The following is a 57671-nucleotide window of genomic DNA, read 5'->3' on the forward strand; positions in this document are numbered from 1 at the left end:
TGCTTCTGCTTCTGCTTCTGCTTCTGCTTCTGCTTCTGCTTCTGCTTCTGCTTCTGCTTCTGCTTCTGCTTCTGCTTCTGCTTTGCAGGCATCACTAAAACCTGGCAACAGTGCCGGTTCTGCCAGGGGGATGGGCGGCACTTTACTGCAAACCAAAATAAAACTCAAACGCATATGAGAGTAATTAGCGTTTATATACCTTTGATGGGTAATTATATTGTGTTATTTATCAATGCATTAGGTTTATGAAGAAAAAAATTGGTTCATTTTTGCTAAAAACGCATGTGATAATAATTCTTATTTGCAGCATATTGAGAGTTAAAAAATGTCCAGACTAAACCAGGTTCCCTCGTTGTTTTTATTGTCACCTTTGTTATTAAGCGGCCTGGCCGCGGCGGAAAATGCTGTAGACAACGTTGTGATGAACAGCAGTGTGATGGACAACAGCGCTGTTGAGCGTATTGAAGTGACCGGAAGAGCGCTGAATCAGGGTTATCTGGTGGATGAAAACAGCAGTGCCACCAAACTGGATTTAACGGTAAAAGAAACACCACAGGCCATCAGCATTATCAGTACTGAGCAGCTGACCGACTTTGCCTTGTCCAATATCAATCTGGCGCTGGATCAGGCAACAGGTGTGCAGGTTGAGCGGATAGAAACCGATCGCACTTATTACAAAGCCCGTGGTTTTGACATTACGAACTTTCAGGTCGACGGCTTAGGTTTGCCTTTTACCGGTGGTGGTATTGAAGGTGATTTAGACACCGCCATTTATCAGCAGGTGGAAGTGGTGCGCGGCGCCAACGGCTTAATGTCGGGCGTCGGTAATCCGTCGGCAACGGTAAACATGGTGCGCAAAAGACCAGGCCGTGAATTTGCCGCAAAAACACAATTCAGTTATGGCTCCTGGCAAGACCAGCGGCTGGACGCTGATGTGCAGGGTGAATTAGGCGAAGGTTTAGCAGCCCGCGCTGTGGCGGTGAAGCAGGATAAAAACTCTTATCTGGACCGTTATGCTCACGACAAAACTTTAGGTTATCTGGTGGTAGACGCAGAGCTTAGCGACAACAGCACTGTGGTGTTTGGCCATAGCGGTCAGCACAGTGAAGGCAAAGGCGGCATGTGGGGTGCATTAAATCTGTTTTATGGCAATGGCGAAGCTATTGAATACAGCCGTTCTGCCAGCACTTCGGCTGACTGGTCTTACTGGCAGGTGAAAGATCACCGCTCTTTTGTCGAGCTGCAGCACAAACTGAACGACAACTGGGCGTTAACCGCCAGCTATCAGCTGATGCAAATCGACCAGCAGGGTGATTTGTTTTATGTGTATGTGAGTGGCGCCAATGGCATAGACCCTGTCACCGGCCTTGGCACCACAGGTTATGGCAGTTTTTACGGCAAAGAAGAGCAAACCCAGCTGGCTGATTTGTACCTGCAAGGCAAATTTGATCTGGCAGGCCGGCAGCATGAGCTGGTGGCTGGTTTGAATATCAGCGACCGGGATTACACTGATATTTCTTTATATGACTTCAGCACTGGCGCGGGTTTTCCGGCTATGCCAGCCCCGGCAGTCTGGAATGGCAACACAGCCAAACCTGTGTTTAAAGATGGCCAAAGTGGCAGTGACGTCAATGCCAAACAACAGTCGGCATACAGTGCTGTGCGCTGGGATTTGGCTGACAGCCTGAAACTTATTACAGGAGCCCGTTGGATCAAAGCCGAAGTGGCAGGTTTATCTTATGGCGTGGATCAAAGCACTGAAGATAAAAAAGCCGTGCCTTATGTCGGCGCTGTGTATGACTTAACCAGCGATATCAGCCTGTACAGCAGCCATACCGCTATTTTCCTGCCGCAAAACGAACGGGATGCCAACCGGCAGTTGCTAAAGCCGGTGCAGGGCAAAACGATGGAGTTTGGCGTGAAAGCAGATTTATTTGCCGATAAAGCGTTGTTATCGCTGGCGGTGTTTGACATTCAGCAACAAAACATGGCGGTGTTTGACAAAGATATCGTCGATCCTGTGGCCGGTTTATTTAAAGCTTATAAAACCGCTGAAGAAATTAGCAGCAGCGGTGTGGAGCTGGAACTGGCTGGTGCAGTGACCGAACAATTGCAGTTGTCAGCGTCGCTGGTGCAGCTGAATATTGACGGTGACAAACTGGTGGAAGCTTATACACCTAAGCGCACGATGAAACTTTCTGCTGTGTATCAGCTGCCACAACTGCCCGGTTTAACTGTTGGGGTGAACTACCGCTGGCAGGATGATATTTCGCGGGTGCAGGGCAAAGTTGCCGCCATTTATGCCAATGCCGGTCAGGATATTGTCACCCGGCAGGACGCTTATGGTTTGCTTGGCTTGATGGCCAGTTATGACGTCAACAGCCAGTGGCAAATTCAGCTGAATGCCGACAACCTGACTGATGAAAAGTACCTGAACAGCCTGTATTGGGCTCAGGCTTATTACGGTGCGCCCGCCAACTATAGATTAGGCGTAAGTTACCAGTTCTGATATTGCTGTTTTATCACAGCGACCCCGGCAGCGAGTGGCTGGGGTCGCATTCTCTGACTGCGTTATTTTTCGGCAGCTGTTATAAATTCACAGCAAATTGTGGCAGCTTTTGCCAAAGTTCGTTGTTTGTTTTGGTGCTTATCGGCAAAAAATGGGCTCTGACCCGCCAAAACTACAGGCCAGCTTTGCCGACGCCAATATCTATGCTAGATTGCGGGCAAACGAGAAAAATAGTTCTTGGGTTTCCCTGGCAATACGGCCGCGAATAAACTGCTGTTACCATCACTTCATTGTTGTTTTTGAGGTAGGTTCTTAAGTTTTCCTGTTGTACTTGCCGGAAATCTGCATCAACCAATCAGTTCCTGGGGATATTCTGATGTCAGAATCAACCGCTTTAATTACCAACGATGCCGTGGTGCTGGGGTTACTCGCCCTGATCCTCGGTTTTGTGTTTCATACCAGTCACAGCAGCCATCCGGGCTGGCAGAAGTTTTATCGTTATGTGCCTTCCATTCTGCTGTGTTATTTCATTCCGGCGTTATTTAACAGCTTTGGCATTATTGATGGCGAAAAGTCTGAGCTGTACAAAATGGCGTCGCGTTATTTATTGCCGGTTTGTTTGGTGTTATTAACTTTAAGCATTGATTTTAAAGCCATTCTTGGCCTTGGCCCTAAGGCATTGATCCTGTTTTTAACAGGTACAGCCGGTGTGGTGATTGGCGCTCCTATTGCACTCTTTACTGTGGGTCAGTTTTTCCCGGAACAACTGGGTGGTGAAGGTGCCAATGCTGCCTGGCGTGGTATGTCGACTGTTGCCGGCAGTTGGATTGGTGGTAGCGCCAACCAGGCCGCAATGAAAGAAGTGTTTGGCGTGGGTGGCGATATTTTTTCAGTGATGATCACAGTTGACGTGCTGGTGGCCAATATCTGGACAGCTGTGTTGTTATGGATGGCGGCCAATGCTGCGCGGCTGGATAAAGCCAATGGTGCAGATACCTCAGGTATTGAAGTTCTCAAAGCAAAAATTGAAAAGTATCAGGCGGAAAACTCCAAAAACCCAACCACCAGCGATTTAATGCGTTTGGTGGCCATAGGTTTTGGTGCTGCCGGTTTGTCCCATTTATTAGCCAACTGGATTGCGCCCTGGATTGAAACCCATGCACCAGAACTTGCCATGTACAGTTTAACCAGCAGCTTTTTCTGGTTGGTGGTGATCGCCACTACTATCGGCTTATTGTTATCGATGACCAAAGCTCGTGAAATGGAAGCGGTTGGTGCTTCTAAAGTGGGTTCGGTGTTTATTTATATTCTGGTGGCCACCATTGGTATGCATATGGATGTGACCGCAGTGATGGATTATCCGGTGATGTTCCTGGTGGGTATTGTCTGGATCAGCATCCACGCCGGTTTGTTATTGCTGGTAACCCGGTTAATTAAAGCGCCGGTATTTTTTATGGCAGTGGGCAGTCAGGCCAATATTGGCGGTGCCGCTTCGGCGCCTGTGGTGGCGTCGGCTTTTCACCCGTCTTTAGCACCTGTGGGTGTATTGCTGGCGGTATTAGGTTATGCGCTGGGTACTTATGGTGCTTATATTGCGGCCATGATGATGCAGGCAGTTTCGCCTTAACCCGGCTATTGCCGAGCTGAATAAAAAAGCCCTGAGCAGTGCTCAGGGCTTTTTTTATTGTCAATTTAAAACCACAACTTATGGCGGTGGTTTTTTAGCTGCAGCTTGTCGCGTCATACGGCAAAGCTCATTGCAGGCAGCGGCTCAGGCCGGGCAAGCGGCAGTGGATTCGCGCACCAGCAGCTCCGGAATAAACACCGGTTGTTCGGCAGAAATACCCTGTTGCTGGCCCGGACGGCTTCGGCGGAACAAGAGTTCTGCCGCCTGCATAGCGATGGTGCTGTTGGGCTGATGCGCTGTGGTCAGTGGTGGCCAGGTTTGGCGCGAGAAAGGGCTGTTTTCAAATCCCACAATAGAGAGTTGCTGCGGAATTTCTACCTGCGATAAACGCGCACTAAATAAAGCACCGGCGGCAATTTCGTCGTTACAGGCAAAAATGGCGGTGGGTTTATGCACCAGCTCCAGTAAATATTTGGCACCTTTTACCCCGGATTCAAAGGAATAACTGCCCGGCACTATATATTTCGGGTTGGGGGTGATGCCCCTTTTGGTTAAAGCGGCTTTAAAACCGGCCAGACGTTCACCGCTGGAGCTGTGCTCTTCATCACCACATAAAAATGCAATGTCGGTATGGCCCAGTTCCAGCAAATGATTGGTAATTTTAAAAGCGGCGGTAAAGTCGTCCACCAGCACACAGTTGGTCAGCTTGGGCGATGGGGTGGAGCCGGAAATAATCCTCACAAAATCAACGCCAATCCGCTCCAGCGCTTCGGCAATTTCCGGCATTTCAGAAAAGGGTGGGGTTAACACTAAACCCGCCAGCCGGGCGTGCTGCACTAAATCTATCACTTCCTGCACTATCTGCGCCGACTTGGCGTTGGTGGGGTGAATTAGCAACTCGTAACCGTGTTTACGGCAGGCTTCCAACAAACCTCTTTGCATATCAATGACATAATAAGCGTTTGGGTTGTCGTAGATATAACCGATGCTATAAGAGCGGGTGCCGGCCAGATTGCGGGCAGCCGCATTGGGCTGATAGTTCAGCTCGCTGATAGCCGCTGACACTTTCTCCTGGGTGGCCTTTTTGACCGAAGGCTCGTTATTCATCACCCTGGACACTGTTTTAATCGAAACGCCGGCCAGCCTGGCAACGTCATTAATAGTTACTTTCATCGCTTTACCCTAAGCAGAATTTCTGGTCTGGTCCCGTGTAATTGGCTGAATATAAAGTTGTTATCAGAGCCCGGGGCCAGGAATTTGGTTATAAATGACAGCGGTGGTCAATTTGTAACTGAATTTGAGTAAATGGATACATCGTTTTTGTCTAAACGGCAATTGTTTATTTATCAAAAAATAACCAACCCAAAGCAGTCATAAACAAGCTTTGCTATTAATTGCTAATTTTACAATAACTTATATTTAATTGTTGGCGTTATGTAGAAATTTACCACGATGAAAGGCCGGCAAATTTATTTTCCGGCCAGGCCGGCGTTTACAAAAATGCGGCTAAAATTTCAGCGAAAGGGGTTTGCAAATCAAAATTTTTTTGTGTATGTTGAATTTTAATGACAACGCTGTCATTGCAGGACAAAAAAATTCATCGCACAAGATCAAAAAAAACAGGAATGGGAGAAGCTCATGTCGCACACTAAAATGAATAAATGTGCATTGGCAGTTAAGCTCGGTTTAGTGGTGGGAGCTGCGGCATTATCAATGCCAGCCCTGGCTCAGCAAGCCAACGCAAAACCAGCCGGTGCCAAAGAACAACAAGTCGAAGTGATTGAAATTCGTGGTATCCGCGCTTCACAGCAAGCAAACTTAAATGCCAAACGTTTTAGTGACTCTATCGTTGATGTGGTAACGGCAGAAGATATTGGCAAATTCCCTGATAAAAACGTCGCTGAATCGCTGTCACGTATCACTGGTGTGGGTGTGAGCCGTGAATTTGGTGAAGGTGAAAAAATTACTGTCCGCGGTGCCAGCTCTGCAACTAACCGTACTTTATTAAATGGTCAGACCGTTGCCACTGCTGACTGGTTTATTCTGGACAATCCGGGCCGCAGCTTTAACTACACCATGCTGCCATCAGCGCTGGTACGCGATCTGGAAGTTTACAAATCACCGGAAGCCCGTATTGATGAAGGTTCTATCGGTGGTACCGTGATCCTGAAAACCCGCCGTCCGCTCGATATGGATGCCAACAGCCTGAACCTGTCAATTGAAGGTCAATACTCTGATTTATCAGACAAAACTGATCCGCAATTAGGTGCTATGTATTCCTGGAAAACCGACGACGAGCGTTATGGTGTGCTGGTTTCTGCGCTGAAACAGGACCGCAACCTGGTGCGTGAAGGTTTTGAAGTATTGTCATGGCCGGTGGGCGCCGATGGTGTGTCTTACCCTGGTTTGATGGGCGTGCCACGTTTTGTGCAAAAACGTGAACGTGAAACCGGTTTTGTCTCTTTCCAGGCGCGGCCAACAGATGCGCTGGAAATGACACTGAATGTGCTGAAATCCAAAGTGGATGCCGACAACCACAACGCCAACTATCTGGTGTGGACCGGCAACGACGTGGTTGCTAATAAAGTGACTAACAAAGCTGTTGTCGACAATGCGCTGCTGGCTGGCAAAGTGGCGGCAGGCCAGATTGGTTACAACTTTATCAACCGGGTGGCATCCACTGAAACCCAATCTGTTGATCTGGACATCAACTATGATGCCGGCAACTTTAAAGTGCATGGTCAGCTTGGCCGCACCGACGCTGAAGGCGGCACTTTACGTGAAACCTCATGGGAATATATCAACACAGCTTCAGGCTACGATTTTGATTTAAGAGGTGGTAAGCCAACAGTCAATACTGCGGTCAGCGGCGCTGATGGCAGCAAGTTCAGCCCTGGCTGGATCTGGGGTGGTGAAAAACCAACCACAGATGAAGAAACCTATGCTCAGCTTGATTTTGAAATTCCGGTGGATGCCGGTGTGTTTAACAGCGTGAAAACCGGCGTGAAGTTGCGTCAGGCCGAGCGCACCCAGGACCGTATCGCCTACAGCTGGCATGGTCCTAATACGTTAAAAGATCCGTCTAAAGCGCCGTCATGGCCTGTGTATCTGCAATACATTTTTGACCAGTGCTCTGATTTAACCAAATGTGGCCTGACTACAGGTACGGTGAATGTCGATGGTCTGGTGAATGGTTCCCTGGCCAATCAGGTACTGCATGATCGCAACAGAATGGAAGAAATTGCTTTTGTTGGCCTGAACGGTGTGCCAGCCGATTATGCCCGTTCACGGGTACTGGATGAAAACTGGGCAGTGGAAGAAGACATTACCGCACTGTATGTGCAGGGTGATTTTTCCGGTGAAGGATTCCGCGGCAACATCGGCGTTCGTTATGTCGACACAGCCCAGACTTCAGGTGGTTGGGAGCATAGCGGTACCGACTACTGGGGTTTCCACACTCTGGATCGCGCCTGGTTAAAACCAACGCTGCTGAACTGGAAAGAAGTGGACAACGACTACAGCGAAGTGCTGCCAAGCATTAACGTGGCTTTTGATTTATCTGAAGACACTATTATGCGGGTAGGTGCTGCTCGGGTGATGGCTCGTCAGAACTGGAACGATGTTTCTTCATCCTCAAGCTACGGTTCACTGAATGTGTCTAACCCAACAGGTGTGGCCAACAACCCAATGTTAAAACCGCAGCTAGTGGATCAATTTGACCTGAGCTACGAGTGGTACTTCAACCCTTCATCTATTCTGGCTGCCACTTACTTCTTTAAAGATGTAAAGAGCTACCGTGGTTTCAGCACCTTTGTGGATGAGCGTTTCTGGGAGCAGGGCAATACCATGGTGGATGTAACTTTCACCCGTCCTGACAATGGTCCTGGCGGCACCACCAGCGGTATGGAACTGAGTTATCAGCAAAGTTTTGGTCAGTTTGGTGTGATGGCCAACTACACCTACACCGAAGCGGATCGGGATGAAACCAGAGATATCTTAAAACCGGGTTCAGGTCTGGTGGAAGGCACGTCCAAGCATATGGTGAACCTCAGCGGTTATTATGAAGATGACACTTACAGTGCCCGTCTGATGTATAACTTCCGCACCGATTGGTACAAAGGCCTGCACTGGAGTGGTTCTGAGATTTGGAACGACGATTACGGCCAGCTGGATGCCAGCTTTGGTTATAACCTGACTGAGTCTGTGACCTTAACGGCAGAAGCAGTGAACCTGACCAACGAAGAAGTGGTTGAGTTTAACACCGACAAAAACCGTCTGTTCTCTTTGTATCAGAACGGCCGCCGTTATGTGTTAGGTGTGCGGATGGCATTCTGAGCCATTTAAGCTAACCGCTTTATTTAAAAGAGCTTATGCTTCGGTATAAGCTCTTTTTTTATCGGCTTTTTCCGCTCTGACATGCTTAAGTGGGTCATTGACTTTCATCAGGGCAGGACAAATAAAGGATAAACACAACAATGCAGCAAATCGCCAGAATCAACACAAAAGCCCCGGGTTTTGACTTTGATGCGCTGATAGCACAAGGCCAGCCTGCAGTATTAACCGGCTGGGTTGAGCACTGGCCGGCGCTTCAGGCATCCAGGCAAGGGCCGGCGGCGCTGACACAATATCTGCATCCTTTAGACAACAACAACGAAATGGACACCCTGTTGCTGGCGGCTGACACCCAGGGCAAAGTGGGTTATGCCGGCGCTGACTTACAGCAGTTTAATTTTGAACGGCGCCGTTATCCGGTGTGGGCGGTGCTTAAACAACTGCTGCGACAGATGCAGCAACCCGATGCAGTACGTATTGCGTTACAAAGCGCCAGGCTCGACAGTTGTTTGCCGGATTTTAGCCGGCACAATCCAATGCCGGGCCTGTCGCCCGATGTGGTAGGGCGGGTCTGGATCGGCAATCAAACCATAGTGCCGGCACATTTTGACCACAGTAACAACCTGGCTTGTGTGCTGTCAGGCCGCCGCACTTTTACGCTGTTTCCGCCTGAGCAGGCGGTAAATCTGTATATAGGGCCTTTGCAAAGTGCACCCACAGGGGCGCCGGTGAGCCTGGTGGATATACTATCGCCCGACTTTCAACGTTTTCCGCGTTATGCCAAAGCACTGGAAGCAGCGCAGCAAGCCACGCTGGAGCCTGGAGATGTGCTGTTTTTGCCGGCGCTGTGGTGGCATCAGGTGCAGGCCACTACTGCTTTTAATCTGCTGGTGAATTATTGGTGGGGTGGCTCTGTTGGCTCTGATGCCAACGCCGTCTCCCCTTATAACGCCTTGTTACATGCTCTGGTTGCGCTGAACGGCTGCAGCAATACCGAGCGCAGCCAGTGGCAGGCATTGTTTAATTATTTTGTGTTTCATGAAGATGCCGGCAATTTTGCCCATATTCCAGCCAATACACCAGCCATTCAGCGCGAAGTGAACAGCAAGGATCAGCAGGCCATCTGCACCTGGCTATTACAGGAACTGACTAAGCAGGTTCCCGGCCATTAAAACCGGGATCGGGATGTGCAGGCATGTTACCGGCCAGTTCCGGCACAGGTTTGCCGCAGGTTAAATTGCGTAAAAAAACTACAAAAAACATAATGACAACGTTGTCATTTATTGCTAGCATCAGTGCCGAGGTGGTTGTTGCAGGGTGCAATGTTTTTTCTGACAGCGCATTTTGTTTACCCGCAGGAACCGGCGTGCTGGGGCTGGTTGCTGATCTCCCTGTTGCAGATGATTATTATTGGTAGTTGGTAATAATTATCCACCAGCGCACATGGATGTGACCTGTTATTTGCCAAATCCTTATCCAAGGGTCTTTATCAGGATGCTGTTATCAGCGTCCTGTTTTTTTATTTGCGGTGCGCAGGAGTTTTATAAGCTTTGTGCAAGGAGCACAAGCTGCCGTCATCGTGATAAGTGCTGGTGCCAGGGTCTGCTGCTGCATATACTGATCACAAAGTCACCCTTTGTAGTGCAACCAGGTACGGGAACAGAGCCGCTTTAATTGCGCTTTTCAGGGCTGGAGTTGTATTGCTGAACAATGATCCGGGTAAGTTATGCAGTCTTTTTTTCTGATGATGTTGTTGTGTTGTTCCGTCACTGTGGCGGCAGCCACTGAACTGAGGCTGATCAGCAGTGAAAAAATGCCTTACAACTACACCACAGAGCAGCAGTTTGTTGGTCTGACGGTGGATGTAGTGAAAGACTTGCTGGCACCCAAACAACCGGATATCGAAGTGATGCCCTGGCCGCGCGCTTTTGAAATTGCCAGAACCACACCCAATGTGCTGCTGTTTACCATGGGTAAAACCAAACAGCGGCTGGCGCAGGGGTTTCAATATATTGGTCCTGTTTCAACCCGGCAGCTGGCGTTTTATACCCTACAGGACGAATTCACCACTTTAACCAGTCTTGCTGAGATACGACAAAAAAAGCTGGTGATTGTTGGTTTACGAGGTGGCTGGTTTAGCGAGCAGTTAAAGCAGCAAGGTATTGAGATCCTGGAAGTGGGTGATTATCACCAGGGCGTGTTGATGCTATTGCGTGACAGAGCACATCTTTGGGTTTCTACCGATTTGGAAGCGCAGATGCACCTGAATCAAACGGGTGAACATGCCAAATTAAAAATAGCGCTGCGCCTGCAATGTGCCGAAAATTACCTGGCCTTGTCGCCAGGCTCAGATGCAAAGCTGTACCAGCAGCTGCAACAGGATTATCAACGCTGGAGTCAAAGCAAAAAACCAGCGGCTATTGCGAAAAAATGGCAGCAGCAGCTGGGTGTCACACTTAAATTTAATCAAAAACGTGGTTTTAGCGACAGTGAATTGCAGACCAGCGATTGCCCGTTACAAACTGAACCTGGCGCATTCACACTAAGCGCAAAATGACCATGACAAATCAGATAATCAGCAGCAACACAGAACAGCACCTGAGACCCGGCACAGGTCAGCCACTGCGCTGGGGCATTATTGGTTGTGGTGCTGTGACCGAAGTCAAAAGTGGCCCGGCTTATCAGCAGGTGCCTGGTTTTGTATTGCAAGCCGTCATGCGCCGTGATGCCGCCAAAGCCGAAGATTATGCCCGCCGCCATCAGGTGCCGCTTTGGTTCAGCGATGCCGACTTATTAATCAACCATCCTGAAGTAGACGCCGTTTATATTGCCACGCCGCCTGACAGTCATTTGTTTTATGCGCTGAAAGTGGCCGCCGCCGGCAAAATTTGTTGTGTGGAAAAGCCGATGGCGCTCAATAGCGCAGAATGTAAACAGATGAATGCCGCTTTTGCCAAAGCCGGCAAACCTTTGTTTGTGGCTTATTATCGCCGCTCATTACCGCGGTTTTTACAAGTGAAAGATTGGTTGCAGCAGGGCGCTATTGGCACAGTGCGACATTTACACTGGAGTTTCAGCCGGCCGCCGAATGCGGCAGATGTGGCAGGGCAGGCCAATTGGCGCACCGATCCTGCCAAAGCCGGCGGGGGTTATTTTGTAGACTTAGCCAGTCATGGTCTGGATTTGTTTGCGTATTTGCTGGGTGATATTGTTGATGCCAAAGGTATTGCCCTGAATCAGCAGGGTTTGTATCAGGCCGAAGATGCGGTTAGCGCCTGCTGGCGTTTTGCCATCGGTGCTGCAGGCGCTGGGGTTGAAGGTGCAGATGATAACGCTGTGCCTGATGCCACCGGCTCTGGTTACTGGAACTTTGCTGCTTTTGAGCGGCGCGACCAGGTCGAAATTATCGGCAGTGCCGGTCGGATTGAATTTTCGGTATTTGCCGAAGCGCCGCTGGTGCTGACCACAGCAACCGGGCGTACTGAAAGTTTTATCGACAATCCGGCCCATATTCAGCTGCATCATGTGGCAAATATGGCGCGTCAGCTAAGCTCAGGTGAGCCGCATCCGTCCAGCGGTGAAACGGCCATGCACGCCACTCTGGTGATGGAGCAGATTTTACAAAACGCCATCGCTAACTAACCGCTATTGAAGTCGCTGTAAAAGTCAGCGCAAAAATTCGTCCAGACAGCGCCCACGCTGCAAATGCTCCAGAGCAATCTCCTGCCAGACAACGACGCAAAGAAAATACCGCCAGCAAAGCCTGGCTTTGCTGGCGGTATTGTTTTTAATCTGTAGGCGCGGCAAGCAGGCAAGCAGGCAAGCAGGCAGCTGCCGCTTTATCTGCGGCTGCAATTATTCAGTTTCAGTTATTCTGCTGACCTTGCCGCTAACAGATTTGGTGCGCAGCAGTACCTTGCCCTGACTCAGTGCCGGGCTTTTAACCCGAACCCCTTCGCCATTGGCCGGGTAGGCTAACCAGCTTTGGCCCTGATCCAGACTGTATTCAATGGCAAGGCCGGGGTAAGCCACATTGGCCAGCAGCAAGTCGCCGTTAAGTGTGGCGCCAGGTGGCGGCAGATAATAAGCCACACCGGCTTTATCCAGTTTCGGCAGCTCGCGTTTGGTCATCACTCTGGCAAACTGTTGCCAGTCGCTGTCGCGGCGTTTTTGCTCAGCTTTTTTGCCTTCCCAGCTGGCTTGATGCCAGGCGCGTTCGGCCAGTGGCAATAACCTGGGGTATATCATTTGCTCCAGTTGCTCTGCAGTGCGCACTGTTTCAGACCAAAGCTGGCCTTGCATACCAATGATATTTTCCGGTTTTTGCAGTGTTGGCAAAGCGCGGCCGAGCAATGCTTCCAAATCATCAATAGCGCGGCCAGTGCGGGTGCGGTCGGCATTGGCGTATAAATCAGCAGGCGCATAAGCAAATACCCGGGCGGCATCTGTGTAGCGGGTGGCCCAATAATAACCACGTTCTTCCGGGTGGGCTTCATTTGGATGGTCAAAATACAAATGGGTACCGTGTGATAACACCACCTGATATCCGGCATTGGCCAGACGATAAGCTCTGTCACCCACACCCCATTCCCAGATATTGTCCCAGACGTTGGCAATCACTGTTTTATTGGCAAATAAAGCGCGGTTAAAAGGATTGATGGGGTCGTACATCAGACCATCTTCCCAACCGGCCAAAGCCAGCTGCCGTTGCTGCAAAATAGCCGCAACTTTGCCGACAAAATAAGGTTTTAAATCGGCAACGCCTGCTACACCAGGCAAACCTTTGGCAATCAGTGCCTGACAGGCCGGTGAACCTTGCCAGCTACCTGCGCCTACTTCGTCACCGCCCATATGATAAGTCGACAGACTCAAACCCGCTTCGCGGTACATTTGCGACAGCTCATACACCACTTTATCAATAAAGGCGTAACTGGAGTCGAGGCAGACATTCACTGAGTTGTCGTTGTAGTTTTGCACTGTCAGATAACTGGATTTGTCTGCCAAATCCGACAATAAATATTGCCGGGCTGCTGCTTCATCCCCTTGTTTTTTCAGGCGATGATAACGCGCTTCCATGGCTTTGACCGCAGCTCTGGCATGGGCTGGCATATCAATTTCCGGGATCACTTCAATATGACGGGCAGCGGCAAATTTTAAAATTTCAATAAAATCCTGTTTGCTGTAATAACCATTGCCGGAGCCTGTGCGGTGCGGCCCCGTGCCGAGCTGGGTGAGCAGGCAACGTTGTTCGGTTAAATCAAAGCAGCGGTGGGCGCCAATATCGGTGAGTTCCGGCAAACCAGGAATTTCCAGCCGCCAGCCTTCGTCTTCGGTCAGATGCAGATGCAGTTTATTCAGCTTATACCGCGCCATTTGTTCAATCAGCCGCAATGTCACGGCTTTACCGTGGAAATTACGCGCCATATCGTAATGCATGCCGCGCCAGGCAAACCTTGGGCTGTCGTTGGCCGTCAGTTGTGGCAGCGGGTATTTCTGTGCGCTGATGCTGGCCGGTAACAAGCTGAGTAACGACTGAACACCATAAAAAGCGCCGGCATTGTCGTGGCCGCGGATCACAATGCTGTTATCGTTGATCTGCAGCTGATAACCTTCGCTACTCTCTACTTTGGCGTCCACCAGCAGCACGATTTTTTGCTGCAGTTGTTCGTTTACCCCAGCCTGACTTTGCAGCGTTAAACCTTTGTCTTTGAGCTGTTGCTGTAAATAACCCGCTTCGCCCGCCAGCCGGCCCTGATACACAATTTGCCACTGTGCATTCAGTTCAGTACGACCACGCTGATAACTCACCTCGCGTGGGCTTGGCAGAATTTTGTCCTGCAGCGCCTGAGTGTCAACAGAACCGGCGTTCACCACCAGGTTCTGCTGATAACGGCTGGTTGCATTGGCAATAGGGTGCAGATCCGGCTCAGGCTGCTGATAACGCAGCAGTTGTTCCGGCCTGTGAAAAGGCGCAACAAAACGGCTTAGCTCTTCGGTATTGGTATTGGCAAAAATTTCCGGTTTGAGCGATGAGGCAACAATAAATGCCCTGGGCATAAAGTCGGTATAACTCACCATATGCGCATTGCCACTGTATTGAATTTCCACGGTTTTACCCGGCTGTAGGCCGGCAAAATTGTGGCTGGCGCTCAGGCGGTGTAAATCCCCTTGCACATGTTCGAGCTGCAAACCAAATTGTTCGGCAGCGCTTAGTTTGCGGATAGAGTGCAGGTAAATTTGCCAGTTGCCGGGGCCGGCGCCAAGGGGCAGTTGCGATAAATTGCTGAGTTTGAGCCTGCCTGTGGTGCCGGTGTTGCTGACAAAGTTGCTGACCACGGCAAATTCAAGCCGGCTTTGGCTGGCAAAGCTGTGCAACTGTGATTGTTGCTGAAAGTTTGTCGCCGCCAGTGGTGGGCAGGCCGATAACAGCAGCAAAGTTGCCAGACGTCTCAGCTTGATATTCATTGGACTTCCCCTGTGACAATGGCCGGTCTGCAATACCGGCTGTAATTGTTTTTTGTAAGCGCTGGCCAGAACACAACAATGCGCCAATTTGTAATTCTAAGCTACTGAATTTAGTCAGTTATTTGTTCATGCCCTTTGTTTTGTGACAAATTTCAGTTTGATTTTTAAACAAGGGTCTTGTTATTTGTCAAAATTATTATATGCTGAACCTGAAAAATGACAACGCTGTCAATTTTGCTTAATGTACATTTTTTCAACATTAAAATGCAAGCAAAAACACCGGCAGCACAGGGGCAACCCTGCATGACGTAACGAGGTTGGGCGGATGACAATAAGTTCAGGGCAGCAGGGGCCATTGTATCTTGGCATTGATGGTGGCGGCAGCAAGTGCCGGGTGGTGATCGTCAATGCTGATAATCAGCTGCTGGGTGAAGGCCTGGGCGGGCCGGCCAATCCGCTGCGGGGCATGAAAATCGCCACTGATTCTATTTTAACGGCCACCCAACAAGCGCTGACCGCTGCCGGTATGACCTTTAACGATATGTCGCGTCTGATCGCAGGTGCGGGTTTGGCCGGTGTCAATATGCCGCAATATTTCCGGTTATTTTCCGAGTGGAAACATCCATTTGCGGCTTTTTATCTGACCACGGATTTGCATATTGCCTGTATTGGCGCCCATAACGGCGGCGACGGTGCTGTGATTATTGCCGGCACCGGCTCTTGTGGCCTGGCCGATGTCAAAGGCCGCCTGCTGGATATTGGTGGTCATGGTTTTCCTTATGGTGACAACGGCAGCGGCGCCTGGTTTGGCATGCAGCTGGTGCATCATGCGCTGTTGCAGCAGGATGGGTTGGAACCCTCCACTTTATTGTCCAGTCTGTTGTGTCAGGAGCTTTGTGTCAGCAACAGCCTGGATATCGTCAGTCACTTTATGCACGCCACCCCCACAGTGTACGCCAGATATGCACCTTTGGTGTTTAGTGCTGCCGAGCAGGGAGACGCGACAGCTCTTGCCATAGTGGCGCAGGGTGCCGCTTTTATTAATGAAATTGCGCTGAAGTTATTTGAACTGTCGCCGCCGCGCTTTTCGATGATAGGTGGCCTGGCTTATAAGCTGGTGCCTTATCTCGATAGCAAAGTACAGCAGGCTTTAACGCCGGCACTGGCCGCGCCTGAATATGGTGCCGTCTGGTTTGCCCGGCAGCAACAAGCTTTATTAACTGCCGCAGTGGCGGCTCAGTCTTAAAGCAGAGCCCTAAAACAGAATCCTGAAATCTAAGCCTGAAACAGAAGTGAGTAGCAGATGAACAGTACCATTATGGCGCAGGAAGCCGCCGAAGCCCCACAACGAATCCGTGAACAGCTGGCCGCCAACAGCAGCACCATAACCACCATAGTGCAGCAAATTGGCAAGCGTGCGCCAAAGTATGTTTATATGGTGGGCCGCGGTTCGTCCGATCACGCCGGGGTTTTTGCCAAATATCTGATTGAAATAGAACTGGGTTTACCTGTGGTCGCTGCAGCACCTTCTATTGCCAGCGTGTATCACAAACAGCTGCAATTGCAGGACGCGCTGGTGCTGGTGATTTCGCAGTCGGGCCGAAGCCCGGATATTCTGGCACAGGTTGAAATGGCCAAAGCGGCCGGTGCTTATGTGGTGGCTTTGGTGAACGACACCAGCTCACCGCTGGCCGAACAAGCTGATGCTGTGGTGCCACTTTTTGTCGGACCGGAAAAAGCTGTTGCTGCAACTAAAAGCTATCTGGCAACTTTAAGTGCCTTGTTACAACTGGTGGCCCTATGGTCGGCACAGCCGCAGTTATTGGCGGCGGTGGAATCTTTACCGGCTTTATTAGAGCAGGCGCAGCAGTTACCGGCGCAGTTAACACCGGCATCTGTGGCCACAGTAAAACATGGTGTGGTACTGGGTCGTGGCCCTGGTTATGCCATAGCGCGCGAAATAGCGTTAAAACTGAAAGAAGTCTGTGGCATTCATGCCGAAGCTTTTTCCAGTGCCGAGTTTTTGCATGGCCCTGTGACTTTAGTCAAAGACCAGTTTGCCATTATTGATGTATCTGTTGCCGACGAAGCGCTGGCAGCACATAAAGCTCAGGTTACTGAAGTGCAAAACCGTGGCGCCGCCGTGGTGCAGTTAAATCATGGTGCTTTAACTTCTCATCCAAGGGTGTTGCCACTTTTGGTATTACAGCGTTTTTATCTGGATGTGGAAGCAGTGGCGCGCAGCCGTGGTGTGAATCCGGACGCACCACCGGGTTTAAATAAAGTCACCAAAACAGTGTGATGTGCTGCTCACACAGCAACTGGTAGCAAAAACAACAACAGTAAAACTTGGGGCAGCCTTGCGGTGGCTGCCAGTTTTAACATGCAGGTAGGTAACAAGTGACAATACAACATCTGGCGGTGGCAAAGCTGTTTGACGGTGAAGACTGGCTGCACAATGTGCAGTTAAGCATCATCGATGGCCATATTGCGGATATCACAGCCGCTGATGCTCAAGCTGTATTACCCCTGACGCTGGCCCCCGGTTTTATTGATATTCAGGTCAATGGCGGCGGCGGCGCTTTGTTTAATACAGCACCTACTTTAAACACACTTCGCACCATGGTGCGCGCACACGCCGGTTTTGGCAGTACAGCTTTATTGCCAACTGTGATCACCGACTCAGTTGCCGTGATGCAACAGGCCGCTGACGTGATAGCGCAGGCTATTGCCAACAACGAGCCTGGGGTATTGGGGGTACATTTTGAAGGCCCGCATTTGTCACTGCCGAAAAAAGGTGTGCATCCAGAGCAGCATATCCGGCCTTTAACTGAGGCAGAGCTCGCTATATACCGCCGCACCGACCTGGGCGTGAAGTTAGTGACAGTGGCGCCTGAGCATGTCAGCACTGCCCAAATCCGTCAGTTGGTGGAGCTTGGTGTGCTGGTGTTTCTCGGCCATTCCAATGCCGATGCTGCCACTGTGAATGCCGCGTTGAAGGCCGGCGCCTGTGGTTTTACTCATTTATATAACGCCATGTCACCGCTCACCTCGCGTGAACCCGGTATGGTGGGTGCTGCTTTGGCAAGTGCTGACGCCTGGTGTGGCATTATTCTCGATGGTCATCATGTTCATCCGCTGGCGGCCAAACTGGCGCTCTGTGCTAAACCGCGCGGTAAATTGCTGCTGGTGACAGATGCGATGTCGCCTGTGGGCACTACCGACACCGAATTTGCCTTTTTTGACGGCAAGGTGTTTCGGGATGGCAATAAACTCACCATCGAAACCGGTCAGCTGGCAGGTTCAGTGCTGGATATGGCGGGGGCAGTGCACTATGCCGTCACTGAGCTGGGTGTGGCGCAGGGTGAAGCGCTACGGATGGCGTCTTTGTATCCGGCGCAGTGTATTGGTAAAGCACAGCAAATGGGGCGTATTGCACCGGGTTACCGTGCTGATCTGGTGCTGCTGGATGAGCAAGGTAAAGTGCAACAATGCTGGATTTCAGGCCAGCCGCAGCTATAAGCTGTTGCTGTCTGCAGTAAAAAATATTTATAAATATCAAAAGCATAAACAACATTAACAACAAAAAGTCCGGCACCTGCAAAGGCGACCGGATCTCTGACCGCAACAAACAACAGAGGTAGATATGGAAATGGCGATAAACAAAGTGCAGAGCCGAAGCACAGTGTTGCCGATGCTAATCATCGGGACCTTATTTTTTGTGTTTGGCTTTGTCACCTGGCTAAACGGCTCATTAATACCCTTTTTAAAAATTGTCTGTGATCTCAATGAGTTTCAGGCGCTGTTAGTGACTTTTGCTTTTTATATCGCTTATGTAGTGATGGCTATTCCGATGTCGATGGTGCTGAACCGTATTGGTTATAAAAACGGCATGGTGGCAGGACTTGGCATTATGGCGGTGGGGGCAGTGCTCTTTATTCCGGCGGCACAAAGTAGCTATTATGCGTTGTTTTTAATAGCTTTGTTTACGCTCGGCACTGGTCTTACTATTTTGCAGACGGCCTCTAACCCTTACATTGTTTGTATTGGCCCGCGTGAAAGTGCCGCCATGCGCATCAGCTGTATGGGCCTGGTGAATAAAGGCGCCGGTATTGTGGTGCCGCTGGTATTTACCGCCTTAATTTTAACCGGCATGGACCAGTTTACCCCTGAAGCTTTAGCTGCTTTAACGGCCGAAGAAAAAGCCAGCCGTATTGCTGAGTTATCGAATCGTCTGGTGCAACCTTATATCTACATGACAGCCGCTCTGGTGGCGTTAATGGCTTTTGTAAAATTTTCGCCGCTGCCGGAGCCGGATCTGGAAGAAACGATGATGGGCGATGTTAAAACCCAGCCTCAGACCTCAGTGTTGCAATTTCCGCAGCTGGTGCTTGGCGTGGTGGCGTTGTTTTTTTATGTTGGCGTGGAAGTCATTGCCGGTGACACCATTGGTTTATATGGTCAGAACCTGCAAGTGGCAAATTTTGGTACTTTAACTTCTTATACCATGGCCTTTATGGTGCTGGGTTATCTGGTTGGGGTCAGCTGTATTCCAAAATATCTGTCCCAAGCGCGCGCTTTACAAGGCTCGGCCATTTTTGGTTTGTTGTTCACTTTAGGGGTGATGTTTGGCTCCAGCGACAGCCATGCCATAGCAGAGCTGTTATTTGGCTGGACTGGTATTCCAACAGTGCCCGACACTGTGCTGTATCTTGCCATGTTAGGTTTTGCCAATGCGCTGGTGTGGCCTGCAGTCTGGCCTCTGGCGCTGGATGGTTTAGGTAAATTTACTGCCACAGCCTCGGCATTACTCATTATGGGCATAGCAGGTGGCGCGCTGTTGCCGCTGGTGTACGGTTATTTTGCCCATAGCTCAGGCGATAGTCAGCTGGCGTATTGGGTGATGTTGCCTTGTTATGCTTTTATCCTGTTTTATGCTTTTAAAGGCCATAAAATCCGCCAGTGGTAACATTTTTGTCGGCACAACAACGCCAGTGTTTTCACTGGCGTTGTTGTATTTAAAGCTGGCTGCTTTGGCACTGTTTTGTTCACGCCAGCTTTGTTAAAACCAGCTTTAGCCTCATGTTTAGAAAAGAGAAGATGTAATGGCCACCACACGTTTTGTTGCGCTGGACGCCCTGCGCGGTTTAATTCTGGCGCTGATGATTCTGGTGAATACACCAGGCTCCTGGTCGGCAGTGTACAGCCCTTTGTTACATGCCAAATGGCATGGTTTTACCTTTGCTGATCTGGTATTTCCGGGTTTTTTATTTGTGGTGGGCGCGGCGATGTTTTTTGCGCTGAAAAACCAGCAGTGGGGGGCGGCTTCAATACAAAAAGTGTTGCGCCGTACCTTGCTGATGTTTGTGCTGGGTCTTGGCCTGAATTTTTTATGGACACCGGATTTAAGCCAGATGCGGCTGATGGGGGTATTGCAGCGTATTGCCCTTTGTTATGGTGTGGCGGCTTTATTGGTGCTGGCGTTAAAACCTTTTTTTACGGGCGCTCAGCAGCAGTATGGCATGCCGTTATTGTCGGCTTTGCTGTTAGGGTTTTATTGGGGCTTATTGCAGCTCGGCACTGAGCCTTACAGCTTGTCAGGCAATATTGCCGGTGTAGTTGACCGTGCTGTATTGGGTGAACACAGGTTATATCAGGGGTTTGGCATGCCCTTTGACCCCGAAGGTTTACTCAGCACTTTAGGCGCTGTGGTCAATGTGCTGCTCGGTTATTGGGTGGCGGGGGAGCTCAGCAAACGTCAGCCCAAAGCCGGTATGTTGTGGTTATTGGCGGTGGGCGTGCTGATGTTGGTATTGGCGCAGTTCACAGCGTTATTTTGGCCGGTGAATAAAGCTTTATGGACAGGCAGTTATGTGCTGCAAAGCACCGGCTTGTTGTTATGGCTGTTGGCGTTGATGGTCTGGTTGGTGGATATCCGCTGTTATCGGGCAATTTGTGAACCACTGCGGGTTTATGGCTCTAACCCTTTGTTTATTTACATTTTATCCTGGTGCTGGACAGTGCTGCTTAGCAAAGTATTGGTGTGGCAGGTGGCTGAAGGTGCCAGCGGCAATGTTGATATTTCTGCCTACCAATGGTTGTATCAGCAGTTGCAAACAGTGCTCGCCGATAAACCGGCATCGTTGCTGTTTGCGTTATTGCATGTTGGTTTATTCTGGCTGATTGCTTATGGGTTATACCGCAGGCAGATTTTTATCAAAATTTAACCAAGCAAAAGGCGCTTTTAAAGCGCCTTTTTACTGAGTGTTGCCAGGCTTTAACCTGGCAAATTAATAACGATATTCCCAGCTTGCTGTCAGACTCAGGCTTTTATCCTGTTCTGGCCGCAGCGGCGACTTCTGCAAAAACCGGCTTTGTAACTGCAATAAACCGCTGAATAACGGTCTTTGATGTTGCAGTTTTAACTGCCAGCTACTGTCGCTGTTAATGCCCTGATAATAGGTGGCATACGCCAGTTGTGCCGACCAGTTCTGGCCGTCCGGCAACTGATATAAATAACCTGAGCTCAGTACTTTGGCGTCCGCGCCATAACCACTGCCAATGACCCGGCCATAACGGCGGTAACCTTCAGGGTAAAAGGTGCCCTGATAAGCACAGTTACCAGGCTCCAGGCTGTCTTCACATTGCAGATAACTGTCGCTGTATTCCAGATTCAGGCTGTGCAGCGCTTGTGCTTCACCCCAAAAAGTACGGACACCATAAAGTTGCAGCGCTTTATCGGGTAAACCTGAGCTATTGTCATCATCGGCAATTTCCGCGTACAAGGTCAGCGGCAGGCCAAAGCTGTTCAGATGATAACTCAAATCCAGTGCCGCGCGTTGATCGGCCTGAATTTCGTCTCTCCTGTCGTAGCTAATCAGATCCCACATAGTGCTGAATGAATTACTCTGGCCTTCGCCACCCCATTGCACAGTGCGGCTAACACCAAGTTCCAGCGCGTTGATGGGGCGCACTGTGGCACGACCACCCCAATATTTTACATTGGCGATGCTGCTATTGTGCTGACCGCGGCCCACAAAGGTGCTGATGCTCCAGGGGCCAAGCCAGTTCAGCCAAGGCCGTTCATCGGCACGCCAGCTATGACGGCTTAACCGCACAGCAGGCAGAGGGCGGGCATTATTGCTCAGCAATAAACTGCTTTGCTGGCCAGGACCCCACCACTGTGAGTTTTGATCAAAAGACAACACCCAGTTGCCCATAATGGCAGCCAGGTAACTACCGTCATACACGGTGTTTTGTTTGTCGCTGCTATCTTCAGGGCTGCTATCTTCGGTACGGCGCAGACTCACCTGCAACCGGCCAGCCCAGCGATCGTCCTGATATTCACTGAAAAATGTGGCTGCGGCTTTTTCAAAATAATCTTCGCCAAAATTTTGCGCCGGGCTCGGTGCTGAATTCAGTTTGAGTTTTAGTCCATTGGTTTGCCGGGCACGGTTTGCCGCCAAAGCAGCACTCAGATGCAAAGCTGCGAATCTAAGCTCTGGACTTAAGGTATTGATATCCAGCTGATTTAAATCAATGGCGATGTTTTTCCACATAATAGGGTAGGTATTCACCGGACCTGTCAGTACACCGGCCTGGGCCAGCGTTTGTAAACTCTGGCGCAGGCTATTATCTGAGGTATCCAGCCAGGGCGTGGCACTGGCAGTGCCGGATAAAGCCAGAGCACAGGCAACAACAAGTTTTTTCATGGTTGTAATTTAGCCTTCAGTGCCTGGTCGACATGGGGTGGCACAAAACGGGATACATCACCGCCATGTTTGGCCACTTCTTTCACCAGAGTGGAGGAGATAAACATATTTTTTTCCGAAGGCGTCATAAACAAACTGTCCAGATCCGGATTCAGCTGGCGGTTCATGCTGGCGAGCTGAAATTCATATTCAAAATCGGCGACAGCCCGCACCCCTCTTAATAAAATTTGTGCCTGATGGTCTTTGGCAAACTGCGCCAATAAACCGGAAAACCCCAGCACTTTCACATTGGGATAAGCTTTAAAGGCCTCTTCGGCCAGTGCCACCCGCTCACTTAAGCTAAACATCGGCTGTTTGCTCGGGTTGGACGCCACGGCCAGAATCACTTCATCAAACAATCTCGCGGCTCGGATCACTAAATCGGCATGGCCATTGGTCAGTGGATCAAAAGTGCCAGGGTAAATCGCTTTTGTCTTCATCAGATGAGTTGAGTCCTATGGCTGGGAGCTGTTGCCTGTGACTTGCTGTGATTGCCAGCAGGCTGCGACTAGAGTTTTTCATCGGTTTGGCGTTACTATATCAAAATAATTCCAAAAAAAATAAGCCCATGCCGGATATGGACAAGAAGCTACGCACCAAAGATAAAATTCTGCAGGCCAGTATTGAACTGTTTAATCAACAGGGCGAACGGCAGGTCACCACCAATCATATTGCGGCTCATCTTGGCATCAGCCCGGGGAATTTGTATTACCACTTCAGGAACAAAGAAGACATAGTGCGGCATATTTTTAAAGAATATGCCAAGTTACTCGACAGCAGATTACAACCGCCAAGCCGGCCTTCCGAAGCTTTAGATGCTTTGGCGCAGTATCTGGATGTGGTGTTTGAACTGATGTGGCGTTTTCACTTTTTTTACGCCAACTTACCGGACATTTTAAGCCGCGACGATGCGTTGCAGCAGGATTATCTGCAGGTACAAAAAGGTGTGCTGAATAAAGTAATTTCGGTGCTGAATGCACTGAAAAATGCCGATGTCATTGCTATTGATGACGCTGATGTGCCGAATTTTGCCCATACCATCAAGCTGGTGGTGACTTTTTGGATCAGTTATTTAAAAACCCAGGCGCCGCATGCGGCTATTGATCAACAACAGGCTTATCAGGGCGTGCTGAAAATTCTGTTGTTATTTAAACCTTATGCCACAGCCCAGGCCATGCCGCGCATCGATAAATTGCAGGCTCATTATCAGCAGCTGGCGGGGCACCCGCTGTTAGCTTGATAGGGTTCGTTAATAGCGCAACTTCAGGTTTAGCTGGCGATGGCTGACCTGAAGTTTGGTGTTTTTCCCGTTTTCCCATCCAGACTTCCGCTTTTCTCAGCAGCAGCTTTGCCTGCTGCTCCGACCTTTGACAAAAATTCAGCATTGTCTGAAATAAAGGCAGCAAAACAATGCTTTCACTATTACAATGGCGGCGTTTTTTCTGACAGCCTCAACCCCCTACAGGAGGGCTTATGCGAACGACCTCTTTCCTTACTCATATCCAACAACAAATTGATGATGTAAAAGCCGAAGGTTTATACAAAGCCGAACGTATTATTACTTCACAACAATTTTCAGACGTGACAGTTGCTGGCCAGCAGGTGTTAAACTTCTGTGCAAACAACTACTTAGGCTTAGCCAATTCCAAAGAACTGATTGAAGCGGCGCAGCATGGCCTCGACAGCCATGGTTTTGGTGTGGCTTCAGTACGTTTTATCTGCGGTACCCAGGACATTCACAAACAACTCGAAGCGAAAATCAGTGAATTTTTAGGCACCGAAGATACCATTTTGTATTCCAGCTGTTTTGATGCCAACGGTGGTTTATTTGAAACCATTTTAGGCGCTGAAGATGCGGTGATTTCTGACGCCTTAAACCACGCTTCTATTATTGACGGTGTGCGGTTATGTAAAGCCAAACGTTACCGTTATGCCAATAACGATATGGCCGAATTAGAAGCTCAGCTGAAACAAGCCGATGCCGACGGTGCCCGTTATAAGTTAATTGCCACCGACGGTGTGTTTTCAATGGACGGCGTCATTGCCGACTTAAAATCCATTTGTGATTTAGCCGACAAATACAACGCCATTGTGATGGTTGATGACAGCCATGCTGTTGGTTTTGTGGGTAAAAAAGGCCGCGGCACCCACGAATATTGCAACGTGCTAGACCGCGTTGACATTATCACCGGTACTTTAGGCAAAGCTTTAGGTGGTGCCTCAGGCGGTTACACTTCAGGCAAAAAAGAAGTGATTGAGTGGCTGCGTCAGCGCTCAAGGCCGTATTTATTTTCGAACAGCCTGGCCCCTTCTATTGTCACTGCTTCGATTAAAGTGCTGGACATGCTGGCGCAAGGTGACGAACTGCGCGCTAAGCTGTGGGATAACGCTGCATATTTCCGGGAAAAAATGTCGGCAGCGGGCTTTACGCTGGCCGGTAAAGACCACGCCATTATTCCGGTAATGCTGGGTGATGCCAAAGTGGCGTCAGAGTTTGCCCGCCGTATGCTGGAACAAGGCATTTATGTGGTGGGATTCTCTTTCCCTGTGGTGCCAAAAGGTCAGGCGCGTATTCGCACCCAGATTTCGGCGGCACATACAAAAGAACAGCTGGATAAAGCCATCAACGCTTTTATCCGTATTGGTAAAGATATGGGCGTGATTGCCTGAGGTAACAGCATGAAAGCATTAGCAAAGTTAAAAGCAGAACTGGGCATTTGGCAAACCGAAGTGCCAATGCCTGAGGTTGGCCCTAATGATGTGCTGATTAAAATTAAAAAAACCGCCATTTGTGGCACCGACGTGCATATCTATAAGTGGGATGAGTGGGCGCAAAACACTATTCCACACGGTATGGTGGTGGGGCACGAATATGTTGGTGAAGTGGTTGGTATGGGCTCGGAAGTGCGTGGTTTTGCAATCGGCGACCGGGTTTCAGGTGAAGGTCATTTAGTCTGTGGCCATTGCCGTAACTGCCGCGCCGGCCGGGTGCATTTATGCCGCAACACTATTGGGGTTGGCGTCAACCGTCAGGGCAGTTTTGCTGAATATCTGGTGATCCCGGCTTTTAACGTTTTTAAAATTCCGGACAATATCCCTGACAGCATCGCTGCTATTTTTGACCCTTTTGGCAATGCAGTACACACAGCTTTATCTTTTGATTTAGTGGGTGAAGACGTGCTGATCAGCGGTGCCGGCCCCATCGGCATAATGGCTGCTGCTGTAGCGCGCCATGTTGGTGCCCGTCATGTGGTGATCACTGACGTGAACCCGTTCCGGTTAGAACTTGCCAAAAAAATGGGTGCCACCCGTGCAGTGGATGTCAGCAAAGAAGACTTAAAAACTGTGATGCTTGAGCTTGGCATGACTGAAGGTTTTGACGTGGGCCTGGAAATGTCTGGCGTGCCTTCAGCCTTCCGCTTAATGCTGGATACCATGAATCATGGCGGTAAAATTGCCATGCTGGGTATTCCACCATCAGATATGGCGGTGGACTGGAACAAAGTGATTTTTAAAGGCCTGGTGATCAAAGGCATTTATGGTCGCGAAATGTTTGAAACCTGGTACAAAATGGCCAGCTTAATTCAGTCAGGTTTAGATTTAAGCCCGATCATCACCCACGAAATGCCAGTGGCAGACTTCCAGCAAGGCTTTGACATTATGTGTTCAGGCCAGTCTGGTAAAGTGGTTTTAAACTGGGCATAACAGCAACGTTTTTTATAACGCAGCTCAAGCTCAAAATGCAAAAGCAGCCGCAAGGCTGCTTTTTTACTTTTGTCGCAAGCAATGCTGCTTTTTACATTTGTGTTGTTTCTGATGTCACAGGCTCAGTCAAAGCCGCTTTAAGTTCTATGATATTGCCTTGTGGGTCGCGCACATACACCGAAGGACCAAAACCAGTGGCGCCATAACGGACTTCAGGCGCTTCGATATCAATAGCAAACCGGGCAAAATGTTGTTGTAACTCAGCAGGTTCAAATGGGCTAATCAATAAACAAAAGTGCGCCAGATTATGGCCTTCAGTGCCAGGCGCTTGGCCACCTTCTTTGCCTAGCTTGCCATCCACACTAATTAAATCAATCAGTTGTTGCCCGGCTCTGAGCTGATATAAGCCAAGCTCTGGCAGGCTTCGTTCCAACGTGCAACCCAGCGCCTGTTGGTAAAACTGCAGCATCAACTGCAGGTTTTGTACCCTGAGTACCAGGTGATCAAGTTGGGTGATTTGAAACATCAAGCCGCACTCCGTCAGCCTTGTTGTATCCGGTAGTGTAGTGAGCTGGCTGCGTTGTTGGCAAAACGCAGCTGTTCAAAGGCAGAATTTTAGCTGTCGGCGTTATTTTTATGCGGTCCTTCTACCAAAGCCACATCCACACTGCCTTCTTTAATAGCTTCCGATAAATCGGTTTCCAGCTGGGTGGCAATATCGGCATAAGGTTTATTCAGCTGTACCAGGCCATATGCGCGGTTGCGGCCATGTACTTTGCCCAGATACAACGCCATATCAGCCAGCTGCAGTGCTTTGGCCCAGCCCATGGTCTGTTCATTCAGGTTGGCAAAAGGATAAGTTAAAAAACCGGCCGACGCTGTGACGCGAATTTGATGTTCACCAAAAGTCACAGGCGTGTTGCCGATGGTATCAAGCACCCGTTGGGTAAAAGCGGCCAAAGATTTAATATCCACCCGGCGTAATAAAATCAGAAATTCTTCACCACCCCAGCGCAGCACCATGTCGTCATTGCGGGTCAGTTTGGATAATCTGTTGGCAATTTCAACCAGCACTGCGTCACCGGCGGCATGGCCAAAGTGATCGTTCACATGTTTAAAAAAGTCGACATCCAGCAGAATAAAACCATCAGTGGTTAAGGCGGCAAGCTGGCGCCTTTCCACCTGACGCTGACGTTTGTCCATTTGCTCCTGGAAAGAACGGCGGTTAAACAAACCTGTTAAAGGGTCGCGTAATGACTGATATGCCAGCTGATCATTGGCTTCTTTGAGCTTCTGATTGGCAGTTTGCACCTTGCGATACAACAAATACAATAAAATGGCCGCCAGAATGACCACCACACCAATCAGTAAGGTGACATCCTGTTGTAGTTTTTGCCGTTCAATTTCCACTGCTTTGAGTTGGTTCTGTTGTTTTAAGCCGGCAATTTCTTTGCTTTTTTCTTTGGCGGAAAATTCTTCCTGCAGCTGATTGATCTGGCGTTCACGTTCCTGCTGAAAAATTTCTTTGGCAAGGGCGGCATGTTCACGCAGGGTTTTGGCTTCTTGTTGGTGCATGCCAGCCAGCTGGAAAGCGTCGGCCAGCTCAGCCAGGTATTCCAGAGTTTCTGACTGGGCGCCGGCTTCTTTGGATAAATCCACTACGTTTTGCATCGCGCTCAGGCCGTCGGCAAATTGCCCTTCCTGCACCTGAACATAACCCAGATTAAAACGGGCTAAATCTTCGGTTGCCTTGTTTTTTTGCTCTATGCCAAATCTCAGGGTTTGTTCAAAATATTGCCGTGCTTCTGGCAGTTTGCGCTGGCGCAAGGCGATATCGCCCAAATTATTTAGTGCCGTGATTTCGGCATAAATCATATTGCGTTTTTTCGCCCATTTCAGCGCTTCCAGATTGGCTTTGGCGGCTCCATCCAAATCCTGTAGCTCGACCAGATTAAAAGCCAGCTGGATATAAATATCCGGTAAAAAGCCTTCTAACTCAGGGTTTTGCAGTGCTTGTGGCAGCACTTCCTCTGCCATTTGGTTGGATTTTTCAAAATTTTTCAGACTGGATTGCAGATTCGACATCCGCAATGCCAGATTCATCCGGCGAAAAGTAGTTCTGGGGTGTTCGTCTTTTGCTATTGAGTCATAAGCGGCATGGTAAGCTTGCAGCGCCTGATCATATTTACCACGCCAGCTCTCAAAATTGCCCGCAAGGTTAAAAGCATAATAACGTACCCGGCTCTGAGTGGCTTGCTGGGCATAGAGCAGGGTTGGTTCCAGATAGCTAATGGCTTTGCCAAATTCACCTTTATCCCAATATTGCACCAGCATTTCGGCGTTAATTTCAGCCAAAACATCAGGATCCTGAGTGATTTGAGCCAGTTCCTGTAGTAGTTCCAGGGTTTCATCAACACCTTTTTTGTCTTTTAATCTGTGTTGTTCCGACACTTTGTACACGTAATAACGCACTCTGCTATTGAGCGGCGTTAAGGCGGAAACGTCTTTTTCCAGTGCCAGTAAAAATTGCCCGGCTTCATCTTGATCCTGAGTTGATTTCTGCAGATATTGATCAAGTTGTTGCTCGAGCTCAGTGTCCAGTTCTACTGCTGCGGCTACAGCAAAGCTGCCCAGCAACAAAAACAGCATGGCCGTTTGGCGCAGGATGTGGCTGTAATTAATAAGGTAGAGCAGGGAACCAACTACATTCATCAGGGATCTCTTTCACTTGGCAGTTTTATAGTAGTTATTGCGACAAGCTTAGCAGCCAGAACCAAAACAGGGCTGTCATTCACAGTGCCGGTGAAATTTAAGACATTCTGCGCATAAAATAACTGATAGAGCAGTAAACTTCAAAAAATATTAGTGAATCTTCATACAAGGTTTTGTCGCTAAGGATGTTGATAAAAGCTTGTCGCAGATAGAAAAGCTTCTGGTAAGATAACCACTTTCATTTGATTGAGACTTGGCAGCACTGATGAAAGCTGTGCATCATTTATTCCGGCAATTGCTGACATTGTTGTTGGTGCTGCTCACCACTCTGTGTTTTGCCGGCTGGTTGTTGCTGGACCCTGTGCCTTTATTAACTCTGTCCGGCCAGATGAACGCCGACACTGTGCGCCACAGCAAACAACTATTGAATAACCTCAATCAGTCGATAAAAAATCCGGATGGCACTCCCTGGGTGATTGCCGCCAATGCTGACGAACTCAATTCCGCTTTTCATCTGGCCAGTCGCACTTTACCCGGTTTTCAGGGCCAGGCAGAGGTGACAGCTTCAGGTTTAACCAGCTTAATGACAGTACCGGTGCGGTTGCTGGGGCAACAGTATTATCTGAATGCAACTGTACAAATCAGCCCATCCAGCGGCCCTTTGCAGATAGATAAAGTGAAAATTGGCATGCTGACGCTGCCTGGTGGTGCTGCTTTAACTCTGGTGGGTTCGGCGGCCGATCAAATGTGGGGCGCTGGCACTGGTGCTGAATTATTGGCCATGGTGCGTTCGGTACAGTTTGAAGAAAATGAAGTTAAAGTTGAGCTGAATAAGCCCAGCGGCTGGAATTTACAAAAGCTGAAAGAGTCTGGTTTGTCGGTATACCGCGATTTATTCAGCTCACCACAGCAGCGTGCCGATATTGAATTTTATTATCAGATTGCCCTTGCGCATGCCGGACAACAACAGGGTAGCGCTAGTCTGGTTAGTTATCTGCAAATCTTATTTCAGCAAGCGGCAATTCGCAGTGCGGCAGATCCGTCAGTGGCTGCGCGTGAGAATCAGAGTGCTTTGTTGGCGCTGGCGCAGTTGTTGGGTGGGCAGAATTTGCAGTTGCTGGTCAATGAAGTCAAAAGGCCCAGTGGCGTGAAAGCGCCGCGTGTCACGCTGGCGCGCCGGCCTGATCTGCAACAGCATTTTATTTATTCGGCGGCCATTCATTTGCTGACCAGCCACAATGTCAGTAATACAGTGGGCGAGGCCAAAGAGTTACTGGATTCGATTAAAGGCGGCAGCGGTTTTAGTTTTGTTGATTTGTTGGCCGACAGAGCCGGTGTGCGTTTTGCCCGTCTTGCTACAGCTTCAACTGCCTCTGCCATCGCGGTACAGCAATTTTTTCAGCGGCAGCGCGAAGAAGCAGAAATTTTCCCCAGCAAAGCCCGTTTACCTGAAGGATTATCCCAGCAATTATTTGAGCAGCGCTATCAGTCAGTGGATTCTGAGGTATATCGGCAAATGGTGCAGGAAATTGACAGACGGCTGAGCGCCTTACCGCTGTATCAGATTAAAACCGAATAAAACCGGCGGCCGCTTAACGCAGCCGCTGGTTCAGTTGGTCTATCACTTCCACCCAGTCGGCATCCTGCTGATAGCTTTCCCGCAAAAATGCTGCCTGGGCTGGCGTCCAGAAACTGGCTTTAGATAACGCCTGATCGGCATCCAGTCTGTGCTCTTTGATAAATTTTTCAATACTGCTGCTGTCACTGCGAAGGCCCAGTTGGTCAAACAACTGGCTGAAAGAATGGTAACTGCTGTTCATGGCAAGGCTCCTCAGATGGTGGACTCTGCTGCTTAACTGCTACAGTCGGGTGCTGGCGTAGTGCAGCCCCCTGTTATTGCAGTATAGAGCAGTGCAGCGAGCTTTTGCCCGGGACGCATGCTGAAGCCTTTGTTGCAACTTTGCTAAATTATCCGTTGTGCCATTCGGCATTTGTGGCAATTGCCAGCTATGCTCAGTTATTGCTGTGATTTCTGGAACTGGCATTATGCGAAACCGCTTTGTTGTCATTTTGCTGATGTTCTGTGCTTGCCCTGTATTTAGCCTGTCAGCCCAAGCGCTGCAGGTGTTGGTGGGCATGAACAAACCCCCTTATATTCAGATTGAAACTGCCGATGGTTACGAAATTGAGCTGCTGCGTGCTTTGGTCAAGCGGATGGGGGCTACCGCAGAATTTACCCATGTGCCCAATAAACGTATTCAAAGTTTATTGCAGCAAAATATTGGGGATATGGCGACTTTGCAGCCGCTAAAAGCCAATGAACCCGGTCTTTATTATTCCTGCCCTTATATCCGTTATCAAAATGTGGTGGTGAGCCTGGAAGTGCAGCAGTTGGTGATCGATCAGATTTCCGATCTCAACAATCTGTCCGTACTGGCTTTTCAGAATGCCAGTGCTGCTTTGGGCGATGAATTCCGCGATATGGCCAAACAGTCTTTTAAATACCGTGAAACTATTGAGCAGCGCACTCAGGTAGAGTCTTTACATAAAATGCGGGTACAGGCGGTAGTGATGGACATTAATATTTTTTATTACCATCACGATAAAATTGATCCGCCACAACAGGTGCAGGTGCACCCGTTATTTACCCCCAGTTATTACCGGGTGGCTTTTCGCGACAAAAAACTGGCCGATGCTTTTAATCAGGCATTACAGCAGTTCTGGCAAAGTCCTGAGTATCAGCAGCTGCAGCAAAGGTATCTGATCAGCGACCAGTCCAGTGTACAGGCGCTGTGTCCGGTGAGTTAAATAGTGGATTGTTGATAAAACTAACCCGGCTTTAGCCGGGTTAGTTTTATCTGCGATTGCCTCAACCTGGTAAAGGACGAGCGCAGCACAACTGTCAGCTTGTTATAGCGCCTTGTGGCCAAGATTACCGGCTTTATCGCCGGCAAAACCAATCAGTGAAGCATTGGCCCAGTTGGCGCACACTTTGTTGCTGCCGGCTACTGTGCGCAGGCTCAGCAGTTTGATGCCACGGATATCCAGCTCAGGTTTTACTACTGCGGGCGCTTTGATGGTGCCTGAGTCAAATAGCAGTTTGTTGTCGCCATAAATCTGGAATTGCACAGAGCCATGCTGGCGGCAGCTGTCGTTAATGCCGACATCAGCGCGGAATAATTGCCAGTGCCCGGCGAGCTGATAATCAAACCTGCTTTCACCTGCCACAGTAAAACCCTGACGAAATTTCAGGCCATTCATTTGCATCGGCGCTGTAAGGTTGATTTTGTGTTGACTCACCACAGCATCAACATCCGATAAATACAGCTGCTGGCGCTCTGCTTTTGGTAAAGGCTGCTCCAGCACTTTAAATTCCGAAATAGTAATAGGGGTCACTTGTTTCGGTAGCAATGCATTAAAAGCTTTGGCCACTGTGGTGTTCGCTGGGTCAGACTGTGCTGTGGCATCTGCTGCTGTCACCATAGGATCAAGCGCTGTGCCATCTGGGGCCTGATCCTGAGTGCTTAACACCCGAAACCGGAATAAAGTACCGGCTTTGGCCGCAAACTCCACTTTTTGCAGTTTGTCCGACAGTTTCAGCTGGCCTGTGTGCGCCGGCTCGCCCCATTCACCGTTGTTGTCGGCAATATAGACTTCATAATCACGCACCTGACCATATTTCCAGTGCTGGTCATTTCGGGGGGCTATTTCAAAACCATTCACCATTCGGCGCTCCCCCAGTGCCAGGGTAAATTCATGGGCGCCGGTTTTCAGCGCCTGATCTCTTTTGGTACGAAACCAGCTGGTTGGGTTGTCGTCAAAAGCATTTTCCAGCACATGGCCTGGCTCTTCCGCCGGACGGTTTAATACCAGCAAACTGTCGGCGGCGATGGCGTTACCCAGCTCTGGTGCTTTGGGATAACCCGCTGTTGGCGTAAGTGCCAAAGCGCTGTTAATGCTGATATCAAATTGCAACGTTTGCCGGATGGAGGTTTTTGGTGTTTTTACCAGAATAACACCGTATTTTTCCGGGCTGAAAAGCCAGCCGCTGTTGGCTTTTTCAAAAGCCGCCTGGTCTTTTAACGCTGTTAAGTTCTGGCCTGCCAGTTTCACCTGCTCTGGTTTGACTCTGCTGTGAATGTGCAGCTGATACACCCGCGCAAGTTCCTGGCCCTGGTATTCGCCAGTTACAGCGCCAATAGTGACGCTGATATCGCCGGCTTTCCCTTCTGGTGCTGTCACTTTAAATTCTTGCTGGCTAAATTTGCCCTGCTGATACTGGCGCGTATTGCCATCGTCCTCATACATCAGATAACTGCTTTGGCCATAAGGATAAATATCCAAAGTCAGCTCATCTTTTGGTTTTTCACCGTCATATAAAGCCGCAGGGTACATCGGCAAAATAGCCCCGGCACGGACAAAGACCGGGATGGTTTTTAAATCGACTTTGTAATCCAGGCTGATGCCATCAGCTGGTGCATCCACCACCCGGCCATCCCAATAATCAATCCATTGACCTTGTGGTAAATACACATCGGTACGCCAGCCTTTAGTCGCTGCCATCGAGCGGTACACCGGCGCTATCAGTAAATCTTTACCCAGCAAAAACTGGTACTTATGGGTTTCGGCTAGCGCAGTTTTATCCTTTGCATAATCCCACATCAGGCCCCGCACTATAGGCGCGCCTGTGGTTTCGGCCTGATAAGCCGTGCTGTACATATAAGGGGTTAACCGCATTTTTAACTTCAGATAATCGCGGTTGATGCTGCGGTACGGCTCGTCATACCACCAGGGATGTTTACGCGCCGCTTTGGCCCAGCCCGACATGCCCATCAGCACAGGGGTAAAGGCTTTCCACTGTAAATCACGGGTATAGGTTTCGGAGCTACCGCCAAAAATAGCGTCGACATCACCTGTGGCATAAGCCTGACCGGATAAACCAGAGCCTATCAGGGTAGGGATATGCCAGCGGATATAGTCCCAGCTGGCGGATTGGTCTCCTGTCCAGGTCACGGCGTAACGCTGAATACCGGCCCAGCCCATCACCGTCCATAAAAATGGCCTGGAATCTGAGTTATTGAAGATGCCGTCAGCCGCCGCTTTATTGGCGTCCAGCGCAAACTGATAACCCTGACCTGTCCAGGCCACATCCAGTTTTTGCGCACGTGAACCTGCAGTGCCCACTTCCCAGGCTATTTTATCCACACCGTTTTCAGTCCAGAGGCCGGTTTTAAAGCCATATTTGGCAAGGCCAGCTACTACTTTGGGTAAATCGGTGTAACCACAACCATAACCGTCGTTGGGTAAAATCCAGCCGCCCGGCATGTCGTGTTCACGGTATTTTTTAGCAACTGTTTCAATCACATCTGGTGTGGTGCCGGTTGGGCCATCACTCCAGCCATCCGGTACTGTGCCCGGTTTTTTAATATTGTCACCGTCGTTGTAACAGTCGGCGTCACCATATTCAAAAGCCCAGCGTGGAATAAGGCGGGCGCGGCCTGTTAGTGCAGTGTAATCGGCGAGTACCTCTTTGATGGATTGGCCGACAAAATAATAAGCGTCAAAGCGGGCTTCGTTATGGCTGAGCTGAATATAGTCGCTGGAGCGAAAATCATAACTGCCGTTGGCCCAGCTGTTACGCAGCACGCCATAACCTTGGCTCGACATATAAAAAGGCGCCGGACTTGGTCTGTCGCCTTCTTCCCAACCACCTGAATACGAAATTTCCATGGTTTTGCCTTTAAATTCAAAGGCACCGTTTTGCTGACCACCACCAAAAAAACGCTCGGCCGGATCTGTGCTCAAAGTCTGAAAACTTTGTTCTTTGCCAAGCTCCAGCGGCTGCAGCTCCTGCATAATCAGCTGTTGGTTGTCGGCTTGATAAAGCGCAAATTTCAGCGGTTTGGCGTAAATGCGCAGTGCAAATTTTTCTGTTTGTAATAACTGATAGTCGCCCTTGTCGCTTAGCTGAAATTCAACCTGGGTTGGCGTTTGTGGCAACACAATAGCGGCTGCTTTGTTGCCGGGTTCGCTCAGCTTGCCGTTTAAGCCGGCCTGAAGGCGGAACAAATCGTCCTGCAGCAGCTGGATTTGCAGCAGCACCTGCTGATCTGTAGTGATATCCAGTTGATTATTGCTGGCCCGGATAGACGTCAGATTCCCCACAGGAGCAGCCAACACTGAGCTGGCAAAGCAGCAGGTCAGGGCGCTGGCCAGAGCTGCACGGAAAAAAGGAAGGCGCATGTGATAACCTCATGATGAATATGCGAAAAATGCTGCCTGAAAAGCCAAGCCATCACAAGGAGGCTAAGCGCAATAACACAGTTGTTGGTCGTGGAGTGTTGCGGTGGTAACAAAGCGCTGCAGCGGATTGACCTTAACACAGTAGGTTTTTTATTTGGTCAGACAAGTGCGGCAGTGGGGTTTTTCACCACAGCTGGTTTTTTACCCAGGTGGGCGGCGTGATAAAAGCTGTTGTTAAGGTTTGTGGTTGCCCACTTTATCCATAATGCTCTGATACAAAGCCGCATCGGCATCATCGCCGCAGCTGACGGGTTTCATACTGGCAATATCACGGCGCAGGTCGGCGCCATCTTTGGCCTGATAACAATAATCGCCGATTTTTTCGATAAAACTGCCATCTTTCATCACTTCCAGCACATTAGCGGCGGCATAAGCGGGTTTAGGCCCACTGCGAGTCACCGAAATTGCTTTATCCGGTAGCGCTTTTTGCTGCAGCGCCTGAATTTCGGCACTACTGAGTTCAGTTGCCCTTTGCTGCTGTTGGGTCGCCACTGTGGCTAAAATCCTATCGGCAAGGCCGGGAGTTACAGTTGCCGCCTCTGCTGTGTCTGGCTGCAGCTTGGCTGGCTCCGTTTTTTGTTGTGAGTTTTGCTGCCGGGCAATCTTTGCTTTGGGCGCTGTAACAGCAGTTGCTGCAGTTTTTGTGGTGTTGTTATTTTTAGGCACTGCGGTCTTTTTAATTGGCGCAGCCGCAGCGCTGTGGTTTGTTTTGTTATTTTCCGCAGCTGTTGTGCCTGTGGTTGTTGCCTGCGCCTTGATGTTTTCCTTGCTGCTGTTTGCGACTGCTGCTTTGGGCTTTGGCCTGTTGATAATTTGTACTGTCAAAGGTGCTGACTTCGCGGTGTTTTTTGCCGGCACAGGCGCGGGCTGCAATAACAACAGCGCCAGCAATAACAGATGCAGCAGCAAAGAAAGTGCAATGGCAACAGATAAACGGGAATACAACAAAGGCAGGCTTAAAACTGATGAAAATGATGCAGATACAGACTAAGGCTGCATGATGAAGTTCCGGTGTTTTTCAGAAAAACCGCCGCAGCCTGGTGATCGGAATTCCTGCAGCCTGCTGCGCCATCTTAGCGCTAAGATCGTGATTTGGGCTCTGTCGCACAGGTTATCGCGCTTATCACAGCGCATTTTCAATAAGTTCAGCGCTTAACCACTGGGCAAATTCACGCATAGCACCTGTTTCCGGCCGGGATTGCAGCCGGGTTAACCAATAACTGCCCAAGCTAATTTCTGTGCTAAAAGGCCGTTGAATTCTGCCATTTTGCAGCAAATGGCCGAACATCCGTGCCGGCGCTATCGCAATGCCAATGCCACTTTGAGCGGCTTCCAGCATAGTGACGCTGGAATCAAATACCATCACCGGATGGGTGGGTGGAAGCACAGGCCCGCCGGCTTGTTGTAACCAGGCCGCCCATTCGTCGCGCCGGTAAGAGCGCAGCAGCATAAAGTTCAGTAAGTCAGCCGGTTGGCTGATGTTGGCCGCCAGTTCAGGTGTGCATAAAGGCGTCAGTGGACTGTCACATAAATACATGGCCGCAGTGCCATGCCAGGCGCCACTGCCAAAACGAATGGCGTAATCCAGCCCTTCGGCGGCCAGATCCACCCTGTTGTTATTGGTGGAAATTTGCAGTTCGATATGGGGGAATTTTTGATAAAAGGCCGCTAAACGTGGCAACAAAAAGCCAGTGGCAAAGGTGCCAACCACCCCAATGTGCAGTTTTTCCTGCACTTTGCGACTGGCAAAATAATCTAACAGCTGGGCAATACGGTCAAAAGATTCATTTAATACTGGCAGCAGCGCTTCACCTTCAGGCGTGAGCATCAGGCCACGTGGGATCCGCAAAAATAATGGGCAATGTAGCTGATCCTCCAACAGTTTTACCTGCTGACTCACAGCCGAATGGGTGACATTCAGTTCTATAGCGGCATGGGTAAAACTTAAATGCCGGGCTGCAGCTTCAAAAGCGCGCAAAGATTTTAATGGGATATAACGACGGGTCATGCGGCTTCCTGCAACTTCTGTAAGTTTTTCTAACAGCTGCTATACAAATTAACCTTTTGTCCGGCGAAGTCAACTCAGGCAAGCTAGTGAAGTGCGGGCCCGGCACTTTGACATAACCCTCTCGTTTGCAAAGGAACATTGATGCATTTATTCACAACCCAAGTGGCCTGGTCGCTCAAAGCGGCGCTGGCCTTAACGCTGTTCAGCTCAGTACCGGCGCTGGCACAAAACGGCGCAACTCATCACGGCATTCAGCAGAAAATTTCGAGTGAAGCTGCGTTAAAAGCGGCTGTTGGCAACGAAGTTCAGCAGCTGATGCAGCAACAACAAATCCCGGGTATGGCGGTGGCCGTGCTGTGGCAGGGCAAAACTTTTTATTACAGCTTTGGTAAGGCCGACATCAGCAATCATATTGCCGTGACACCTGACACGCTGTTTGAGCTGGGTTCGATCAGCAAAACCTTTGCCGGTGTTATTGGAGCTATGGCGCTGCAGCGGGGTGATATCAAACTGACGGATAGTGTTGCAACCCACTGGCCGGCGCTGACGGCAAAACCATGGCAAAACATCAATATGCAACATCTGGCCACTTACACCGCAGGCGGCCTGCCCATGCATTTCCCAAAGGAAGTGACTGACGAAGCCAGTTTGCTGCAGTATTACCAAACGTGGCAGCCGGCGTATGCTCCTGGCACACAGCGGGTTTATGCCAACACTAGTATTGGTTTGTTTGCCCATTTAGCCGTGGCCGCCGGTGGTCACAAGTATACTGATGAATTTAGTCAGTTAACCGCCACATTACAGTTAAACAGCACCTATTTGCAGGTACCTGCAACAGCGCAGTCGCACTATGCCTGGGGGTATGATGAAGGGAAACCGGTGCGGATTGGTAAAGGTGTACTGTGGGACGAAGCCGGTGGTGTAAAAGCCAGTGTGCGCGATGTTGCCAGCTGGGTGCAAACCAACATGCAGCCGCAGCAGGTCGAAGCGCCGCTGCTAAAAGCCGCTCTTGTCAGTTCGCAGCAGCCTTATGCCAAAGCCGGTCAGATGTATCAGGGCCTGGGCTGGGAAATGCTCGACTACCCGCTGCAGCTGCAAGCGCTGGAAGCGATGACAGATCCAGGCTTTGTTAGTGGCAGCCCTGCCAGTTTAATGAAGCAGCCTGCTGCTGACACAACAACCGGAAAAACTGTTGGTAAAACAAGCCACTGGATACATAAAACCGGCGCCACCGGCGGTTTTGGTGCTTACGCCGCTTTTATTCCGTCGCGCCAGGTTGGCATTGTGCTGCTTAGCAACAAACGTTATCCCAATGCACTGAGGGTAAAGCTGGCTTACCAGATTTTAGAAGGCTTGCAGTAGCAGGGCCGTTTTAAAGCCTGAGGTGTGATGTTCTGTGCAAAAGCCCCGTTATGTTGCATGGCATCACGGGGTTTTTTATGGGGTTGTTGCATTGTCAGGTTTGGTATTTTGTCTGTTGCTAAAGGGGGTTGCTGCTTGCTTTTGCGCCTGAGCTGGCATGTAATGGCGCCGTTTTTGCGTTTGATTTAAAGGAAAACACATGCAAAAGGTTGTCAGAGATATTGGGTTGTTTGCCGTTGCGCCTGTTGTGATCCTGGGCGCGCTGGTCGCCTGGATGTTTGCGGCCACCACAGCATCCTGCACTAATGGCATCACAGCGCAGCTTGCTTCACCTGATGATCAATTTAAAGCTGTGGTATTTGTCCGCAGTTGCAATAATGCCCCCGGTTTTAGCAGCAATATTTCCATTCTGGCCAAAGACGGCATGCTGGCGGATGGCCCTGGTAATTTGTTTGTCACCGAAGGCCACCCGGAACAGCTTGGAATTAAAATAACCTGGCAAAGCATCGATAAAGAGCGTTTACAGCTGAATGTTGCCAGCCAAAACCGTGGTGCATTGATACAGGCCGATCCGGTCTGGTCGGCCAATGCCAATATCACCGCGACTTATCAGTTAGGCACTTTGCCCGTTCAATCCGGGCAATAATGCAGCAGGCAGCTGCCTTTGATGCTTTGGCGTGAGCTTGCGCCCTGCTGTTGCAGCTTGGAAATTTAGCTGCGTGTTATCACATCAGGCACTATCTGGCTGTTTGAAAAGCACTGGGTCAGGTCTAAGACCTGACCCTAATGGTTTGCTTAGGTGGGTATAATCAGCCCCGTTAACGGGGCTTTTCTAAGTGACTGATATTTGCATTAATGTTCTGAGTAAAGTGATTTTGCGAATCTGTCTGTCCGTGGCAGATAATAATTGTCGTAGTCCATGGAGAAAGCGATGTAAGTGGCTTTGCCCAGTAATTCATGCCGTGGCACCAGACCATAAACACGTGAGTCTGCGCTTTGCCGGCGATTGTCACCAAGCACTAAATAGTAGTCCTCGGGGATGGTGATGGCGTTAAAGTTAGCAAGAACTGCTGGCCGGGATTTATCCCATTGAACCTGATGCGCCAGCTCGCCCAATTGTTCGGTCGCTGTGGTTAATAAGTTGGTGTCGTCTTCCTGCCGATAAGCCAGTGGCTTGCCGTTAAGCAGTAACACCTCGTCCTGCATCTCGACGGTATCCCCTGGTAAACCAACAACACGTTTTATCAGGCGATTTTGCGCCGCGTTGGAATCAAACACCATAATATCGCCGCGAGCGGGTTCACCGGTTCGCAGCAGTACCTGTTTGCTAAAGGGTAGCCGCAGGTCGTAGGCCATTTTATTCACTGTGACCCTATCGCCAATATGAATGGTTGGCTGCATAGAGCCGGTGGGAACTGTATACCAGTCAGCACAAGCGCTGCGAAACACCAACATCAGGCTAATAAAAACGATAAAACTACGGGTGGCTTTAAAAAAACTGGCGAGCTGAGTTAAAAAAGGCGTTTTGCCCATTATTCAATCCTTATATTGTCGCTTTGCTGCTTGTTTGGAATGACTAGGAGTTTGCAGTTCGAGCTTTGTATTGTTATTTAGTTCGGGAAGCGAGCCAGGCAAATGTAAACAAATATTACCTGTTATTTGTAAGCTGCTTAAAAGTTCAGTGAGTTATGCCACATTCAGAATATGTCTTTAATGTGACTGACAGGCTCTGACAGCTGCGCGTCTGTTCCGGCTGGCTGAGCACCTGAGACCTGGTGCAATGCCAGGAGCCGGTTTCAGCATTACCTAAACCGGTGCTGTGATTAAAAATGGCTATTTGGCGCCATTGCCGATTAAAAGCTCAGGTTTTGTTAAAAATAAAGTCCAAACCGCTTTGAGCGACGTTTATAGCTGCATAAGTTTTGTGCTTCACATTAAATTGTCGGCGTGAAAAAGCAGAAGGTGCCATTTTGAGTCACTCAGGATTAACAGTGTTATACGACGGCAGTTGCCCTTTATGCAGCAGGGAAATTGCCTATTATCAAAAGCTGCAGGCGCGGGAACCGCTGCTGTTTATTGATGTATCCAACAGCTTGCAAGCTTTGCCGGACGGTATCAACAGGTGTGATGCGCTTAAACGTTTCCATCTGGTGGGCCGAAACGGCCAGGTGTGGCAGGGCGCCCGGGCTTTTTTACGCTTGTGGCGGGCCTTACCTGGCTGGCGGTGGCTGGGTTATCTGGGGGCTGTGCCACCTTTGCCCTGGTTAATGGAAGCTGCTTACCGGCTGATATTGCCGCTTAGGCGCAAACTGGCGCGGTTTTTTCGCAAGGCCGGCAAGGTCTAAAGAGACAGTGCCAGCATAGGGTGTTGCTGGCTTGTCTTAGTCATCCGGACTTATTGGCTTCGCTCCTTTTGGCTTTGGTAACAACACAAGGCTGAGCCAAAAAACAAAGCCCGCAATATGCAGGCTTTGTCGTAAGAAACGGCCTATTCCGCTTTATCCAACATCAATACTGATAATAATCGGCTTTTTTCAGCAGGGTTTCGGCTTTTAACTTACCGCTAACACACTGATTAATATCCGACTTTTTAAACACCCAGTAGATGTCTTTACTATCGCGCCCCTGCGAGGTTTCCAGCTGTAACGACACAAACTCACTGTCTTTAATTTCGCGCAGGCTGGCACCGTAATCACACAAAGTATTCGCAAAATTAACGCTGATATTGGTGATCAGCTCCGCCTGTTTTTGTGCGGCTAATTTAGCCTGTTCGGCGCGTTTTTTCTGGAAATCCTGCTCCCAGGCGGCATATTTTTGTTTAATGTCGGCCAGGCGTTTTTGCAGTTCGGTGTTTTTGCTGTTGAGCTGGTTCAGTTGTTTTTGTTGCTCAGCATCTTCTTTACCCACCTTACGGGCAAATTCAATATCACGTTTTTCCCGTTCTATGTCTCTGAGCTCACGTTCTAAATCGCGGCTTTGCTCCCTTAGTTCGCGCATCTGATCCTGCATTTGCTCCTGCTGTTCCATCATTTGTTCGGCCTGAGCTTCGGCCTGTTCGGCAATATCTTCAATATCGGATTCAGAAATATGACCACCGGCCAGAGCAGCATTGGCTGCGGCTGAAGCGCGGGCGCTGATAGCGGCAATTGCAGCCTGATCAATAGGCGGCATAGGCGCAGCCGGTGGCATAGGCGCCATGGCAAAATAATGACCAAACTGGCCGCGGGTGCTGGTGCGGAACAATACACCCTGGCCTGCCAGATAACTGTGGCTGATGCGGCTTACATTGGTATTCTGGCTTTGCTCTAACGAGGTTTGCAGAATATTGCGCATAATTTCCAGGTTCTGTTTCAGCTTAGGGCTCACTTCAGTGGCGGCCAGGCTGTTGCCGCTAAACAGCAGTGCGGCAAGGGCGCTAACATAAAAATTCAGTTTCATCATGGTTTACTCCGGTTGGGTTCGGTTCGGCAGATAACTGCGGCTACTGTAATCAAGCCTGGCTTGGCTTGGCTGGGCGTTGTCCTGCCAGTATTGCCAGTCGGCCTGTCGTTGTTGATTCAGATATTCCACCAGCTCCAGCATGTCGCTGCGTCTGGCTTTTTGTTCATTTTCAGACAGATAGTCTTTAAGCATCACCAGTTGAGTGGCTTGCTGCTGTTGCTGAATTTGCAGTTGCTGCTGCAGATATTGCTGTTGTTGCTGCTGAAAACCAGCCAGCATGGTATTGAACTGTTGTTGCTGCGCAGCGGCATCAAAGTTGTCCCAGCGCAGCGCCAGCCCACCACCATGTAGCTGCAGTTGCAAAGGCGACATGCTGATAATGAGTGCCATGGCCGACATACCGACACTGAGTTTGGGCCACCAGGCGGTTTTTGCGGTTTTGTGGCCCCATTGCTGGCGGAACAGCTGGCTGGTGTCTATGTCTGGAACGCTGTCAAACATTGGCGCTCTGGCATCCTGACGGATGTTTTGGGCGGCGAGAAAACGGCCGTACCATTGATTGTCTGAACGAAGTTGTTGCTCACATTCAGCAGCGGTGATTTTGCCCGCGAGCCAGGCTTCAAAAATTTGCTGATTGTCCAACATTGGCTACCTCCAACTGCACACGCAGTTTATCTAATGCCGCATAAAATCTTGATTTGACTGTATTACTCGACAGCGCCAGCTGATCGGCAATTTCGTCAAAAGTAAATTGCTGATAAAACCTCAGTTCCACCACCAGCCGTTGTTCCGGTGGTAAGGTACGCAATTGTTGCTGTACCAGTTTTTGTGTCTGGGCGCCGTACAGCTGTTGCTCGTGGCTTTGTTCGTCTTCGTTATACAGCTCTGGTATATCGTCCAGATCCTGGCTGGGTTTGCGCTTGCGCAGCATATCCATAGCGCGGTAGTTGGCAATGCCAAACAACCAGGTTTTAAAGCTGCTGTCGCCGCGAAATTGCGCCAGATTGCGGCACAACACCATGCACACGTCCTGCAGCAGATCACGGGCGTCGTCCGGGTTTCCCATCAGGCGCAGGCCGTAATAATACAGCACGGACTGATACCGACTGACGAGCTGCTGCCAGGCGCGTTCGTCGCCATTCAGCGCTTTGTTGATTAAAGATTCGTCACTGCGTTTAAACACTTTGTTTTTATTCTCAGGTTCTGATGTGCATTGGTCGGGCCCTGGCGGAATTTAGTTGGCTGTGATGGCTAAAAAAATTAAATATTTTTTAATACTAATTCAGTTCTTTGAATTTATTCATAATTTTATTTTTTATTGGTGGCTATCGCTGATTTTGAGTGAGGCCAACAACAAAAAGAGTGAAACACCCCGCCTGTTAAATCCAAAAACTGCCTGACGCCGTATATATCAGTATCTCAATGAGGATGGACGAGCAGAATGCGCAAAACTTTATGTTTAAGTTTGTTTGCTTTATTTGGCTGCAGCCAGTCAGTACAGGATTATCAGGCCATGACACCGAATTTACAGTTGTCGCAGTTTTTTGTCGGTTCCAGTGAAGCCTTTGGTGTGATGCACGATTGGCGCGGCAAACAAAGCCTGCATTTTACCGCTGAGCTTTGTGGTCAGTGGCAAGGCAATAGCGGCGATTTATACGAAATTTTCAGTTTTAGTGATGGCCGAGTTGATAAAAGACATTGGCAGCTCAGTCAGAACAACCAGGGGGAAATTTCCGGCAAAGCCGAAGATGTAGTGGGGCAGGCGACAGGGCAGCTGGCCGGTAATACCTTGTATTGGCAATATGTGCTGCGTATCCCCAAGGCAGATGATGCCGGTAACAAGGCTGCGCAAAGCAGCGATTATATCGACGTGACGGTCAAAGACTGGTTGTATCTGGTCAGCCCAACCCAGCTGATTAACCGCTCAACTTTGCATAAATTTGGTTTAACAGTGGGTGAGCTGACGCTGGCCATTCGCCAGCTGGATAAAACTGCCGACTGCGCTGCTTTTATCCGTCGTTATGAAGCTACCGAGCGGACTGTGCCCCTGGCGCCACAAAGCTAATTTTGTTGCTGTATTATTTTTTGTTTTACCATAGCGAATAACAAAGACCTGAACAAACTCAGGCCCTTTAAGGTGTTGTAATTTCGTTTTTTTTGGGATTTATACTGGATTTTTAACAAACTACTGTAAATCAGGATAAGCGTCGCGGATGGCAATAAATTCATCCAGATGACTCAGCAGAATATCCACCAGTACAGGGTCAAACTGTTTGCCTTTTTCTTCGGCTAAATATTGCAGCACTTTGGGCATTGGCCAGGCTTCTTTATAACAACGTTCACTGGCCAGCGCGTCAAAAACGTCGGCCAGCGCGGTAATACGGCCGGCAATATCAATTTCTTCACCGGCTAAACCCCGTGGATAACCCTTGCCGTCCCAGCGCTCGTGGTGTTCATAGGCAATAATGGCGCCTTGCTGCAAAATTTCATTCTGTGATTTTTGCAAAATCTGATAACCAATCTCAGCATGCTGACGCATGATCTCCCACTCGGCGGCGTCGTGTTTGCCCGGTTTATTCAGAATATGATCCGGAATGGCAATTTTACCGACATCGTGTAAAGGCGAGGCTAGTTTGATTTTTTCGGCGTCGTAGTTGGATAAACCATATTTCAGCGCCAGTAAAAAACTGAAGTTGGCCACCCGTTTTACGTGGCTACCGGTTTCTTTTGATCGTTTTTCTACCGCTTCACCCAAAATATAAGACAGTTCACGCTGGCTTTCTTTAATCAGCTCTCTGAGCCTGATATTTTCATAAGCCACGGCAATATTGCTGGCAAAATAACTGAGCAGATGATGATCAACCTGATCAAACTTGCTGTCTTTACTGACGTACAACAGGTTTTCCAGACCACGGCTGGTGGTGAAATAACCAACAAAATAATCGTCACCATGGAAGGTGTGTTTCAGTTGATGCACTTTTTTCAGCCGCTCTACCACATCGTCCGGCAGATTGTGATCGGGGGCGGTGTCCTGGCCTGTTGCAGCTATCACATCCAGCTGCAGTTGTTGCTGGCGCGGGTCGCCGGTGGCGGCACAACAATAAATCTGCTGATGATCAAGCCCCAGTAAATGTGCGGCCTGCGCCAGAATATTAGAGGCAAATTCGGTCAGGCTTTCACATTCAAGAAAACTGACAGTAGAACCGATAATTTTTTCCAGGCCTTTTTTATTGTCATCAATAATGCAAATGTCGCGGTAGGAACGTAACGACGAATACAACAGAGTTTTCAGTTTAATGGCGGTGACTTCGGTTTTATTTTTATAGTCGTTAATGTCGTAATCGCGGATCACACTTTCTTCCGGCGCCTCACCAGGTTGACCGGTACGCAAAATCAGCCGGATTTGATGTTGATTCAGCTCAGAGCGGATGGTTTTGATGAGATCCAGCCCCGCATGATTGGTTTCCATCACTACGTCAATAATGGCAACGGCAATATTGGGGTTGGTCTGTAATACAGCACGCGCCTCACGGGCGCTGTACACATGAATAAGTTCTACATTGCGGTGTTCAAACTGAAATCCACGCAGCACCAGACTGGTGATTTGATGAATGCTTTCGTCATCATCCACAATCAGTACCTGCCATGGTTTTTGACCGGTTACAGATGGGGCCGTTTCAGTTGCCCAACTGATGGCAGTGTCCTGACTGAATAAAAAGTCTTGGTTGCTCATAGGCTCAGCTCAATACAATGTTCAGGTTAACTATGGCTGACAATTAACATATTGGCAGCTGTTGTATCGCAGAAAAATGGTTTTCAGCGATTTTCCAGTGATTCCAGTTCGATATTAATAGCGTGACAGGAGATCTGAATTTCATATAACGAAATCAACAGGCTTAACATCAGGCAGACTAAACTGGCACCAAAACACCATTGACCGGCCAGGGTCCAGTTTAAAAATAAACTGAACATCGACAAAGTACAAAGTACAAAACTAATCACCCCCCAGCGCTGCATCGAGCGGATCAGCACAATACGCTGACGCAGATTTTCAATTTGTCTTTTTGCTAAGTCCCGCACCTGATCGCCTTCGCGTTCGTTCAGCTGGCGGATCAGTTGAGCTAACACCAGAAACCTGTTGGTATAAGCCAGCAGCAATAACGAGATGGCAGGAAATAACAAAGCCGGGGTGGTGAGGGTCATGTGTCTGCTCCAATGGTGCTTAACTTTGCAGCTAAATCACTGCAACAATTTGATTCGCTTGAAATCTGAACTCATATTACACTGACTTCAGCCAAATAAAACCGCCCCGGAGGTGCAGCATGGCCGTTGATTTATGGAGTGCGATGCTGACATTGTTTTTGATCATGGACCCTTTAGGCAATCTGCCGATTGTGGTGGCTATTTTAAAAGACTTAAAACCCGAGCGCCGCCGTATCGTTTTAATCCGTGAACTTATTTTGTCGCTGATTATTTTATTAATGTTTTTATACGGTGGGCAGAGCTTTTTGGCCCTGCTTGGGGTCAAAGAAGAAGCGGTTAGTATTGCTGGTGGTATTATCCTGTTTTTAATCGCCATCCGGATGATTTTCCCGCCGCCGGGTGGTGTGGCCGGGTTAAAAGAAGGTGAAGAACCTTTTTTATTTCCGCTGGCCGTGCCGATGATTGCCGGGCCTTCTATTCTGGCTGCACTTATTTTGCTGGCTAACCAGCAACCCGGTCAGATGATGGACTGGACCCTGGCTTTGGTGGGGGCCTGGCTGGTGAGTTCAGCCATTTTATTATTTGCGCCTATGCTGCACAGAGTGCTGGGCGAACGTGGTCTGACCGCGATGGAAAGATTAATGGGTATGATTTTAGTGATAATTGCAGTACAAATGTTGTTAAATGGCATCAGCCATTATTTTAAATGGGATTAACAGATGCAAGCCGTCGTAAAAAATAACACAGAGCAAAGTGAACAGACTCTGGTCCAAACCGCACAACAACAACTTGAAACCGCACTGGTAGATTTTTCCGGTCAGTTATTAAGTCAACAACAACAATTGCTGGAACAGCTGACCGCCTCTGTGCGTCAGCAGGTTGAACAGCAGTGGCAACAAAAATTAGAACAACAACAGTTGCAACTGCATTCACAACAAAGCGCCGCTGATGGTGCCAGTGCCCAGCAGCAACAGCTGGAAGCTGAGTGTAGTGCGCTGAAACAGCAGCTGACTGCAGCAGAAAAGCAGCAAAAGCAAAGCCAGCAACAGCTCAGGCAGTTTCAGGATGAAAAAGAAGAAGCGCTGGCTGCGATGCAGCGCCTAGCTGTGCAGCTCAAACAAAGCCAGGACGATTTTAAAGCGGAAAAATACCGGGTGCTGGAGCTGGAAAAACAGCAACAACAAGCCAGCGAGTCAGGTAACCAATTGCTGGAAAGCGCCTTACATCAGGTCACCTCAGAGCGTGATGCGCTGCAGCTGCAAATTCAGCAGCTGCGCACCGAATTGCAGGATGCCCAGTTGCAGCAGGCCAGTGTCACCAGTCAGTGGCAACAACAGCTGGATAAACAACAGCAGCACAATACCCAGTTAAAAGCTGAGCTGACACAACATCAGCAGGCATTGGCTGAAGCACAACAACAACATTCGCTACTGGTGCAGAAGCTGGCGCAGACCGAGGCCAGTTTAGAACAACTGCAGCAACAGCAGAGTGAGCAGGCCGGCAATCTGTCGCAGCAGCTGGCAGAGCGCGACGCGCAACTGCTGGCTGCGCAGCAGCAATTACAGACTGCAGAGCAGAAGTTACAGCAGGCAACAGCGCAACAACTGGCGTTGCAACAACAGCTGGATCAGCAGCAACAACAAACCAGTGCCTTGTGGGCTGCGCAACAACAAACCGCCGAAGAAACCCTGCAACAGGCATTGGCACAACAAGCCACAAGCCATCAGCAGGAAATGGCGCAACTGCAGCAGCAGCTCGATCAATACCAGCAACAGGTGAATGCAATGGCTGTGCAGCTGAATCAAATCACTGTGATTGATCAGCAACTGCAGCAGGAACTGAAAATCCGCTTGCAGCAATTTGAACAGCTGGAACAGGAAAAACAGCAGCTCAGTGCCAGCCTGGCCGAACAGCAACATCAGCAGCAGTCAGCTTCTGCCGAACTGACCCAGGCCGCCGCCGCGCTGGCCGACACCCGACAACAATTGCTGGCGTTACAGGAAAAAGAGCAGGAATGGTCGGCCTTACAGCATAAATTGGAAAGTCAGTTATTCCGTGCTCAGACCCGGCAGCAGGCGCTGGAGGAGCGGCAACAAAATGAAGGCGATCAGTCCAGAGAAACCATCAGAGTGTTGCGTCAGCAGCTGCAGCAGCTGGAGCAGGACAGTCTGCAACAACAGCAGACGCTGGAGCAGCAGCTGACCGAATACCGGCTTAAGTTTGAGTATGCCCAGCGTCAGCTCAATGCAACTTCAGGTTGAACCGGCCTTGATGCTGGTTCTGCATGTCTGCCTTGTGTATCATAGCTGCCCTGAAACAGCCCTCAGGGCAACCGCTTGTCAGATAAGAGAATTGCATGAATTCAAAAGCCAATAATTTCCAGCGCATGCGTGATTTAAGCTTCTATCAGCAAGGCGCTGTGGCGGCCACTTTGCTGGAAAGAATGATCCCAAGTTATCAGCTGTTTGCCGAAGTCACCTCTTTTGGTGATGCGGCTTTACCACGCCATGTACTGGATTTGGTCTGGGAATGGCTGCAGGTAAAAAGAGCCAAAATTAACTTTGACCGTTTGCAGGAAGAGCTGGAACTGGTAACCCCTGAAGTCAGTCATTTTGATATTTTTGGTGTTTATCCGGCGTTGGATGCCATTACCGCGCTGGATATGATGCTCAGCGGCATTACCCAGCAAGACAGCACTGAATTTATTAATGTAGCCAAAATCTCTCAGGCATCGGTCGCACGGCTGATCGAACATGAATCGGCTGATTTGGATATCACCTCGGAAGCCGAGCTGAAAAAGGTGGTACGCGAGCACGAACTGATGTGCTACGAAATGGATTGTCTGGCTGAATTGATTGATATCTGTAGTGAAATCAGCGAGTTTGGCCGTACTGAAGTTCAAAAGTTAAAAGGCTGGGTGGCAGAGCAGGGGGTCACTAACCTTGGCATGGAACTAAACCCGGCGCAAAGTTAACACCTGCGCCGTCACCGGAGCCATGCTCCGGTGACAAAGTGTGACATCTCAATATTTATGCTGCTGTCGTTTTTGTGTTGTCGCAAACAGCTGCAATGCAAAGTCGCAAAAACAACCCTTCTTTATGCGGGGCAACTCCGCTGTAAACTTGCTGCCGATAGTTTCAGGCCGACACATTCGATTCCTGTACCGCAGTTCTAACCGACTAAAGCAGCCACTTTGATACGCATTTTTTTATTGTTGTTCCAGCCACCTCGAACTTATGAATCAACTGTTTAAAAATCAGGAAAAATGTACCTTTTTGTGATTTTTATGCGTCAAAATGTTTTACAATAAATTTTCACATTGTAGTTTATCTTATTTTATATGTTTTAAATCAATGATTTAAAGTTAAAAATAGTTGGCCTTATTTTTGCTAATAGAGCGCAGCGCAGGATGATTGGAGGCTGACATAAAACGGTTAAGTCAGACTCTGGCTGCAATACCTGCGACCCGGTCAGCACTGCTGGCACATTGCTTGGTGTAATTCAAAAAGTTCTGGAGAACTTCAACATGACGTATAACTTTGGGAAATTGTTTGCTGGTTTTGCCGCTGCGATCGCTTTAATGTCTTCTGCTGCTATGGCTGCGCCAATCACTGATGTGCAGGAATACGGCAACAACAGCGCAACTGAATATTTTGTTGATTCTGATGGCAATAAATACAACCAGCCGTTTTACCGCGAGCAGAATCAGGATTGGGAGTGGATCCACAACCCACTGGCTGGTCTGTTCAGCAATATCAAACTGAGTATTTCTGCGTTTGACGTGGACTTTAACTCGGGTGAGCTGGACGCTATTTCGGTATTTGACGGTACTTCATGGCTGAGCCTGGGTTACCTGGCCGGCGCAAGCGACATCTGGGCTTTTACTGATTTTGATTTAACTGGTTATAGCTGGGCACAAAGCCAGGTAAATGCCGGTTTAAAAGTACGGATGAATATTGACCAGAACAACGCTGGCTGGTTAGTCACTTTAGGTAAAGCAACCTTAACCGTAAACGGTGGTGACTTAGCTTGTGTACCAACACCGGGTGTTCCTTGTACTCAGATCACGGTTTCTGAGCCAGGTGTATTTGGTCTGTTCGGTCTGGCATTTGCCGGTCTGATGCTGCGTCGCAGAAAAGCCAACAAAGCTTAATCAAGCTTCAGGCGACGGTTTGCATCGCCTGAAGACGAAAAACAAAAAGCCCGGTTCAACTGACCGGGCTTTTTGTTTGGTTTTTATAGGGTGGTGAGCCTGCTGCAATTTATTCGGGCTGCTCGCGCTGATACAAACGATAGGCCAGCTGACCTGCGATACTTTGTTTGATGGGCCGCCAGTGAGCAGGCAACTGAGACACCGGCAGTTCTTTTTCACATTCCACATAAATCAGCGCATCGTTGCTTAACCAGGGCTGTTGTTCCAGCAAGGTGGCGCAAGGCAATAATAAATTTTGCCTAAATGGCGGGTCTAAAAACACCAAATCATATTGCCTTTTTGGTGCCTGCTGCAGATAAACGAGGCAACTGCCCGCAATCACTTCGGCATTGTTGCACTTTAAGGTTTGCAGATGTTGTTGCAGCTGTTTTACTGCTGTTTTGTCCAGCTCCAACAGAGTGGCGAAGCTGGCGTGGCGCGACAGAGCCTCCAATGCCAGGCTGCCGCTGCCGCTGAAACAGTCCAGCACAGTGCAGCCGGCGGTGTCCTGCATCAACCAGTTAAATAAAGTTTCTTTCACTCTGTCTGTGGTGGGTCTTAGCCCTTGTGCATTAAGCACCGGCAAACGCCGGCCGCGCCATTGACCGCTGATAATACGGACAAAACCCGGGCCATTGTGGGTAGGGGCATTTGCTGCAGGGCGACGCGCTTTCATCTGGTGTTTATGCCTGAATAATAAAGGTGTTAGTATAAGCGGCGATTTTACCTGAGTTTCCGTATTCTGACAGCGAACCCTATGACAAAACCTAACAAACTCTTTTCCTGGCTTGGCTTTGGTAAAAAACCACAAGCGCAAGTGACAGAACAACCAGCCGCTGAATTGCCTGGCGAACAGCAGTTGGCGCAGCCAGAACCTCTTTCGGCGCAACCGCAGCCCGCTGCACCTGAGCAGGCAACAGAAACGCCCGCAGTTGCTATCTCTGCACTGACCAGCAGCGAAGCACAGGCCGCTCAGAGTGAGCAGAGTGCACAAAGCCATCAGATCACAGAGGTTGCTGACACTGTGCTGCAGCCTGTTTCAGCGCAGTCGGTTGCAGCAGATACAACGGCAATAAAGGCCGAAGAAAAGCTTCCGGCAGCGGAGTCTCAGGCCATCCCGGCAGAAACAGCTTTGCCGGTTGCAGCACCAGCCAGTGAGCCTTCTGCTCAGTCGCAACCCACAACAGAGAAAAAACCAGGCTTTTTTGCCAGACTCAAACAAGGCTTAAGCAAAACCAGTCAGAACCTGGGCAACGGTTTAGCCAGTTTGTTCCTCGGTAAAAAAATTGATGACGATTTATACGAAGAGCTGGAAACCCAGTTATTAATGGCCGATGTCGGTGTGGACACCAGTCAGAAGCTGATTAAACAGCTGGTGCAACATGCCGACCGCCGTCAGTTAAAAGACGCCGACAGCCTGTATGAAAAACTGCAGCAGGAAATGGCGGAACTGCTGGATGTGGTGGAGCAACCGCTGCAGGTTGAACACCAAGACGGTCCTTTTGTGATCTTAATGGTGGGCGTCAATGGTGTGGGTAAAACTACCACCATCGGCAAAATGGCACAGCAATTTAAACAGCAGGGCAAATCTGTGATGCTGGCAGCCGGTGACACTTTCCGTGCAGCTGCGGTTGAGCAGTTGCAGGTGTGGGGCGAGCGTAACCAAATTCCGGTGATAGCCCAGCATTCAGGTGCCGACAGTGCTTCAGTGATTTTTGATGCTTATCAGGCGGCCAAAGCGCGCAAAATTGATGTGCTGATTGCCGACACAGCAGGGCGGTTACAGAACAAAGCCCATTTAATGGAAGAGCTGAAAAAAATCGTCCGGGTGATGAAAAAAATCGACGGCGCAGCGCCACATGAAGTGATGCTGACTTTAGATGCCGGCACTGGTCAAAATGCGTTAAGTCAGGCAAAGTTGTTCCATGAAGCTGTTGAACTGACAGGCATTTCACTGACTAAGCTGGACGGCACCGCCAAAGGCGGGGTTATTTTTGCCATAGCCGACCAGTTTAAGTTGCCTATCCGCTATATCGGTGTGGGCGAAAGTATTGACGACCTGCGGGTGTTTAACAGCAAAGATTTTATCCGGGCTTTATTTAATAAGGAATTCTGAACATGCTGCGTTTTGAGCAGGTCAGTAAAGGTTACAGTGGCGGTTTTGTGGCATTGGACAGGGTCAGTTTTGAACTGGCCAAAGGTGAAATGGCATTTCTGACCGGCCACTCCGGCGCTGGTAAAAGTACCCTGCTTAAACTGATCAGTCTGATTGAACGCCCATCTGCCGGCAAGGTGTTTATTAACGGTGTGGATTTAAGCACGGTGAAAGCCAGGCAAATTCCTTATGTGCGCCGTGACGTTGGCATGATTTTCCAGGATCACCGGCTGTTGATGAACCACAGTGTGTTTGACAATGTGGCGCTGCCTCTGGTGATTGAAGGTTTTACCGGCCGCGAAATGGCGAAAAGGGTGCATGCTGCGCTGGATCAGGTTGGGCTGCTGGATAAAGCGCGCTGCCTGCCGGCCACTTTATCCGGTGGTGAAGCACAAAGGGTAGGTATTGCCCGGGCCGTGGTGAATAAACCGCCGCTGCTGCTGGCCGACGAACCCACCGGCAATCTGGATCCTGATCTCTCCAAAGACATTATGCGGGTATTTGAAGCTTTTAATCAGGCCGGCGTTTCTGTGTTGGTGGCCAGTCACGATTTGGGCCTGATTGCGAGGATGCGCTACCGCACTATGACACTCAAAGGCGGCAAGATGATTAACGATGGCCTGACGCATCAGGAGGACGCAGAATGAGTATGCTGTTTGCCGGCCGTGCTGTCGGCGCCACTGCCAGTCAGCCCAATGTGCTGCAAAAATTGCTGCGTGGGGTGCTCACTCATGTACGTCAGGCGATAACCAGTCTGGGTGAGTTGTGGCGCAGCCCACTTTGGGCTTTGATCACTGTGGCAGTGCTTGGCATCAGTATGACTTTGCCCACCACTTTGCATTTGCTGGTGAAAAACGTGCAGCAGGTCAGTCGCAGTTATGACGAATCTTTTGAAATCAGTTTGTTTTTAAAAAATGACGCCAGCGCCACCGATATCGCCACGCTCGTCACTTTGTTACAAGGCGATGCCGAGGTTGCCAAAGTACGTTTGATTGATAAAGCGGCGGCTATGGCTGAGTTTAAACAGCAGTCGGGTTTTGGTGAGGCTTTAGCTTTCCTCGATCAAAACCCACTACCCGATGTGCTGTTGGTAACACCCAAGAAAAATCAGCCGGCGGCAGCTGAAGCTTTAATGCATAAGCTGGAAAAAGAACGTTTTGTCGAGCTGGCAAAACTCGACATCAGCTGGCTGGAACGGCTGGCAGCACTGATGAATCTGATGCAGCAGGCGGTGTATACCATAGCTGTGTTGCTGCTTAGTGCAGCGCTGTTGGTGATTGGTAATACCATCCGTTTGTCGATTATGGATAAGAAGGCCGAAATTGAAGTGATGAAACTGGTGGGCGCCACTGACGCTTTTATCCAGCGGCCATTTTTATATACCGGCATCTGGCTTGGGGTTTTTGGCGGCTTTTTGGCTTTTCTGGTGGTTGAACTGATGCTTTGGTGGCTGCAAGGTGCCATTGCCACTGTTACCCAGTTGTATCAAAGCGATTTTGTGCTGAACTCACTGAGTTTACGTGAGTTTGGTTATCTGATGCTGATTGCGGTGACTTTGGGCCTGGTGGGTTCTTATATCGCTGTGCGTAGTCATATAAAGGCGATTGAGCCTTAAGGTCCATCGATTGCGCTCAGTCACAGACTGAGCGCTTGTTCTGGTCATACTTTATCTTCTTCTCTGGCTGTTAACATCAAACCATGGGCCCAATCTACCGCTTCCAGATAAACCGGGCTTAAATCAATGGCTTTATTCAGAACCTGGCGGGTGAGCTGTTGCTGGCTATCCCAGTCGGCTCTTTCAAAAGCTTTGGCAAGTTCCAGATACTGACCGAGCTTGCCACTGTGCTCCAGCAAAGCCGATTTAATTTCCGGCAATATAGGTAAGTCCTGCAACAAACCGGCAAGCGGCTGCTCCAATAAAGCATCCACCAGCGAAAACAAGCCGGTTAAAAAGGCCGAAGGTGGGTTGAGCTCGTCCTGGTTTAAGGCGGCTAACTGGTCGCAAAACCGGGCCCGTACTACCGACATATTTAAAAGTTCACTGCCGTTATTTTCCGCCAGGTTGGCCAGCGCCAACAAAGCGATAAACTTTTTCAGTTCCGCTTCGCCCATGTACACCATGGCGTGTTTCAGCGAGCCTATTGGTTTTTCCCGGGCAAAACTGGCGCTGTTGACAAAACGCAGCAGCTTATAGGACAAACCTAAGTCGCGTTCGACGATATGCGACAAGTCGTCAAAGTTCAGTTCAACTTTGCTGGCTTCGGCAATCAGCAACATCAGGTTTAGTTTGCTGCTGCTGATATTTTTATGTTTCAGCATTTCCGGTCTTGCAAAAAAATACCCCTGAAATAACTGAAAACCCAGCTGCCGCAGTTTGTTAAATTCTTCGGCGGTCTCTACCTTTTCTGCCAGCAGGGTGACGTTATAATGTTTGACTCTCGACACGTATTTGCTGATTTGCAGCAGATTAAATTGCTGTACGTCCACTTTAATAATGCTGATATAAGGCAGAAAAATATCCCATTTGGGGTCAAAATCGTGATCGTCCAGCGCCAGCTGATAACCCATACCATGTAGCTGTTTACAGGCGGTCATCAGCTCTTTGCTGATGGGCACAGTTTCCAGAATTTCAATCACCATACTTTTGGGATTAATTGAAGTTGGAAAATGATGGATAAGCGTATCTGCGGAAAAATTAATAAAGGCCAGCTGGCCGCCGGTGATTTTTTCCACCCCCATCAATAAGTGATGTTCGGTGATGAGTTTAGAGGTTGCTTCATCATCATTGATATTGGGAAAAGCATTGGACTCTCCGTCCCGGAACAACAACTCATAGCCGTATAAGTTTTTTTGCGCATCCAGAATAGGCTGGCGAGCCATATAACAATACATACTGCAACTCCTGCTCTGCGGCGATATAGCCGGAGGCCTTGTAATTAGCGGCTGTTAGATCTGTGGGGGCTGATAAAAGGCTGTGATTACTATTTTGAGCATATCGCAAAAATCTGAATTACCTTATGCTTTGATATTCTGAAAAACAGCTGTTTATAAGATTCAGATCTTAAAATGATGGAACTTCATTTAGCACTCTCAATCAAAGAGTGCTAAGATGATTCCACTTTAATCCTTGCAGGAGCTGTTTACATGACAAAAGCATCCCAACTTATGACACTGTCGGTCGCTGGTAGCGGAAGCCTGGAGGCTTATACTCATGCGGTCAGCAGTATCCAGATGCTGTCTGCCGAGGAAGAACGTTCATTAGCGGAACGCCTGCAGCAGCATGGTGATTTAGAAGCGGCCCGCCAGTTAATTATGTCGCATTTACGTTTTGTGGTGCATATCGCCCGTAGTTATTCAGGTTATGGCCTGCCAATTGGCGATTTAATTCAGGAAGGCAATATCGGCCTGATGAAAGCGGTCAAACGTTTTGACCCGACTGTTGGCGTGCGTCTGGTTTCTTTTGCCGTACATTGGATCAAAGCCGAAATTCACGAATTTGTGCTGAAAAACTGGCGTATCGTGAAAGTTGCCACCACCAAAGCCCAACGTAAGCTGTTTTTTAATCTGCGCAAAGCCAAGAAAAACTTAGGCTGGTTCAGCCAGGAAGAAGTCAAAAACGTGGCTGAGTCTTTAGGGGTGCCTGAATACGAAGTGCGTGAGATGGAATCGCGGATGAGCAACCATGATATGCCTTTTGATGCTCAGGACGATGATGACGAAAGCAACTTTAATGCGCCGGTATTTTACCTGCAGGATAAATCATCAGATTTAGCCAACAACTTTGAAGAAGATCAGTCCGAAGGTGCTGCCATTGAACGTCTGCAAGCTGCAGTTCGTACGCTGGATGAGCGCAGCCAGGATATTATCCGCGCCCGTTGGCTGGACAACCAGAAACTGACGTTACAGGAACTGGCAGACCGTTATCAGGTGTCGGCTGAGCGGGTTCGTCAGCTGGAAAAAAATGCGATGAAAAAGTTGCATGCCGCTATGGTTGATGCCGCTTAACTGACAATATCGTACTCAGCAAAAAGGCAGCTTTGGCTGCCTTTTTTGTTAACACGACCTGCGCTCTGGTGCCTGGTTTTTTTGCGGTTATGCCAATTCAGTCTGTAAATAAAGTGGCACAGAGTGGCCAAGCTTAGACAGAGAAGCACAGACGCTAAGCAAAAACTGCTGCTGCGTATTCTTTAACGTAACAGCAATAAGCCGCCAAAAGGAATTAACTCAGTTTTAGCGGCCGGAGTGCTCAGCAAAAAACGCCATTGCGGTTCATGTGGTACATCTGCCGGTACACTAAATCCCGCTAAATCAGTGCGATAAGGCGGATGCCAAATCAGCAGTTCTGCCGGCTGAGTATCTGGCTGATGGGGTTCAGCCTTGCCTGTACTTTCTGAGGTTTCAGGGTATACCAGACTGACAGAACCAGAGCCTGCGACAACACTATGGTTTTGTTCAGGTTTAGGCGATAACTTCAGCTGTCGTTTACCGCTTTGTGCCTGATGACCGGTAGCTGCAGACTCTGTTGTGGCTGGAACCCCTGTGGCAGAGTCAGTTGTTGCTGTAGTTGCAACCACAGAGGTTGTGGGCTGTGTTGGCTTGTGCGCCGCAACAACTGCTGCAGGCAGTGCTAATAACTGCGATACCGGCACCAGTTCAATGCCTTCGGCTTTGAGCCGGCTCAGGTTGCGGCGTAAATAACGATAGGTTTCAGGGTAGGGGTGGCCAATCGCAATAGCGCTGCCCTGTTGTTTGGCGAGCTTTAACAGCTGATTAAATTGCCGGTCCAGCGCCTGATAAGATTTATCGTTATCCAGGAAAATATCACGGCTGCGGCTTTTCACCTGATATTGACTCGTCGCTGGGCCAACAGCGCTGCGGTTGGTGGTTTTACTGTCGATAAAATACA

48 protein-coding genes (1 of these 48 running past the window's edge) are annotated in these 57671 nt (G+C 49.4%); 29 read left to right on the forward strand and 19 right to left on the reverse strand.

From position 1 onward, the window contains the following. Positions 1 to 325: 325 nt before the first annotated feature. Together N3Z11_RS03895 and N3Z11_RS03900 are read left to right on the forward strand one after the other, a co-directional pair. Positions 326 to 2509 carry a TonB-dependent siderophore receptor gene (locus N3Z11_RS03895; RefSeq protein WP_260655841.1) on the forward strand — a complete coding sequence of 728 codons (2184 nt, stop codon included), beginning with the start codon at positions 326 to 328 and terminating at the stop codon, positions 2507 to 2509. A 376-nt stretch (positions 2510 to 2885) separates the two neighbouring features. Next, complete coding sequence (locus N3Z11_RS03900) at positions 2886 to 4136, forward strand: DUF819 domain-containing protein (protein WP_260655842.1); 1251 nt, start codon at positions 2886 to 2888, stop codon at positions 4134 to 4136. A gap of 144 nt (positions 4137 to 4280) precedes the next feature. On the opposite strand, the gene N3Z11_RS03905 is transcribed toward N3Z11_RS03900, so the two are convergent. Then, positions 4281 to 5309 (reverse strand): LacI family DNA-binding transcriptional regulator, encoded by a 1029-nt coding sequence (locus N3Z11_RS03905; RefSeq protein ID WP_260655843.1) that lies wholly within the window; start codon positions 5307 to 5309, stop codon positions 4281 to 4283. Between the two features lie 465 nt (positions 5310 to 5774). Between N3Z11_RS03905 and N3Z11_RS03910 the strand changes: the two genes are divergently transcribed. The 5 genes from N3Z11_RS03910 to N3Z11_RS03930 all read left to right on the forward strand — a co-directional run bounded on the left by N3Z11_RS03910 (position 5775) and on the right by N3Z11_RS03930 (position 12110). Further along, positions 5775 to 8471, forward strand: a complete 2697-nt coding sequence (locus tag N3Z11_RS03910; RefSeq protein ID WP_260655844.1) for a TonB-dependent receptor — start codon at positions 5775 to 5777, stop codon at positions 8469 to 8471. Positions 8472 to 8611: 140 nt separating this feature from the next. Beyond that, positions 8612 to 9640: a cupin-like domain-containing protein gene (locus N3Z11_RS03915; protein WP_260655845.1), complete on the forward strand. Its 1029-nt coding sequence runs from the start codon at positions 8612 to 8614 to the stop codon at positions 9638 to 9640. 23 nt (positions 9641 to 9663) lie between these two features. Next, the gene (locus tag N3Z11_RS03920) at positions 9664 to 9885 is read left to right on the forward strand and encodes a hypothetical protein (RefSeq protein ID WP_260655846.1); all 222 of its coding nucleotides are present in this window, start codon (positions 9664 to 9666) and stop codon (positions 9883 to 9885) included. A 309-nt stretch (positions 9886 to 10194) separates the two neighbouring features. Further along, on the forward strand, positions 10195 to 11025 hold the full coding sequence (locus N3Z11_RS03925; protein ID WP_260655847.1) for a transporter substrate-binding domain-containing protein: 831 nt from the start codon (positions 10195 to 10197) through the stop codon (positions 11023 to 11025). Between the two features lie 2 nt (positions 11026 to 11027). Beyond that, positions 11028 to 12110: a Gfo/Idh/MocA family protein gene (locus N3Z11_RS03930; protein ID WP_260655848.1), complete on the forward strand. Its 1083-nt coding sequence runs from the start codon at positions 11028 to 11030 to the stop codon at positions 12108 to 12110. Between the two features lie 213 nt (positions 12111 to 12323). Here N3Z11_RS03930 and N3Z11_RS03935 read toward each other — a convergent pair whose 3' ends face one another. After that, positions 12324 to 14933: a family 20 glycosylhydrolase gene (locus tag N3Z11_RS03935; protein WP_260655849.1), complete on the reverse strand. Its 2610-nt coding sequence runs from the start codon at positions 14931 to 14933 to the stop codon at positions 12324 to 12326. A 325-nt stretch (positions 14934 to 15258) separates the two neighbouring features. Between N3Z11_RS03935 and nagK the strand changes: the two genes are divergently transcribed. From nagK to N3Z11_RS03960, 5 genes are all read left to right on the forward strand, one after another. After that, positions 15259 to 16179, forward strand: coding sequence for an N-acetylglucosamine kinase (nagK, locus tag N3Z11_RS03940; protein ID WP_260655850.1), 921 nt, complete (start codon positions 15259 to 15261; stop codon positions 16177 to 16179). A gap of 57 nt (positions 16180 to 16236) precedes the next feature. Continuing rightward, positions 16237 to 17235: a glucosamine-6-phosphate deaminase NagB-II gene (nagB-II, locus tag N3Z11_RS03945; protein ID WP_260655851.1), complete on the forward strand. Its 999-nt coding sequence runs from the start codon at positions 16237 to 16239 to the stop codon at positions 17233 to 17235. A 98-nt stretch (positions 17236 to 17333) separates the two neighbouring features. Next, positions 17334 to 18455, forward strand: coding sequence for an N-acetylglucosamine-6-phosphate deacetylase (nagA, locus tag N3Z11_RS03950; protein ID WP_260655852.1), 1122 nt, complete (start codon positions 17334 to 17336; stop codon positions 18453 to 18455). A gap of 124 nt (positions 18456 to 18579) precedes the next feature. Beyond that, the gene (locus tag N3Z11_RS03955; protein WP_260655853.1) at positions 18580 to 19902 is read left to right on the forward strand and encodes a sugar MFS transporter; all 1323 of its coding nucleotides are present in this window, start codon (positions 18580 to 18582) and stop codon (positions 19900 to 19902) included. Between the two features lie 136 nt (positions 19903 to 20038). After that, positions 20039 to 21160: an acyltransferase family protein gene (locus N3Z11_RS03960; RefSeq protein WP_260655854.1), complete on the forward strand. Its 1122-nt coding sequence runs from the start codon at positions 20039 to 20041 to the stop codon at positions 21158 to 21160. A 63-nt stretch (positions 21161 to 21223) separates the two neighbouring features. On the opposite strand, the gene N3Z11_RS03965 is transcribed toward N3Z11_RS03960, so the two are convergent. Together N3Z11_RS03965 and coaD are read right to left on the reverse strand one after the other, a co-directional pair. Then, the gene (locus N3Z11_RS03965) at positions 21224 to 22645 is read right to left on the reverse strand and encodes a capsule assembly Wzi family protein (protein ID WP_260655855.1); all 1422 of its coding nucleotides are present in this window, start codon (positions 22643 to 22645) and stop codon (positions 21224 to 21226) included. Then, a complete protein-coding gene (coaD, locus tag N3Z11_RS03970) occupies positions 22642 to 23124 on the reverse strand; it encodes a pantetheine-phosphate adenylyltransferase (protein WP_260655856.1) in 483 nt (160 codons plus the stop codon). Before coaD ends, N3Z11_RS03965 begins: the two co-directional genes overlap by 4 nt. A 137-nt stretch (positions 23125 to 23261) precedes the next feature. Here coaD and N3Z11_RS03975 point away from each other — a divergent pair, with 137 nt between their 5' ends. The 3 genes from N3Z11_RS03975 to tdh all read left to right on the forward strand — a co-directional run bounded on the left by N3Z11_RS03975 (position 23262) and on the right by tdh (position 26389). Further along, positions 23262 to 23924, forward strand: a complete 663-nt coding sequence (locus tag N3Z11_RS03975) for a TetR/AcrR family transcriptional regulator (protein WP_260655857.1) — start codon at positions 23262 to 23264, stop codon at positions 23922 to 23924. A 233-nt stretch (positions 23925 to 24157) separates the two neighbouring features. Further along, on the forward strand, positions 24158 to 25354 hold the full coding sequence (locus N3Z11_RS03980; protein ID WP_260655858.1) for a glycine C-acetyltransferase: 1197 nt from the start codon (positions 24158 to 24160) through the stop codon (positions 25352 to 25354). A gap of 9 nt (positions 25355 to 25363) precedes the next feature. Beyond that, positions 25364 to 26389, forward strand: a complete 1026-nt coding sequence (gene tdh, locus N3Z11_RS03985; RefSeq protein ID WP_260655859.1) for an L-threonine 3-dehydrogenase — start codon at positions 25364 to 25366, stop codon at positions 26387 to 26389. A 91-nt stretch (positions 26390 to 26480) separates the two neighbouring features. On the opposite strand, the gene N3Z11_RS03990 is transcribed toward tdh, so the two are convergent. Then, positions 26481 to 26915 (reverse strand): VOC family protein, encoded by a 435-nt coding sequence (locus N3Z11_RS03990; protein ID WP_260655860.1) that lies wholly within the window; start codon positions 26913 to 26915, stop codon positions 26481 to 26483. A gap of 89 nt (positions 26916 to 27004) precedes the next feature. After that, complete coding sequence (locus N3Z11_RS03995; RefSeq protein ID WP_260655861.1) at positions 27005 to 29101, reverse strand: GGDEF domain-containing protein; 2097 nt, start codon at positions 29099 to 29101, stop codon at positions 27005 to 27007. A 265-nt stretch (positions 29102 to 29366) separates the two neighbouring features. On the opposite strand from N3Z11_RS03995, the gene N3Z11_RS04000 reads away from it, so the two are divergent. Beyond that, positions 29367 to 30680 carry a hypothetical protein gene (locus tag N3Z11_RS04000; RefSeq protein WP_260655862.1) on the forward strand — a complete coding sequence of 438 codons (1314 nt, stop codon included), beginning with the start codon at positions 29367 to 29369 and terminating at the stop codon, positions 30678 to 30680. A gap of 13 nt (positions 30681 to 30693) precedes the next feature. Here N3Z11_RS04000 and N3Z11_RS04005 read toward each other — a convergent pair whose 3' ends face one another. Continuing rightward, positions 30694 to 30921, reverse strand: coding sequence for a DUF2789 domain-containing protein (locus tag N3Z11_RS04005; protein WP_260655863.1), 228 nt, complete (start codon positions 30919 to 30921; stop codon positions 30694 to 30696). 226 nt (positions 30922 to 31147) lie between these two features. Here N3Z11_RS04005 and N3Z11_RS04010 point away from each other — a divergent pair, with 226 nt between their 5' ends. Next, positions 31148 to 31909, forward strand: a complete 762-nt coding sequence (locus N3Z11_RS04010) for a substrate-binding periplasmic protein (RefSeq protein WP_260655864.1) — start codon at positions 31148 to 31150, stop codon at positions 31907 to 31909. A 102-nt stretch (positions 31910 to 32011) separates the two neighbouring features. On the opposite strand, the gene N3Z11_RS04015 is transcribed toward N3Z11_RS04010, so the two are convergent. From N3Z11_RS04015 to ampR, 3 genes are all read right to left on the reverse strand, one after another. Then, complete coding sequence (locus N3Z11_RS04015) at positions 32012 to 35344, reverse strand: TIM-barrel domain-containing protein (RefSeq protein ID WP_260655865.1); 3333 nt, start codon at positions 35342 to 35344, stop codon at positions 32012 to 32014. A 234-nt stretch (positions 35345 to 35578) separates the two neighbouring features. Further along, entirely contained in the window at positions 35579 to 36352 is a 774-nt protein-coding gene (locus N3Z11_RS04020; protein WP_260655866.1) for a hypothetical protein, read from the reverse strand. Positions 36353 to 36527: 175 nt separating this feature from the next. After that, a complete protein-coding gene (gene ampR / locus N3Z11_RS04025) occupies positions 36528 to 37412 on the reverse strand; it encodes a LysR family transcriptional regulator AmpR (protein ID WP_260655867.1) in 885 nt (294 codons plus the stop codon). Between the two features lie 141 nt (positions 37413 to 37553). Between ampR and ampC the strand changes: the two genes are divergently transcribed. Together ampC and N3Z11_RS04035 are read left to right on the forward strand one after the other, a co-directional pair. Then, on the forward strand, positions 37554 to 38774 hold the full coding sequence (gene ampC / locus N3Z11_RS04030; protein WP_260655868.1) for a class C beta-lactamase: 1221 nt from the start codon (positions 37554 to 37556) through the stop codon (positions 38772 to 38774). Positions 38775 to 38973: 199 nt separating this feature from the next. After that, the gene (locus N3Z11_RS04035) at positions 38974 to 39420 is read left to right on the forward strand and encodes a hypothetical protein (protein WP_260655869.1); all 447 of its coding nucleotides are present in this window, start codon (positions 38974 to 38976) and stop codon (positions 39418 to 39420) included. 206 nt (positions 39421 to 39626) lie between these two features. On the opposite strand, the gene lepB is transcribed toward N3Z11_RS04035, so the two are convergent. Continuing rightward, positions 39627 to 40307 carry a signal peptidase I gene (gene lepB / locus N3Z11_RS04040; protein WP_260655870.1) on the reverse strand — a complete coding sequence of 227 codons (681 nt, stop codon included), beginning with the start codon at positions 40305 to 40307 and terminating at the stop codon, positions 39627 to 39629. Between the two features lie 437 nt (positions 40308 to 40744). On the opposite strand from lepB, the gene N3Z11_RS04045 reads away from it, so the two are divergent. Beyond that, positions 40745 to 41119: a thiol-disulfide oxidoreductase DCC family protein gene (locus tag N3Z11_RS04045; protein ID WP_260655871.1), complete on the forward strand. Its 375-nt coding sequence runs from the start codon at positions 40745 to 40747 to the stop codon at positions 41117 to 41119. Between the two features lie 163 nt (positions 41120 to 41282). Here N3Z11_RS04045 and N3Z11_RS04050 read toward each other — a convergent pair whose 3' ends face one another. Genes N3Z11_RS04050 through N3Z11_RS04060 form a run of 3 tightly spaced genes read right to left on the reverse strand, consistent with a single transcriptional unit; the run spans position 41283 to position 43398 of the window. Further along, the gene (locus N3Z11_RS04050) at positions 41283 to 42215 is read right to left on the reverse strand and encodes a hypothetical protein (protein WP_260655872.1); all 933 of its coding nucleotides are present in this window, start codon (positions 42213 to 42215) and stop codon (positions 41283 to 41285) included. Positions 42216 to 42218: 3 nt separating this feature from the next. Next, positions 42219 to 42860: a hypothetical protein gene (locus N3Z11_RS04055; RefSeq protein WP_260655873.1), complete on the reverse strand. Its 642-nt coding sequence runs from the start codon at positions 42858 to 42860 to the stop codon at positions 42219 to 42221. Next, positions 42835 to 43398, reverse strand: a complete 564-nt coding sequence (locus N3Z11_RS04060) for an RNA polymerase sigma factor (RefSeq protein ID WP_260655874.1) — start codon at positions 43396 to 43398, stop codon at positions 42835 to 42837. The genes N3Z11_RS04055 and N3Z11_RS04060 overlap by 26 nt, the downstream gene beginning before the upstream one ends. 258 nt (positions 43399 to 43656) lie before the next feature. On the opposite strand from N3Z11_RS04060, the gene N3Z11_RS04065 reads away from it, so the two are divergent. Beyond that, positions 43657 to 44280, forward strand: coding sequence for a DUF3833 domain-containing protein (locus N3Z11_RS04065; protein ID WP_260655875.1), 624 nt, complete (start codon positions 43657 to 43659; stop codon positions 44278 to 44280). 120 nt (positions 44281 to 44400) lie between these two features. On the opposite strand, the gene N3Z11_RS18025 is transcribed toward N3Z11_RS04065, so the two are convergent. After that, the gene (locus N3Z11_RS18025; protein WP_313771329.1) at positions 44401 to 45948 is read right to left on the reverse strand and encodes a DUF3369 domain-containing protein; all 1548 of its coding nucleotides are present in this window, start codon (positions 45946 to 45948) and stop codon (positions 44401 to 44403) included. Between the two features lie 83 nt (positions 45949 to 46031). Then, positions 46032 to 46418: a DUF2721 domain-containing protein gene (locus N3Z11_RS04080; protein WP_260655876.1), complete on the reverse strand. Its 387-nt coding sequence runs from the start codon at positions 46416 to 46418 to the stop codon at positions 46032 to 46034. 119 nt (positions 46419 to 46537) lie between these two features. Between N3Z11_RS04080 and N3Z11_RS04085 the strand changes: the two genes are divergently transcribed. The 4 genes from N3Z11_RS04085 (at position 46538) to N3Z11_RS04100 (ending at position 50571) form a co-directional block, all read left to right on the forward strand. After that, the gene (locus N3Z11_RS04085; protein WP_260655877.1) at positions 46538 to 47134 is read left to right on the forward strand and encodes a YhgN family NAAT transporter; all 597 of its coding nucleotides are present in this window, start codon (positions 46538 to 46540) and stop codon (positions 47132 to 47134) included. A gap of 3 nt (positions 47135 to 47137) precedes the next feature. Next, positions 47138 to 48679: a hypothetical protein gene (locus N3Z11_RS04090; RefSeq protein ID WP_260655878.1), complete on the forward strand. Its 1542-nt coding sequence runs from the start codon at positions 47138 to 47140 to the stop codon at positions 48677 to 48679. 95 nt (positions 48680 to 48774) lie between these two features. Further along, positions 48775 to 49392, forward strand: coding sequence for a YjaG family protein (locus N3Z11_RS04095; protein WP_260655879.1), 618 nt, complete (start codon positions 48775 to 48777; stop codon positions 49390 to 49392). Between the two features lie 552 nt (positions 49393 to 49944). Next, positions 49945 to 50571: a PEP-CTERM sorting domain-containing protein gene (locus N3Z11_RS04100; protein ID WP_260655880.1), complete on the forward strand. Its 627-nt coding sequence runs from the start codon at positions 49945 to 49947 to the stop codon at positions 50569 to 50571. A 109-nt stretch (positions 50572 to 50680) separates the two neighbouring features. On the opposite strand, the gene rsmD is transcribed toward N3Z11_RS04100, so the two are convergent. Then, positions 50681 to 51286 carry a 16S rRNA (guanine(966)-N(2))-methyltransferase RsmD gene (rsmD, locus tag N3Z11_RS04105; protein WP_260655881.1) on the reverse strand — a complete coding sequence of 202 codons (606 nt, stop codon included), beginning with the start codon at positions 51284 to 51286 and terminating at the stop codon, positions 50681 to 50683. Positions 51287 to 51367: 81 nt separating this feature from the next. Between rsmD and ftsY the strand changes: the two genes are divergently transcribed. From ftsY to ftsX, 3 genes are read left to right on the forward strand one after another with little or no spacing between them, the layout of a single operon-like run. Then, positions 51368 to 52726, forward strand: coding sequence for a signal recognition particle-docking protein FtsY (ftsY, locus tag N3Z11_RS04110; RefSeq protein ID WP_260655882.1), 1359 nt, complete (start codon positions 51368 to 51370; stop codon positions 52724 to 52726). A 2-nt stretch (positions 52727 to 52728) separates the two neighbouring features. Continuing rightward, the gene (ftsE, locus tag N3Z11_RS04115) at positions 52729 to 53412 is read left to right on the forward strand and encodes a cell division ATP-binding protein FtsE (RefSeq protein WP_260655883.1); all 684 of its coding nucleotides are present in this window, start codon (positions 52729 to 52731) and stop codon (positions 53410 to 53412) included. Next, positions 53409 to 54380, forward strand: coding sequence for a permease-like cell division protein FtsX (gene ftsX, locus N3Z11_RS04120; RefSeq protein ID WP_260655884.1), 972 nt, complete (start codon positions 53409 to 53411; stop codon positions 54378 to 54380). The genes ftsE and ftsX overlap by 4 nt, the downstream gene beginning before the upstream one ends. 44 nt (positions 54381 to 54424) lie before the next feature. Here the strand turns inward: ftsX and N3Z11_RS04125 are convergent, their stop codons facing one another. Then, the gene (locus N3Z11_RS04125; RefSeq protein ID WP_260655885.1) at positions 54425 to 55657 is read right to left on the reverse strand and encodes an EAL and HDOD domain-containing protein; all 1233 of its coding nucleotides are present in this window, start codon (positions 55655 to 55657) and stop codon (positions 54425 to 54427) included. A 252-nt stretch (positions 55658 to 55909) separates the two neighbouring features. Between N3Z11_RS04125 and rpoH the strand changes: the two genes are divergently transcribed. Continuing rightward, positions 55910 to 56770 carry an RNA polymerase sigma factor RpoH gene (gene rpoH, locus N3Z11_RS04130; protein ID WP_260655886.1) on the forward strand — a complete coding sequence of 287 codons (861 nt, stop codon included), beginning with the start codon at positions 55910 to 55912 and terminating at the stop codon, positions 56768 to 56770. A 182-nt stretch (positions 56771 to 56952) separates the two neighbouring features. Here the strand turns inward: rpoH and N3Z11_RS04135 are convergent, their stop codons facing one another. Further along, positions 56953 to 57671, reverse strand: the 3' portion of a protein-coding gene (locus tag N3Z11_RS04135; protein WP_260655887.1) for a divergent polysaccharide deacetylase family protein. 439 nt of this gene lie beyond the right edge of the window; the window shows 719 of its 1158 coding nt (coding positions 440-1158); the start codon falls outside the window, past its right edge; it ends in the stop codon at positions 56953 to 56955.

Source organism: Rheinheimera sp. 4Y26 (genome assembly GCF_025245835.1).
Classification (GTDB): Bacteria; Pseudomonadota; Gammaproteobacteria; order Enterobacterales; family Alteromonadaceae; genus Pararheinheimera.

Excerpts from the sequence above, each read along its gene's own strand:
- N3Z11_RS03895 (WP_260655841.1), top strand. The coding sequence starts at position 326 with ATGTCCAGACTAAACCAGGTTCCCTCGTTGTTTTTATTGTCACCTTTG.
- N3Z11_RS03900 (WP_260655842.1), top strand. The coding sequence starts at position 2,886 with ATGTCAGAATCAACCGCTTTAATTACCAACGATGCCGTGGTGCTGGGG.
- N3Z11_RS03905 (WP_260655843.1), bottom strand. The coding sequence starts at position 5,309 with ATGAAAGTAACTATTAATGACGTTGCCAGGCTGGCCGGCGTTTCGATT.
- N3Z11_RS03910 (WP_260655844.1), top strand. The coding sequence starts at position 5,775 with ATGTCGCACACTAAAATGAATAAATGTGCATTGGCAGTTAAGCTCGGT.
- N3Z11_RS03915 (WP_260655845.1), top strand. The coding sequence starts at position 8,612 with ATGCAGCAAATCGCCAGAATCAACACAAAAGCCCCGGGTTTTGACTTT.
- N3Z11_RS03920 (WP_260655846.1), top strand. The coding sequence starts at position 9,664 with ATGTTACCGGCCAGTTCCGGCACAGGTTTGCCGCAGGTTAAATTGCGT.
- N3Z11_RS03925 (WP_260655847.1), top strand. The coding sequence starts at position 10,195 with ATGCAGTCTTTTTTTCTGATGATGTTGTTGTGTTGTTCCGTCACTGTG.
- N3Z11_RS03930 (WP_260655848.1), top strand. The coding sequence starts at position 11,028 with ATGACAAATCAGATAATCAGCAGCAACACAGAACAGCACCTGAGACCC.
- N3Z11_RS03935 (WP_260655849.1), bottom strand. The coding sequence starts at position 14,933 with ATGAATATCAAGCTGAGACGTCTGGCAACTTTGCTGCTGTTATCGGCC.
- nagK (WP_260655850.1), top strand. The coding sequence starts at position 15,259 with ATGACAATAAGTTCAGGGCAGCAGGGGCCATTGTATCTTGGCATTGAT.
- nagB-II (WP_260655851.1), top strand. The coding sequence starts at position 16,237 with ATGAACAGTACCATTATGGCGCAGGAAGCCGCCGAAGCCCCACAACGA.
- N3Z11_RS03955 (WP_260655853.1), top strand. The coding sequence starts at position 18,580 with ATGGAAATGGCGATAAACAAAGTGCAGAGCCGAAGCACAGTGTTGCCG.
- N3Z11_RS03960 (WP_260655854.1), top strand. The coding sequence starts at position 20,039 with ATGGCCACCACACGTTTTGTTGCGCTGGACGCCCTGCGCGGTTTAATT.
- N3Z11_RS03965 (WP_260655855.1), bottom strand. The coding sequence starts at position 22,645 with ATGAAAAAACTTGTTGTTGCCTGTGCTCTGGCTTTATCCGGCACTGCC.
- coaD (WP_260655856.1), bottom strand. The coding sequence starts at position 23,124 with ATGAAGACAAAAGCGATTTACCCTGGCACTTTTGATCCACTGACCAAT.
- N3Z11_RS03975 (WP_260655857.1), top strand. The coding sequence starts at position 23,262 with ATGGACAAGAAGCTACGCACCAAAGATAAAATTCTGCAGGCCAGTATT.
- N3Z11_RS03980 (WP_260655858.1), top strand. The coding sequence starts at position 24,158 with ATGCGAACGACCTCTTTCCTTACTCATATCCAACAACAAATTGATGAT.
- tdh (WP_260655859.1), top strand. The coding sequence starts at position 25,364 with ATGAAAGCATTAGCAAAGTTAAAAGCAGAACTGGGCATTTGGCAAACC.
- N3Z11_RS03990 (WP_260655860.1), bottom strand. The coding sequence starts at position 26,915 with ATGTTTCAAATCACCCAACTTGATCACCTGGTACTCAGGGTACAAAAC.
- N3Z11_RS03995 (WP_260655861.1), bottom strand. The coding sequence starts at position 29,101 with ATGAATGTAGTTGGTTCCCTGCTCTACCTTATTAATTACAGCCACATC.
- N3Z11_RS04000 (WP_260655862.1), top strand. The coding sequence starts at position 29,367 with ATGAAAGCTGTGCATCATTTATTCCGGCAATTGCTGACATTGTTGTTG.
- N3Z11_RS04005 (WP_260655863.1), bottom strand. The coding sequence starts at position 30,921 with ATGAACAGCAGTTACCATTCTTTCAGCCAGTTGTTTGACCAACTGGGC.
- N3Z11_RS04010 (WP_260655864.1), top strand. The coding sequence starts at position 31,148 with ATGCGAAACCGCTTTGTTGTCATTTTGCTGATGTTCTGTGCTTGCCCT.
- N3Z11_RS04015 (WP_260655865.1), bottom strand. The coding sequence starts at position 35,344 with ATGCGCCTTCCTTTTTTCCGTGCAGCTCTGGCCAGCGCCCTGACCTGC.
- ampR (WP_260655867.1), bottom strand. The coding sequence starts at position 37,412 with ATGACCCGTCGTTATATCCCATTAAAATCTTTGCGCGCTTTTGAAGCT.
- ampC (WP_260655868.1), top strand. The coding sequence starts at position 37,554 with ATGCATTTATTCACAACCCAAGTGGCCTGGTCGCTCAAAGCGGCGCTG.
- N3Z11_RS04035 (WP_260655869.1), top strand. The coding sequence starts at position 38,974 with ATGCAAAAGGTTGTCAGAGATATTGGGTTGTTTGCCGTTGCGCCTGTT.
- lepB (WP_260655870.1), bottom strand. The coding sequence starts at position 40,307 with ATGGGCAAAACGCCTTTTTTAACTCAGCTCGCCAGTTTTTTTAAAGCC.
- N3Z11_RS04050 (WP_260655872.1), bottom strand. The coding sequence starts at position 42,215 with ATGATGAAACTGAATTTTTATGTTAGCGCCCTTGCCGCACTGCTGTTT.
- N3Z11_RS04055 (WP_260655873.1), bottom strand. The coding sequence starts at position 42,860 with ATGTTGGACAATCAGCAAATTTTTGAAGCCTGGCTCGCGGGCAAAATC.
- N3Z11_RS04065 (WP_260655875.1), top strand. The coding sequence starts at position 43,657 with ATGCGCAAAACTTTATGTTTAAGTTTGTTTGCTTTATTTGGCTGCAGC.
- N3Z11_RS18025 (WP_313771329.1), bottom strand. The coding sequence starts at position 45,948 with ATGAGCAACCAAGACTTTTTATTCAGTCAGGACACTGCCATCAGTTGG.
- N3Z11_RS04080 (WP_260655876.1), bottom strand. The coding sequence starts at position 46,418 with ATGACCCTCACCACCCCGGCTTTGTTATTTCCTGCCATCTCGTTATTG.
- N3Z11_RS04085 (WP_260655877.1), top strand. The coding sequence starts at position 46,538 with ATGGCCGTTGATTTATGGAGTGCGATGCTGACATTGTTTTTGATCATG.
- N3Z11_RS04090 (WP_260655878.1), top strand. The coding sequence starts at position 47,138 with ATGCAAGCCGTCGTAAAAAATAACACAGAGCAAAGTGAACAGACTCTG.
- N3Z11_RS04095 (WP_260655879.1), top strand. The coding sequence starts at position 48,775 with ATGAATTCAAAAGCCAATAATTTCCAGCGCATGCGTGATTTAAGCTTC.
- N3Z11_RS04100 (WP_260655880.1), top strand. The coding sequence starts at position 49,945 with ATGACGTATAACTTTGGGAAATTGTTTGCTGGTTTTGCCGCTGCGATC.
- rsmD (WP_260655881.1), bottom strand. The coding sequence starts at position 51,286 with ATGAAAGCGCGTCGCCCTGCAGCAAATGCCCCTACCCACAATGGCCCG.
- ftsY (WP_260655882.1), top strand. The coding sequence starts at position 51,368 with ATGACAAAACCTAACAAACTCTTTTCCTGGCTTGGCTTTGGTAAAAAA.
- ftsE (WP_260655883.1), top strand. The coding sequence starts at position 52,729 with ATGCTGCGTTTTGAGCAGGTCAGTAAAGGTTACAGTGGCGGTTTTGTG.
- ftsX (WP_260655884.1), top strand. The coding sequence starts at position 53,409 with ATGAGTATGCTGTTTGCCGGCCGTGCTGTCGGCGCCACTGCCAGTCAG.
- N3Z11_RS04125 (WP_260655885.1), bottom strand. The coding sequence starts at position 55,657 with ATGTATTGTTATATGGCTCGCCAGCCTATTCTGGATGCGCAAAAAAAC.
- rpoH (WP_260655886.1), top strand. The coding sequence starts at position 55,910 with ATGACAAAAGCATCCCAACTTATGACACTGTCGGTCGCTGGTAGCGGA.